Below are 57,671 nucleotides of genomic sequence, written 5' to 3' on the forward strand. Positions count from 1 at the left end.
TGCAGGTCTGTGCGCCAGGCGGGTGGCAGGTCGCGCATCGTATAAACGTGACGGTTACGCGAGCTCAACAGGTCGAAGAGGGTGTTGAACGGTGCCAGCAGCCAGGTATTGCGGCCACTGCCGATAAAGTATTTCTTGACGGTCGGCTTGTCATACAGGCCGTTACGCAGGAAGTCGTAAACGCCGCACACCAGTACCAGGCAGAGGAACACCAGGGTGGTTTCGGGGAACACATCGATAATCAGCAACACGCCGAGTACCCAGGCGACCGATACCGCTTTCTTACGCAAAGCAGACTTGTTCATGCAACTCAGCTCCAGAAGGACGCCATTCGACAGGTCCGGATCCGTGGCCGCGAGTGGTGGGGTTTTGAAACATAATGAAACATCTTCGTCATGATAAGGCGTCCAGCAGCGGATTGGCGTTTTAAATAGTGCAAAATTGTGAAGGCTCGACACAGTCTTTAAACCTGGTGGGCTCGTGTGGATTGGATTTTGTAAACAGAAGATTTGCGACTATCGTGACGCTTCGGTTTTTCGGACGTCATAGACCGGTACGATTGAAGTTGAATGGCCACCATTGGCCTTCGGCACCTTGGAAGAGGCAGAAATTTTATGATCATCAAACCGCGGGTTCGTGGCTTTATCTGTGTGACCGCTCACCCTGTTGGCTGTGAAGCGAACGTCAAGGAACAGATCGACTACGTAACTGAGCACGGCGCCATCAAAGACGGCCCGAAGAAGGTGCTGGTCCTTGGCGCTTCCACCGGCTACGGCCTGGCCGCGCGCATCAGTGCAGCGTTTGGCTGCGGCGCCGACACCCTGGGCGTGTTTTTTGAGAAAGAAGGCGAAGAAGGCAAGCTGAGCTCCGCCGGCTGGTACAACAGCGCTGCGTTCGAGAAGTTTGCCGTTGAAAAAGGCCTGTACGCCAAGAGCATCAACGGCGACGCGTTTTCCGACGAGATCAAGCGCCTGACCATCGAAACCATCAAGAAAGACCTGGGCAAGATCGACCTGGTCGTCTACAGCCTGGCCGCGCCACGGCGTACTGATCCAAAAACCGGTGAAGTCTACAACTCCACCCTCAAGCCAATCGGCAAGGCTGTGACCCTGCGCGGTATCAATACCGACAAAGGCGTTGTGGTCGACACTACCCTCGAGCCTGCAACCCAGGAAGAAATCGACGGCACCGTCAATGTCATGGGCGGCGCCGACTGGCAGCTGTGGATCGACGCCCTGCGTGATGCCGACGTACTGGCCGAAGGCGCCAAGACTACCGCGTTCACCTACCTCGGTGAGAAGCTGACCCAGGACATCTACTGGAACGGCTCCATCGGCGAAGCCAAGAAAGACCTGGACAAAAAAGTCCTGACCCTGCGCGACAACCTCGCTGCACTGAAGGGCGACGCCCGCGTATCGGTTCTCAAGGCGGTGGTCACCCAGGCCAGCTCCGCGATCCCGATCATGCCGCTGTACTTGTCGTTGCTGTTCAAAGTGATGAAAGAGCAGGGCACCCACGAAGGCTGCATCGAGCAGGTCTACGGCCTGTTCAAGGACAGCCTGTACGGCAGCGAACCGAAGCTTGACGCCGACGGCCGCCTGCGCGCCGACCTGGCCGAACTGGAACCGAAGGTCCAGGACGCCGTGGCGGCACTGTGGAACCAGGTCACCGACGAGAACGTCGACGAGATCAGTGATTTCGCCGGCTACAAGGCTGAGTTCCTGCGCTTGTTCGGCTTTGAAATCGATGGTGTGGACTACGAGGCTGACGTGAACCCGACCGTGAAGATCAAGGGTCTGGTCCAAGCCTAAACGCGGTTAAAAATGTGGGAGGAGGCGTGTCCCCCTCCCATATTTGTTTTTTTGGTTTTTCAGATCCGTCTTACGCTCCGGCGCGCACCTCCCTCCTTGTAAATCTGCCAGACTCCCTCAGCTCTCAAACCATGCTAACGGAGGATCTGATGACGATTCGTGCAGTCGTTTTTGATTTCGGCGGTGTTCTCTTCGATTGGAACCCGCAGCACCTCTATCGCAAACTGATTGCCGACGATCAAGAGCGGCAATGGTTCCTCGATAACATCTGTACCCAGGCCTGGAACACCGAGCAGGATGCGGGGCGGCCGCTGGCCGAAGCCACACAGATCCTGATCGATCAATACCCCGAGCATGAACCCTTGATCACGGCCTATTACGGCCGCTGGCACGAAATGCTGCGTGGCCCGTTGCCCGAAGGCGTGGCGATTCTCAACGCGCTGCATCAGGCCAACATGCCACTGTTCGGGCTCACAAACTGGTCGGCCGAGACCTTTCCCTATGCGCTTGCCCACTACTCCTTCCTTCGGCAATTTCGCAATATCGTGGTGTCTGGCGAGTTGAAGCTGATAAAGCCCGACGCGGCGATCTACCACGCGAGCCTCAGCCAGGTACGGGTGTACCTGCCGGATATCCAGCCGGGGGAAGTGGTGTTTATCGATGATGTCGCCGGCAATATCGAAGCGGCCGTCGCCCTCGGCTGGCAAGGCATTCACCACGTGTCTGCCGAGCAGACGGCGGCGCGATTGCGCGAGTTGGGCGTGGGCTTCTAGCGCGCCCACTTTTCCATGGCGAAATCCACAAAGGCGCGCAGCTTCGGCAAGCGATAACGGTCCTGGCCGTACAGCAAATGCATGGGCCGGCTGGGCAGTTGATAGGTGGTCAGCAAGGCCACCAGCTTGCCGGTTTGCAGGTCGGGCTGCACCAGGGCATCCGGTAGCATGACGATCCCCATGCCTTGCACGGCGGCCTGGCGCAAGGCCTGGGAGCTATTGATGGTCAGCGAGCCGGACACCGGGATTTCCACTTCGCCTTCTGCGCCGGTCATGCGCCACAGCTTGTCGGCGTTGCGCCAGTCATCGGTGGAAGGGTAGGCGAATGCCAGGCAGTCGTGCTGTTGCAGGTCCTCGGGTGTCTGGGGTGTACCACGTCGGGCCAGATAGTCCGGTGAGGCGCACAGGGTGATGGTGTAGTCCTGCATTGGTCGGGCGATCAGGCTTGAGGGTTCCAGCTCGCCCAGGCGGATAGCCACGTCAAAGCCGCTGTCGACCATGTCCATGCGCTGGTTGCTGAGCACCACGTACAGCTTGATCAGCGGGTAGCGTTGGGAAAACTCGCTCAAGGCCGGCGCCAAGCGTTCAGTGCCGAACGCCGGTGGCGCGGTGATGCGCAGGGTACCTTTGGGGATGTCGCCGTGGGCCTGTTCGGCCCATTGCTCGGAGTCTGCCACCAGCCCGAGTACTTCCAGGCAACGCTGGTAATACTGGCCGCCGAACTCCGTGAGGCTCTGTTTGCGGGTGGTGCGCTTGAGCAGGCTGACGCCCAGGCGTTGTTCGAGGGCGCGCAGGTGGTTGCCGACCATGGTGGTCGACATCCCGCAGGCGTGGGCGGCGGCGGTCATGCTGCCGCTCTCCACCACTTTCACGTACACCGACATCGCTTGGAACAGGTCCATTATCAAGTCCTGGTTTAAAGTGATTGTAGGAGGACGCAGTTTATCCAGCTGGGATGGCTAACGATACTGTTGCTATCTCAACGATGCACTGGAGTCCGCCACCATGACCGCCGCCTGCCTGATGACCACCTATCAACCCCTGGCCCTGAGCTTCACCCGTGGCCTCGGCACGCGCCTGTGGGACCAGCAGGGGCGCGAATACCTGGACGCAGTGGCGGGTGTGGCGGTGACTAACGTCGGGCATTCCCACCCGAAACTGGTGACGGCCATCAGCGAGCAGGCCGGCCTGTTGTTGCACACCTCCAACCTCTACAGCATCGACTGGCAACAACGTCTGGCCCAGCGCCTGACGCGGCTGTCCGGCCTGGACCGTGCCTTCTTCAATAATTCCGGCGCCGAAGCCAACGAGACGGCGCTGAAACTGGCGCGGTTGCATGGCTGGAAAAAAGGCATCGAAGAGCCCTTGGTGGTGGTGATGGAGAATGCCTTTCATGGCCGTACGCTGGGTACCATGGCGGCGAGCGATGGCCCCTCGGTGCGCTTGAGTTTCCAACGTTTGCCGGGGGATTTTCTCAAGGTCAGGTTTGGTGATCTGGCGGCGATCGAGGCAATCACCCAGACGTTTGGCACACGTATCGCGGCGGTCTTGCTGGAGCCCATCCAGGGCGAAAGTGGTGTACTGCCAGCGCCGCCGGGTTACCTGCAAGCCCTGCGTGACCACTGCACACGGCACGGCTGGCTGATGATGCTCGACGAAATCCAGACCGGCATCGGCCGCACCGGCGCCTGGTTTGCCTTCCAGCATGAAGGCATTGTCCCGGATGTGATGACCCTGGCCAAAGGCCTCGGCAATGGCGTGCCCATCGGTGCGTGCCTGGCCAGGGCAGCGGTAGCCGCACTTTTCACGCCGGGCAGTCATGGCAGCACCTTTGGCGGCAACCCGCTGGCGTGCCGGGTGGGCTGCACGGTGTTGGACATTATCGAAGAGCAAGGCTTGTTGCAGAACGCTGCACAACAGGGCGAGCGCTTGCTGGCGCGGTTACGCATGGAATTGGAAGAGCATCCGCAGGTGCTGGCGATTCGGGGGCAGGGCCTGATGATCGGTGTTGAGTTGGCCAGCCCCTATCGCGACCTGGCCCAGCGCGCTGCCCAGGAGCATGGGCTGCTGATCAACGTGACGCGGGGCAAGGTCATTCGCCTGCTGCCGCCGTTGACCCTGGATGCCAAGGAGGTGGAGATGATCGTGCGGGCTCTCACTCGGCTATTGAACTAGGTCCTTTCCGTTGAGCCACTCCTGGTTCATCGTCTCGGTATCCCCCAGGTATTCCAGCAACCACGCCATGGCCGGGGACAGTTTGCTCTGTGCCCAGGCCACACACGATGGGCTGGCCGGAAAGGGGCGCGTCAGTTGCAGCGCCACCAATTCACCGCGTTCGATCCACGGCAATACCTGATGCGCCGGTGCCATGCCGACGCACAGGCCATCGCGCAGGCAATCGATGGCAGAGGCCCAGTTGGGGACTACCAACCGGCGTTGGTTATCCAGGGTCCAGGTGTCGCGCTTGGGCAGGTTGCGCGAGGTGTCGGTCATGCACAGCGAGGCGAAGGGGCGCAGTTGGTCGTCATTGAGCAACCCTTTCATGGCCGCCAACGGGTGCCGTGCGCTGACCACGCACAGCCAATTCAATAAGCCCATATCGCGAAAGGTGAAGTGACTGGCCACCGGCACGGCGCTGGTGGCACCGATGACAATATCGGTGCGCTCATCCGCCAGGGCATCCCATACACCGTTGTACACCTCGTATTCCAGCAGCAATTCCACCTCGGGAAACTGTCGATAGAAATCCAGCACCAACTGTCGGCAGCGCTGGGGTTTGACGATGGAATCCACGGCCACCTTCAACTGGCCACTCCAGCCATTGGCCACCTGCTGGCACAGGCGCCGTGTGCCGAGCATTTTTTTCATTACCCCGCGGGCCTCGTCGATAAACAGACGGCCGGCGGGTGTCAGCTCCACATCACGATGCCGGCGCACAAACAACGGCACCGCCAGCCACTCTTCAAGTTGACGTACGGTATAACTGATGGCTGACGGCACGCGGTGCAATTCCTGGGCGGCGGCGCTGAAGCTGCCATGGCGCGCTACCGCATCGACGACATCCAGGGAGTATTCGGACCACATGAGGGTTGCCTTCAAAATTATTGATAACAGCCGCCAATTATTATCGCTTCACAGCAAAACTGTCAGCTTCATAATGGGCGGCAGTCAGCAAATAGTTTGATGGCAGGATTAACAAGGTTTCAATGAAAAATTCTTTTGGTTTCACCTGGTATCTGGCGGGGCTGAGCATGCTCGGTTACCTTGCCATGGACATGTATTTGCCGGCGTTCGGCGCCATGGGCGAGCAGTTGCAGATTGGTGCGGGCGCGGTGGGCGCCAGCCTGAGTATCTTCCTCGCGGGTTTTGCCGTGGGGCAGTTGCTGTGGGGGCCGTTGTCCGACCGCCTGGGGCGCAAGCCGATCCTGCTCGCAGGCTTGAGCCTGTTTGTGGTGGGTTGCGCGGGGATGTTTTGGGTCGAGACCGCGCCGCAGTTGCTGGCCTTGCGCTTTATGCAGGCGATTGGCGTGTGTTCTGCGGCTGTGAGCTGGCAGGCGCTGGTGATCGACCGCTACCCGGCCGACAAGGCCCACCGCGTGTTCGCCAGCATCATGCCGTTGATGTCGTTGTCACCGGCGCTGGCGCCGCTGCTGGGTGCGATGGTGCTGAACCACTTCGGTTGGCAAGCCATCTTTGGCGTATTGCTGGGGGTGTCGTTGCTGTTGTTGCTGCCGACGTTGTTTCTGCGCTCCGTGTCGAAACCTCAGACGCGGGAAGACGAACCTTCGCGCCTTGGCTATTGGCAGTTGCTCACCTCCCGGGTGTTTACCGGCAATGTGATGATCTTCGCCGCCTGCTCGGCCAGTTTCTTCGCCTGGCTGACCGCTTCACCCTTCATCCTCGGCGACATGGGCTATAGCCCGAATGACATCGGCCTGAGCTACGTGCTGCCGACATTGGCGTTTCTGGTGGGTGGCTACAGTTGCCGTAGCGCTTTGCAGCGTTTCCAGGGCAAGACGCTGTTGCCGTGGTTGCTGCTGGCCTATTGCATCAGCATGGTGGCGCTGTACCTGGTCGCCACCTTGACCGTGCCGACGCTCACCACCTTGCTGATTCCGTTCTGCCTGATGGCGCTGGTCAACGGCGCCAGCTACCCGATCGTGGTGGCGAATGCGCTGATGCCGTTTGCAGAACATTCCGGCAAGGCGGCGGCACTGCAAAACACCCTGCAATTGGGCCTGTGCTTTCTCAGCAGCCTGTTGGTGTCATCGATGATCGAGCAACCGTTGCTGATCACGGCGATCGTGATGCTGGCGACTGCGCCCTTGGCCGTCTTGGGCTATTGGCTGGCGCGGCCGAAAGCAGACAAGTCGGAACTGGCCGCCGCCTAGAACGTCACTTCCATGTTCACCGTCGGCGTTGACGTACGGCTGCCCCGGCCGCCGTCCACGCCGAACTTGTTGTGCCAGTACTCGTAACCCACCCCGAGGTACAGGTTCGGCTTCACGCTCTTGCCCGGTCGCACCGCGACCATCAGCGCGCTGCGCATCAGGGTTTCCGGTGCCGTGTCACGGCCATGGTAGTCCGCGCCTTTTTCCCCGACGTAGTTCACAAAGCCCTGGAATTTCGCCGCATGGTTGGCGATCTCGAAAGGGCGCATCCACGTCAGGTTGAGCATGTAGGTGTCGTCAAACGTGTGGTTCGACTCCCGTGCACCGGGGATGCCGGTGTGGTTGCGCTCCTTGTAGTACAGAAGGCTCAGGTCCAGCACGCCCACGGTGTTGAACTTCAATGTCGGGCCGAGCACCAGTGCGCGTTTTTTCGCCGACGCGACGTTGTTGTTGCGGTTCGCATCAAAGCCCAGGGTCAGCGCGTAATCCTTGATCAGCCCGGTGCCCAGTGGCACATCCAGCACCCGTGACGCATACAACTGATGCCGGTACACCGCGTACACCTCGCTGCCACCGTGGTCGGTGCCCTTGCGCGGGTCGCGGCTGTCGGACAGGAACACGTCCAGGTTCAGGAAGTTGCTGCCATACCGGTAGCCGCTGGCGTGGGTAACGCTGTAGATGCGCTTGCTGAATTCGTCGGGGTTATTCGGATTGGTGAATTGCTGGCCGTAGCGAAAACCTACGCTGTTGTTCATCCATTCCACCGCGACGGCCTCCCCGCCGCCGAGGAGAGTGAGTGCAACGGTGGCTCCCTGTAATGCCTTTTTCATTGTTCTAGTGTCCTTTTGGCGTTCTGGCTCATCACGGCCAGATTGTTTTTGTAACGCCGATGGAGGGTATCTTGTTCGATTGATTGTATACAACTCTATGGACATCTAGTCTAAACATTGCATACAGTGTCACCACAACAAAAACAGAGAACCCCTCACCATGACTATCCCGAAGGCGTCACCGCAGCGGCCGGAAGATGAGAATCTAGGCGTCGCCGCCAACATGGCTTACGGCCTGCAGCATGTGCTCACCATGTACGGCGGCATCGTCGCGGTACCGTTGATCGTGGGCCAGGCGGCCGGGTTGTCACCGGCGGATATCGGCCTGTTGATCGCCGCGTCGCTGTTTGCCGGTGGCCTTGCCACCCTGTTGCAAACCCTTGGCCTGCCGTTCTTTGGCTGTCAGTTGCCGCTGGTGCAGGGCGTGTCGTTTGCCGGTGTGGCAACCATGGTGGCGATTGTCGGCAGCGATGGCGCCGGCGGGGTACCGGCGATTCTCGGGGCGGTGATGGCCGCGTCGTTTATCGGGCTGTTGATCACCCCGGTGTTCTCGCGGATCACCCAGTTCTTCCCGCCGTTGGTGACCGGTATTGTGATCACCACCATCGGCCTGACCCTGATGCCCGTGGCGGCGCGCTGGGCCATGGGCGGTAACAGCCGCGCGGCGGATTTCGGCAGCATGCCCAATATCGGCCTGGCGGCGTTGACCCTGGTGCTGGTGCTGCTATTGAGCAAGATCGGCAGCGCGACCATCTCGCGCCTGTCGATCCTGCTGGCGATGGTGATCGGCACGGTGATCGCGGTGTTCCTCGGCATGGCGGATTTTTCCGGGGTCAGCCAGGGGCCCATGTTCGGTTTCCCTGCGCCGTTCCATTTCGGTATGCCGACCTTTCACATCGCGGCGATCATTTCCATGTGCATCGTGGTGATGGTGACACTGGTGGAAACCTCGGCCGACATCCTGGCGGTGGGGGAAATCATCGATACCAAGGTCGACTCCAAGCGCCTGGGTAACGGCTTGCGCGCCGATATGCTGTCGAGCATGTTCGCGCCGATCTTCGGTTCGTTCACCCAGAGTGCCTTCGCCCAGAACGTTGGCCTGGTGGCGGTGACCGGAGTGAAGAGTCGTTTTGTGGTGGCAACCGGCGGCTTGTTCCTGGTAATCCTCGGATTGCTGCCATTTATGGGGCGGGTGATCGCGGCGGTGCCGACCTCGGTACTGGGCGGTGCCGGGATTGTGCTGTTCGGTACCGTGGCGGCCAGTGGTATTCGCACCTTGTCCAAGGTGGATTACCGCAACAACATGAACCTGATCATCGTCGCCACGTCCATCGGGTTTGGCATGATCCCGATTGCCGCACCGAGTTTCTACGACCAGTTCCCCAGCTGGTTCGCGACCATTTTCCATTCGGGTATCAGTTCGTCGGCGATCATGGCGATCCTGCTGAACCTGGCGTTCAACCATTTCACCGTAGGCAATTCGGACCAGCAGTCGGTGTTTGTAGCGGGGACTGAGCGCAGTTTGTGTTTCCACGACGTAGCGGCGTTGCGTGATGGGGACTATTTCAGGGGTGGCAAGTTATTTGATGCCGAGGGTAAGGAAATTCCATTGGTGGCGCAGGAGCCAAGGAAAGCCCCACACGCAGAAACCACAGAGGTCTGAAAATGTGGGAGGGGCGGTGCGACGATTCGACTTGCTCCCGATAGCGGTGGGTCAGTCACAAATACAGTGGCTGACACTCTGCTATCGGGAGCAAGTCGAATCGTCGCACCGCCCCTCCCACATTTGGAACTCAACCAGCCTTGCGGACTGTGTGCGGAACAGAGCACGCCTCATCCAGAAACTTCACCACGGTGCCCATGCACGCCTGGCGTTCTTCCACGTGGGGCATGTGGCTGGAGTCTTCGAACAGCGCCCAGCGCACATCCGCGATCTCATCCAGGAATGGCTTGACCACCAGTGGCGTGGCCTCGTCATGCCGGCCGGAAATCACCAGGGTCGGCACCTTGATCGCCGACAGGCGGCCAATGGATTTCCAGTCCTTCAGGCTGCCGATCACGTGGAACTCGGTCGGGCCGCTCATGGCGTGATACACCGTGGGGTCCGAGTCGACCTGGGCGAAGGTGCGCGCCACTTCTTCCGGCCATGGGTTCACCCGGCACACATGCTGGTCATAGAACACCCGCGAGGCGGCGAGGTATTCCGGGTCGAGGTAGGTGCCGGCGGCTTCATGCTTGAGCAGGGTTTCATGCACGCCTTGGGGCAGCAGCTTGCGCAGGCGGTTGGCTTCGCTGACCCAGGTGCGCATGCAGGTCGGTGAATTGGCCGGGATAAACGCACGCAGGCCCTTGGGTTGCAGGATTGCGTGCTCGCTGCCGAGCATGCCGCCCCAGGACTGACCAAGGATCGCGTAGTTATCGCTGATCTGCAGGTGGTCCAGCAGGTTGTCCAGTTCTTTAAGGAACAGATCGACGGTCCAGAAGGACGGGTCTTTCTCAGGCAAGTGCGTGGAGCGGCCGTTGCCCAGTTGGTCGTAGTGGATGACCGCATGACCGCTGGCCGCGACGTCCTTGAACGCGTCGACATAATCATGGGTACAGCCCGGGCCACCGTGGATGACCACCAGCGGCGTGCGGCCGCTGGCCAGGTCGCCAGTGACGCGGTACCAGGTCTGGTAGTCGCCAAACGCGGCATACCCTTCGCGGATTTTTTCGATGAAGTCCATTTCCTGCCCTGCCCTGAAAAAATGATCAGGGACACGATAGTCTGCGGACGAGATTTAGGTAACTAGCAAAACAGCTAGGTTTTGCCGGGGGATCAGTCTTCCAGCAGGCGGTAATGGGTGGCGCGGACCACCGCCTGCACACGGTTCTTGGCGCCCAGTTTGTGCATCGCCGAGGCCAGGTGCAGGGTGACGACGGCCAGTGAGCGGCTCAGTTGCGTGGCGATTTCGGCGGCGGTCAGGCCGTCGGCGGCCCATTTGAGGCATTCGCGTTCACGTTTGGTCAGGTGAATGTGCGGGTAGGTGCGCAGCTCCTTTCCGAACAGCGGGTAGGCCGCTTCCTGCAAAGCGTGGGAAATCAGGCTGAAGTCCGACAAGGTCTGCTGCGCGTCCTGCAGCACGGTAGGCGTTTTGCCGGTGCGCAAGCCGGTCAGTGACGCGAAGCCGCCACGGGGCAGGTGCATCGGCACGCTGACGCCGCAGGTCAGTTGCTGGTCGTGCAGGTAGGACGAAACGGGGGCGTGGCAGGGGTCGATGATGGTTTGCAGGGCCGTGTCAGCCTGGGCTTCGTAGGACCACACGAACGGCGATACCGTGCGCAGAGCCAGGTGTTGCACCGGGTCGATCTGGTAGAAACCCTTGCTGCACCACAGCGCATGCCAATCGGTCGGCGTGTTGCGCAGCTCCAGCACCGAGGGGGTGATCAATGCACCATCCTGGTCGATCGGCACCGGGGTGTAGTCGTATACCAGTGCATCGAAGCCCAACTGCTGGGCGAGGATAAAAGTGTTGTCCATCTGCTCATCCAGGCTCCTGCCCGGCATCAGACGTTGATTGAAGGCAGTTAGCTTGGCCAGCATCCGTTCTGCTCCCGAATTCATTTGAATCTCCACTTCCTGCAAGTAGAATGCCACGCCCCGGCGAAGGACTGCCAGGCCAAACCTATAAGAAATACCAGGTTATGGACGCGCGGCATCCTCGGTAGTGTTGGCCTGATAAACGGCCGCTGCCCGCCAGGCCGATACAACACAAGGAATGTATGCATGTGGCGTGAAATTGCCCCCGACCAGCAGTACAACGTGCAAGTCGATGGCCACAACCTCGTGGTCTACAGCTTCGGCGAAGGCGATGAGGTGCTCTTGTGTCTCAACGGCGGGCCGGGCCTGCCGTGTGACTACTTGCGCGACGCCCATGGCTGGCTCAAGGACCATGACCTGCGAGTGGTTGCATTCGACCAGCTTGGCACAGGCGCATCAGCCAGACCGACCGATGTTTCCCTGTGGGAAATCCGCCGTTATGTCGAAGAAGTCGAAACCGTACGCCAAGCCCTTGGCCTCGGCCGCGTGCACCTGCTCGGGCATTCCTGGGGCGGCTGGCTGGGCATCGAATACGCCATCCATTACCCCGACAGGCTGAAAAGCCTGATCCTCGAGAACACCGTCGGCGACATTCCGCATCTTTCTCAAGAACTCGAACGCCTGCGCGGCGCGCTGGGCAGTGAGACCGTGGCGATGATGCAACGCCACGAAGCCATGGGTACCCTGGATCACCCGCAGTACCAGGCCGCGATCACCTTGCTCAACTATCGCCACGTCTGCCGCCTGGACGAATGGCCCGAACCGGTCAAGCGCTCCCTCGGCGACTGGAACATGGGGCCCTACGAAACCATGCAAGGCCCCAACGAATTCCTCTACGTCGGCAACCTCAAGGACTGGAACCGCATCCCCGAGATGGCCGCTTTCAACATGCCGATCCTGATCACCACCGGCCAGCACGACGAACTCACCCCAGCCTGCGCCATGCGCATGAAGATGGCGGCCAGACACGCCGAACTGCATGTATTTCCCAACAGTAGCCATATGCCGTTCTATGAAGAGCCACAGGCTTATTTTCCGGTACTGTTGGACTTTCTCGCTCGCCACCGAGGCTGACAGATGAACCTGGCGCGCTACCGTTTTGTACTGTCCCGGCCACTGCAATTGCTGCCGGTACTGTTTGGCATCAGCCTGATCACGTTTGTGCTGGTGCGCTCGATTCCTGGCGACCCGGCGCGGGCCCTGCTGGGCTCGCGCAGCACGCCGGATGCCTTGCTGAAAATCCGCGCCCAGTACGGCCTCGACCAGCCTTTGTGGCAGCAGTATTTCTATTTCCTGAAGAACCTGCTCAAGGGCGATCTCGGCCAATCACTGCTGTACAAAGTCGACGCCTTGAAATTGATCGTCACCCGCATCGAACCCACCCTGGTGCTGGTGCTTGGCAGTGTGGTGCTGGCACTGCTGATTGCGGTGCCGCTGGCGACGTGGGCGGCGCGCAATAAAGGCGGGTGGGCGGACAACCTGATCCGCGTGTTCACCACCGTGGGCCTGGGCATGCCGGCGTTCTGGCTGGGCCTGATGCTGATCCTGCTGCTCAGTGTGCAATGGGGCCTGTTCCCGGTGTCCGGCTACGGCCGTACTTGGCTGGACAAGGCGCACCATATGGTCTTGCCGTGCCTGACCATCGCCCTGGCGCTGTCGGCGGTGCTGGTCCGCAACCTGCGGGCGAGCATGTTGATGGAGCTGCAGGCCGACCACGTCACTGCCGCGCGGGCCCGTGGGCTGTCGGAAGCTGCGGTGTTCCGTCGCCATGTGTTGCCCAATTCCCTGGTGCCGGCGGTCAACCTGCTGGCGGTGAATATTGGTTGGCTGATCAGCGGCACCGTCGTGATCGAAAGCCTGTTCGCCATTCCCGGCATCGGCCAGTTGCTGGTGCGCGGCATTTTTACCCGCGACTACATGGTGGTGCAGGGCGTGGCGATGGTGCTGGCGTGCGCGACGGTGGTGGTCAACTTTATCGCCGACGTGGTCACGGTGGCCCTCGACCCTCGGGTGAAAATGCAATGAGCAGCCGTCCACTGATTGCCCCATGGCGCCTGCGTCTGCGGTTTGGCTTTCGCAATGGCCGCCTGACGGCCGCGTGGGGGCTGTTGATCCTGTTGGTATGGTTGGTCCTGGCGCTGTGTGCGCCGTGGATCGCGCCCTATGACCCGATCGCGCAGAACACCGACATCAGCTTGCTGGGGCCGAGCCTGGCCCATCCATTCGGCACGGATAACTACGGTCGAGACATCCTTTCGAGGGTGATCTGGGGCGCGCGCGTCGATCTGCAACTGGCCATTATCGGGGTGATTTTCCCGTTCATGATCGGCACGTTTGTCGGCGCGGTTTCCGGCTATATCGGCGGGCGCTTCGACAGTTTCTGCATGCGCGTGATCGATGTGATCCTGGCGTTCCCGTTCCTGGTGTTGATGCTGGCGATCATGGCTATCCTCGGTCCGGGCCTGAAGAGTTTTTATATCGCCATGGCGCTGGTGGGCTGGGTGTCGTATGCGCGGCTGATCCGCTCACAGATCCTGGTGCTCAAGGAAAGCGACTTCGCCCTGGCGGCCAAGAGCCTGGGCTTTGGCCATGGGCGCATTCTGTTCCGACATTTGCTGCCGAATGCGATGTTTGGCTCGATTGTGTTTTCCATGTCTGACGCGGTGCTGGTACTGCTCAACGGTGCCGCCGTGAGCTACCTGGGCCTGGGCGTGCAACCGCCGACGGCGGAGTGGGGGACGATGATTGCCGAAGGGCAGGCGTTTATCACCACGGCCTGGTGGATCTGCACCTTTCCGGGGCTGGCCATCGTGACCCTGGCCATGGGCTTCAGCCTGCTGGCCGATGGTGTGGCGCAAGTGCTGGGGGATCGCTCATGAGCCTGCTGCAGGTGCAAGACCTCAGCGTGATCGCCAACAACGCCGGGCGCGATGTGACCTTGGTCGACCGCGTGTCCTTTGACCTGGCCGAAGGCGAGATCCTCGGCCTGGTGGGTGAAAGCGGCTCGGGCAAGACCATGGCCTGCCGTGGCTTGATGCGCCTGTTGCCGTCGCCCAACCTGCGCGTGCAGGGCGGTGCGGTACGCCTGGCGGGCCAGGACCTGCTGCAACTGGATGACGCCGGCATGCGGGCGGTGCGTGGCGGGCAGTTGGGCATGATCTTCCAGAACCCCAGCAGCCACCTCGACCCCTTGATGCGCATCGGCGATCAGATCGCCGAAGGCATCCGCCTGCATCAGGGCGCGTCGAAAAAAGACGCGCGCCGACAAGCCATCGAAGTGTTGCGCCAGGTGGGCATTCCCGATCCCCAGGCACGGGTCGACAACTATCCCCATGAATTTTCCGGTGGCATGCGCCAGCGCGCGATGATCGCCGTGGCCCTGGGCTGCAACCCGAACGTATTGATTGCCGACGAGCCGACCACGGCGTTGGACGTGACCGTGCAGGCGCAGATCCTGCGCCTGCTGCTGGACCTGCGTGACCAGCGCGGCCTGTCGCTCATCATGATCACCCACGACCTCGGCGTGGTTGCGCAAACCTGTGATTCCATCGCCGTGATGTACGCCGGGCGCCTGTGCGAGCACGGCAGCAAGTACGACGTGCTCGCCCATCCGCAACACCCCTACACAGCCGGCCTGATTGATTGCCAACCGACCCACGGCAGTGGTCCTGGGTTGCTGCGTACCATCCCCGGCCAGCCGCCCTTGCTCGATGCGTTACCCGACGGCTGCCGCTTCAACCCGCGTTGCCCGCAGGTCGGCGCGTTGTGCACCGAACGGTTGCCCGAAGGCGCGCGCGTGGCCTGTCACTACCCGTTGGGAGCACGCCCATGAGCCTGTTGCAGATCAAGAACCTCGAGGTGCGGTTCGCCGCGTCCGGCACGGGGGTGTTCGGCCTGAACAAGCAGTGGGTGAAGGCGGTGAACGGTGTGTCGCTGAACCTTGCAGCCGGTGAAACCCTGGGGTTGGTGGGGGAGTCCGGCAGCGGCAAAAGCACCCTGGGCCGCGCGATCCTGCACCTCAACCCGATCAGTGCCGGGCAGGTGCTGTTCGATGGCATCGACATGGCCCATGGCAGCGCGATCGACATCGCGCGCCTGCGCCAGGAAACGGCGATGATCTTCCAGGATCCCTACGCCGCGTTGAACCCGCGCCACACCATCGGCGAAACCATCGCCGAGGTGTTGCGGGTGCAGCGCAAAGTCCCGGCAGAGCGTATCCCGGCTCGCGTCAACGAACTGCTTGACCTGGTCGGCCTGCGCCCCGAACTGGCCAGTCGCAAACCCGGCGCCCTCAGTGGTGGCCAATGCCAGCGTGTCGGTATTGCCCGGGCGCTGGCGGTGGAGCCGCGCTTGATCATCGCCGATGAATGCGTGGCGGCCCTGGATGTATCGATCCAGGGCCAGATCATCAACCTGCTGTTGGAACTGCAACAGCGCATGAACCTGGCGATCCTGTTTATCGCCCACGATTTGGCCATCGTGCGGCGCCTGTGCGACCGCGTGGCGGTGATGTACCTGGGCAAGATCGTCGAGGAAGGGCCGGTGGAAGCGGTCTTCACCTCGCCGCGCCATCCGTATACGGCGGCGTTGATCGAGGCGATTCCGGAGATCGATCCGCACCGGCCCTTGCCGACGCAGCCGTTGCCTGGCGAGCCGCCGAGCCCGCTGAATTTGCCTACGGGCTGTGCCTTCCACCCGCGTTGCCGGTACGCCCGGACGATGTGTTCCGTGGTATTGCCGCCTACCCATTCCCTGCACGAGCATCGATACAGTTGCGTGCTTGAAGAACCGTTGACCCTACCTGCCCATCATGAACAAGGAGTTATGACATGCAATCGCGCCACTTGAAGTTGCTCGCCGCTGCTACGTTGACCGCGTGGTCCCTCACTGCCGGATTGGCGCAAGCCGCCGGCGTCCTGACCATCGGCTGCCGTGAAGACAGCACCACGTTCGACCCGATCAAAAGCGCGCAAAACCGCGATACTTGGGTATTTGCCAACGTCTACGACACCCTGGTACGCGTGGACAACCTGGGCACCAAGATGGAGCCGGGCCTGGCTGAAAGCTGGGATATTTCCAAGGACGGCCTGACCTACACCTTCAAGCTGCGCGATGCGAAGTTCTCCGACGGTTCGGCGATCACCGCCGAGGATGCAGCGTTCAGCCTGTTGCGCATCCGCGATAACAAGGCTTCGTTGTGGGCTGATCCCTTCAACCTGATCGACACCGCCAAGGCGACGGACTCGAAAACCCTGGTTGTCACACTGAAGACTCCGGCGGTCGCCTTCCTGTCGCAACTGGCTTCGCCGACGGTCTCGATCCTGTCGGAAAAAGCCATGACCAAAATGGGTGAAGACGCCTACTCGGAAAATCCGGTGACCTCCGGCGCGTTTATCGTGGACGAATGGCGCAAGGGCGACCGGGTCATCCTGAAGAAGAACCCGAACTTCTGGCAGGCCAAGAAGGTCAGCCTGGATGGCGTGGAGTGGGTCTCCGTGACCGACGACAATACGCGGATGCGCATGGTGCAGAACAACGAGCTGGACACGGCGATCTTCGTACCGTTTTCCCGGGTTGAAGAGCTGAAGAAAGACAAGAACGTGGTGATCCACTCCGACCCGTCCACCCGTGAAGATCACCTGCTGATCAATCACGCCCACGGTCTGCTGGCCAAGCAGGAAGTACGCGAGGCGCTGGACATGGCCATCGACAAGCAGTCGCTGGTGAAAACCGCGACCTACGGTCAGGGCACGGTGGCCTATTCCTACATCCCGAAAGGCTCGTTGTTCCATTACGCCAACAACCTGCAACGCCCGTATGACCCGACCGCCGCCAAGAAACTGTTGGAAAAGGCTGGCGCGAAGGACTTGAAGCTCAACTATGTGGTCAACGCCGGCAACGAAGCCGACGAGCAGATCGCGGTGATCATCAAGGACCAGTTGGCCAAGGTCGGCGTGACCGCCAACCTGCAGAAGGTCGACCCGACCCAAAGCTGGCAGATGCTGGTGGACGGTGAGTACGATATTTCGGTGATGTACTGGACCAACGACATCCTCGACCCGGACCAGAAGACCACCTTCGTGCTCGGCCACGACACCAACCAGAACTACATGACCCGCTACAAGAACGACAAGGTCAAGGACTTGGTCGCGGCGGCGCGCATCGAAGCCGACCCGGTCAAGCGTGAGCAGATGTATGTCGAGTTGCAGAAACTGGCGAAACAGGATGTGAACTGGATCGACCTGTACTACAGCCCGTACATCAACATCTCACGCAAGAATGTGAGCAACTTCCTGCAAAATCCGTTGGGGCGCTTCACCCTTGAGGAAGTGGTGAAGAACTAAATAAGTAAACCCAATGTGGGAAGAGACCTGTGGTGAGCGGGCTTGCCCCGCGCTGGGCTGCGAAGCAGCCCCACAGTTCAGCCAGCGCGATCTGACAGAGAGATTACGTTGGCAGGTTTTGGGGCCGCTTCGCAGCCCGGCGCGGGGCAAGCCCGCTCACCACAAAAGCCAACTCCCACAGCGGGTAGGGTGTCAGGGATTACTGCGCGTCAAACGCCTGCCCATTGATGCCGGTACTGTCCGGCCCCATCAGGTACAGGTACACCGGCATGATCTCTTCCGGTGCCGGCCTTTCCATTGGGTTCTCCCCTGGATATGCCTGGGCCCGCATGCTGGTGCGCGTGCCGCCCGGGTTGATGCTGTTGGCGCGCACCGGTGCGACGGTGTCGAGCTCATCCGCCAGTGTCTGCATCAAGCCTTCAGTGGCGAATTTCGACACCCCATAAGCGCCCCAATATGCCCGGCCCTTGCGCCCGACGCTGCTGGAGGTGAACACCACCGACGCATCCTGGGACAGCTTGAGCAGTGGCAACAACGTGCTGGTGAGCATGAACATCCCATTGACGTTGATGTGCATCACCCGCATGAAGTTTTCGCCGGACAGCTGCTCGATCGGCGTACGTGGGCCGATGATCGAGGCGTTGTGCAGCAGGCCATCGAGGTGGCCGAATTCTTTTTCGATCATCGCTGCCAGCTCATCGTATTGATGGGGCAGGGCGGTCTCCAGGTTGAAGGGGATCACCACCGGCTGCGGGTGGCCGGCCGCTTCGATCTCGTCATACACCTGGGCCAGGTTGGCTTCGGTCTTGCCCAGCAACAGCACGGTCGCGCCATGGGCGGCGTAGGTTTTCGCCGCCGCCGCGCCAATGCCGCGACCGGCGCCGGTCACCAGGATCACCCGGCCTTTGAGCAGTTCTGGACGTGCGGAGTAATCAAACATAAACAACCTCGACAGAATTCACAGAAAATCCAAGCACCCCTTGTAGGAGCGAGCTCGCTCGCGAAAAACGTCAACGATAACGCGGGGTATCTGGATCAACGCGGCGATCTCGGGTTCTTCGCGAGCAAGCTCGCTCCTACAGAGGGGAGCGAACCATCAGCAACTGCACAGCGCGTTATCCAGCACCTTGCGCAGTTCCAGTGGATGATCCACCACCACATCCGCGCCCCAGTGGCGTGGGTTGTCATCCGGGTGGATATAGCCATAGGTGACCGCCGCCGTGCGGGTGCCGGCGTCGCGGCCGGACTCGATGTCGCGCAGGTCATCGCCCACGAACAGCACGCTGGCCGGGTCCAGGCCGAGCATCTTGCACGCCAGGATCATCGGCTCCGGATCCGGCTTGCTGTTTTTCACGTGGTCCGGGCAGATCAGCAGCGCCGAACGCTCGGCCAGGCCCAGTTGCTGCATGATCGGCTCGGCAAAGCGCAGTGGCTTGTTGGTGACCACGCCCCAGATCAGCTTGGATTTCTCGATGTCTTCCAGCAGTTCGGCCATGCCGTCGAACAGTGTGCTGTGGACCGCACAACCCTTCAGGTAACGCTCGAGGAATTCCAGGCGCAACTCTTCAAAGCCGGGGGATTCCGGGTCCATCGAGAAGGTCACGGCCACCATCGCCCGCGCACCGCCGGAGATTTCATCGCGGATATGCTGTGGGTTGATCGGTGGCAGGTCGCGGTCGGCGCGCATCGCCTGGCAGATGGCGATAAAGTCCGGCGCAGTGTCCAGCAGGGTACCGTCCATGTCGAAGAGAACCGCTCGCAACTTCACAGGCTTACTCCTCGCGCAGGGTCTGGATCATGTAGTTGACGTCAACGTCGCTGGCCAGTTTGTAGTGCTTGGTCAGCGGGTTGTAGGTCAGGCCGATGATGTCCTTGACGGTCAGCCCGGCCTGGCGGCTCCACGCACCCAGTTCGGACGGGCGGATGAATTTCTTGAAATCGTGGGTGCCGCGCGGCAGCAGCTTCATGATGTATTCGGCGCCGATGATCGCGAACAGGTAGGCCTTGGGGTTGCGGTTGATGGTGGAGAAGAACACCTGGCCGCCCGGCTTGACCATGCGGAAGCAGGCGCGGATCACCGACGATGGGTCTGGCACGTGCTCCAGCATTTCCAGGCAGGTGACCACGTCGAACTGCTCAGGCATTTCCTCGGCCAGGGCTTCGGCGGTGATCTGGCGATATTCCACGCTCACGCCGGATTCCAGCTGGTGCAACTGGGCCACGGCCAGCGGCGCTTCGCCCATGTCGATCCCCATCACGGTGGCGCCGCGCTGGGCCATGGCTTCGCTGAGGATGCCGCCGCCGCAACCGACGTCCAGCACCTTCTTGCCGGCCAGGTTGACGCGTTCGTCAATCCAGTTGACCCGCAGCGGGTTGATGTCGTGCAGGGGTTTGAACTCGCTTTCGCGGTCCCACCAGCGGTGGGCCAGGGCTTCAAACTTGGCGATTTCGGCGTGGTCGACGTTGCTCATGGTGAATCCTCTAAATCTGATAAATCGGTTTGTCGGTCCTGAACACGCAGGTTCAGAGCCAGCGTTATTCGGTGTGCCCGCCGATGCGTTTTCCCCAGGCAATGGCCGTGGCGGTCAACTGTTGTTCATCCATGCGGGTGAGTTGCCGGTCGTCGAGCAACTGCTTGCCGGCGACCCAAAGGTGTTTCACGCAATCGCGTCCGGTGGCATATATAAGCTGTGAGACCGGATCGTAGATCGGTTGTTGCGCCAGCCCCGTCAGATCGAAGGCGACCATATCCGCCGCCTTGCCCACTTCCAGGGAGCCGATTTCACTTTCCAGGCCCATGGCACGCGCACCGTTGAGCGTAGCCATGCGCAGCGCACGGTGGGCGTCCAGGGCGGTGGCCGAACCCGCGACGGCCTTGGCCAGCATCGCGGCGGTACGGGTTTCACCCAGCAGGTCCAGGTCGTTGTTACTGGCGGCGCCGTCGGTGCCGATGGCCACATTGACGCCCGCCTGCCATAGACGCTCCACCGGGCAGAAGCCACTGGCCAGTTTCAGGTTCGATTCCGGGCAATGGATCACGCTGGTGTTGCTTTCTACCAGCAAAGCCAGGTCGTCCTCGCTGATTTGGGTCATATGAACGGCCTGGAAGCGCGGGCCCAGCAAGCCGAGGCGTCCCAGGCGCGCCAACGGCCGCTCGCCGGTCTGTTCGACGGCCTGTTGTACCTCGAAAGCGGTTTCATGCACATGCATATGGATCGCGGCGTCCAGCTCTTCGGCGATGACCCGGATCTTTTCCAGGTTGGCATCGCACACCGTGTAGGGCGCGTGGGGGCCGAAGGTGATCTTGATGCGCGGATGGTGCTTGAGGTCGCCGAACAGCTCGATGCCCTGGCGGATCGCCTCATCGGCGGTGCCGGCGCCGGGAATCGGGAAGTCGAGGATCGGAATCGCGATCTGCGCACGCATGCCACTGTTGTGCACGCAATCGCTGGCGACCTTGGGGTAGAAGTACATGTCCGAGAAGCAGGTGATACCGCCCTTGAGCTGCTCGGCAATGGCCAGGTCGGTGCCGTCACGCACGAAGGCCTCGTCGACCCACTTGGCTTCGGCGGGCCAGATGTGTTTTTCCAGCCAGGTCATCAAGGGCAGGTCATCGGCCAGGCCGCGAAAGAGGCTCATCGCCGCATGCCCGTGGGCGTTGATCAGGCCGGGACTGAGCAGCATGCCCGGCAGTCCGCGCACTTCAGCGGCCGACAGCTTCAACGCCGCAGCCCGTGGACCGATAAAGGCGATACGCCCATTGCGGATGCCCACGCCATGGTCCTTGAGCACCACGCCGGCGGGTTCGACAGGTACCAGCCAGGTTGGCAGTAGCAATAAGTCGAGCGGGGCGGCAGTGGAGGTCATCGCAGGCTTCTTCCCGGGCAGCTATAAAAGAAGCGCGAAGTATACCCGAGCGTCCTGGCTGGCGGATCGCTATAATCGGCGGCTTTTGTTGATGAGTACGGGGTGACGGATGCGCGATCGACTGTTGGCAGCGGAGAAAGTGAAGGCCATCGATTGGCGTGATGGCACGCTGCACCTGCTCGATCAACGCGCCCTGCCGTCCCAGGAACACTGGGTGGCCTGCTCCACGGTCGATGCAGTGGCTGCGGCCATTCGCGCCATGGTGGTGCGTGGCGCATCGGCGATCGGCATCAGCGCGGCCTATGGCCTGGTGCTCGCCGCTCGCGAGCGCATCGCCGAGGGCGGTGACTGGCAGGCCGCCTGGGAAGAGGACTACGCACTACTGGCCGATACCCGTCCGACCGCCTCGAACCTGTTCTGGGCGCTCAAGCGCATGCGCGATCGCCTGGATCGCGTCAAGAAGCACGCCGATCCGCTGGCGGTGCTGGAGGCCGAAGCGATCGCTATCCATGAAAGCGACCGGGAAGCCAACCTCGTCATGGCCCAGTTGGGCGTTGAGCGGATTCGCAAGCATCAGGGCAATGCCCAGGCGATCTTGACCCATGGCAACGCCGGCGCCTTGGCAACCGGCGGTGTCGGCACGGCCCTCGGGGTGATTCGCGCGGCGTTCCTGGAAGGCTTGGTCGAGCACGTCTACGCCAATGAAACCCGCCCATGGCTGCAAGGCTCGCGGCTGACCGCCTGGGAACTGGCGGGCGAGGGGATCCCGGTCACCGTGAATGCCGACTCCGCCGGCGCGCATCTCCTCAAGACCAAGGGCATCACCTGGGTGATCGTCGGCGCCGATTGCATTGCCGCCAATGGCGATGTGATCAGCAAGATCGGCACCTATCAATTGGCGGTGTGCGCCATGCACCACGGCGTGCGTTTCATGGTGGTGGCGCCGAGTTCGAGCCTGGACCTGATGATGGCCACTGGTGACGATGTGGCCCTGGAGGAGCGCGATCCCGGTGAACTGCTGGAGGTCATGGGGCAGCGCTTGGAGGTCAATGCGTTTAATCCGGTATTTGATGTGACCCCGGCCGACCTGATCGATGTGATCGTGACTGAGAAGGGCATGGTTGAGCGGCCGGATACGGCGAAATTGGCCAAGCTGATGTGCCGTAAGCGGCTGCATTGAGGGCTGTGGTGTCTGTGAAATGGCTATCGTGGGCAAGCCCCCTGCCACATTTTGACTGTTCACAATTAAAGTGTGGAATGGGCTTGCCCCCGATTGGCCCTGAAAGTCAATAAAACCCTCGGATCCGCCCTCAAAAAAAAGCACCACCCCATCTCTGAGCCCCTCTCGGCCTCCTCAAGCCTGTCATCCGTCAAATTACTAGTCTCCATGCGCATCAGGGGGATAGGTGCGTGGCGGCGATTGTGATAACATCCGGCGGTTTCCAGGGCCGCCCCCAGGGGTTGCCCATAACGTGCAGATCCGTGTCATAACTCGTTGATTTGTCGTAAGTCGTTGTCAGGCAGTGTGCCGGCGACGGCGAGCTTCGTTCGTCCCATATGGATGCGACGAGGTTTCACCCGAAAAAGGAATCAGGCTTCTCATGGGCGAACTGGCCAAAGAAATCCTCCCGGTCAATATCGAAGACGAGCTGAAACAGTCCTACCTCGACTACGCGATGAGCGTAATTGTCGGTCGGGCACTGCCTGATGCGCGCGATGGCTTGAAGCCCGTGCACCGGCGTGTGCTGTTCGCAATGAGCGAGCTGGGTAACGACTGGAACAAGCCGTACAAGAAATCTGCCCGTGTTGTCGGTGACGTGATCGGTAAGTATCACCCTCACGGCGACACTGCGGTGTACGACACCATCGTTCGGATGGCCCAGCCGTTTTCCCTGCGCTACCTGCTGGTAGACGGCCAGGGCAACTTCGGTTCGGTCGACGGCGACAACGCCGCGGCCATGCGATACACCGAAGTGCGCATGACCAAGCTGGCGCACGAGCTGCTGGCCGACCTGCATAAAGAAACCGTGGACTGGGTGCCGAACTACGACGGTACCGAAATGATCCCGGCGGTCATGCCGACCCGGATCCCCAACCTGCTGGTCAACGGTTCCAGCGGTATCGCCGTGGGCATGGCCACCAACATCCCGCCGCACAACCTCGGTGAAGTCATCGACGGTTGCCTGGCCCTTATCGACAACCCTGAGCTGACCGTCGATGAGCTGATGCAATACATCCCGGGCCCGGACTTCCCGACCGCTGCGATCATCAACGGTCGCGCCGGCATCATCGAAGCCTACCGCACCGGTCGCGGCCGTATTTACATGCGCGCCCGCTCGATCATCGAGGACATCGACAAGGTCGGTGGCCGCCAGCAGATCGTCATCACCGAACTCCCGTACCAGTTGAACAAGGCGCGTCTGATCGAGAAGATCGCCGAGCTGGTTAAAGAGAAGAAACTCGAAGGCATCACCGAGCTGCGCGACGAATCCGACAAAGACGGTATGCGCGTGGTGATCGAGCTGCGTCGTGGCGAAGTGCCTGAGGTGATCCTCAACAACCTCTACGCCCAGACCCAGCTGCAAAGCGTGTTTGGTATCAACGTGGTCGCACTGATCGACGGCCGCCCGCGCATCCTGAACCTCAAGGACCTGCTGGAAGCCTTCGTACGTCACCGTCGCGAAGTGGTGACCCGCCGTACCGTGTTCGAATTGCGCAAGGCCCGTGAACGCGGTCACATCCTGGAAGGCCAGGCTGTAGCGCTGTCGAACATCGACCCGGTCATCGCCCTGATCAAGGCCTCGCCGACCCCGTCGGAAGCCAAGGAAGCCCTGATCAAGATGCCATGGGAATCCAGCGCCGTGGTGGCGATGGTTGAACGTGCCGGTGCCGACTCGTGCCGCCCGGAGACCCTGGACCCGCAATACGGCCTGCGTGACGGCAAGTACTTCCTGTCGCCGGAACAGGCCCAGGCTATCCTGGAGCTGCGCCTGCACCGCCTGACCGGCCTGGAACACGAGAAGCTGCTGGCCGAGTACCAGGAGATCCTCAACCAGATCGGCGAGCTGATCCGCATCCTCAACAGCGCCGTGCGCCTGATGGAAGTGATCCGCGAAGAACTGGAAGTGATCCGCGCCGAATACGGCGACGTACGTCGCACCGAAATCCTCGATGCGCGCCTCGACCTGACCCTGGGTGACATGATCCCGGAAGAAGAGCGCGTGGTGACCATCTCCCACGGTGGCTATGCCAAGACCCAGCCATTGGCTGCGTACCAGGCCCAGCGTCGTGGTGGTAAAGGTAAATCGGCTACCGGCGTGAAGGATGAGGACTACATCGCCCACCTGCTGGTCGCCAACAGCCACACCACGCTGCTGCTGTTCTCCAGCAAGGGCAAGGTGTACTGGCTCAAGACCTACGAAATCCCGGAAGCCTCCCGCGCTGCCCGTGGTCGTCCGTTGGTCAACCTGCTGCCGCTGGACAGTGATGAATACATCACCACCATGCTGCCGGTCGAGGAATACACCGAAGGTCACTTCATCTTCATGGCCACCGCCAAAGGCACCGTGAAGAAGACCCCGCTGGAATCCTTCAGCCGCCAGCGCAGCGTGGGCCTGATCGCCCTGGAGCTGGACGAAGGCGACGTGCTGATCAGCGCGGCCATCACCGATGGCGAGCGTGAAGTCATGCTGTTCTCCGACGGCGGCAAGGTCACTCGCTTCAAGGAATCCGACGTTCGCGCCATGGGCCGTACCGCCCGCGGTGTGCGCGGCATGCGCCTGCCGGAAGGGCAGAAGCTGATTTCGATGCTGATCCCGGAAGAAGGCAGTCAGATCCTCACCGCTTCCGAGCGTGGTTATGGCAAACGCACCGCCATCAGCGAGTTCCCGGAGTACAAGCGTGGCGGCCAGGGCGTTATCGCCATGGTCAGCAACGACCGCAACGGCCGTCTGGTCGGCGCGGTCCAGGTGCTCGATGGCGAGGAAATCATGCTGATTTCCGACCAGGGCACCCTGGTGCGTACCCGTGTGGCCGAAGTGTCGAGCCTGGGCCGTAACACCCAGGGTGTGACCTTGATCAAGCTGGCCAAGGACGAAAAACTGGTCGGCCTGGAGCGTGTCCAGGAACCATCGGAAGTCGAAGGCGAAGAGCTGGAAGGTGAGGAGTTCGAAGGCGAGGTGATCGCAACCGGCGATGACAGCGTCGACGAGCCAACCCTCGATGCTGCCGCAGACGAAGAAGAACCGCAGGAATAAGCGGACACACAGGGGGCGGATGAAGATTCGCCCCCTTGTTGTTTGTCCCCTTTGAAAGAACAACGCCGCCCCCTGTAGGAGCGAGCTTGCTCGCGAAAATCGTCAACGATAACGCGAGCTGCCTGATGCGCCCTTGCGCTCTCGGGTTTTTCGCGAGCAAGCTCGCTCCTACCGTGTTTGATTTCAGTCCCACCAGATCAGAGAGATTGGATGTGAGCAAGAGAGCCTATAACTTCTGTGCCGGTCCCGCGGCGCTTCCTGAAGCAGTCCTGCAGCGTGCGCAGGGTGAACTCCTCGACTGGCATGGAAAAGGCCTCTCCGTGATGGAAATGAGCCATCGCAGCGATGAGTTCGTGTCCATTGCCACCAAGGCCGAGCAGGATCTGCGCGACTTGCTCGACATTCCATCCAACTACAAAGTGCTGTTCCTGCAAGGCGGCGCGAGCCAGCAGTTCGCCCAGATCCCGCTGAACCTGCTGCCGGAAGGCGGCACTGCCGACTACATCGACACCGGTATCTGGGGGCAGAAGGCTATTGAAGAGGCTTCGCGCTACGGTCATGTCAATGTGGCCGGCACTGCCAAGCCCTACGACTACTTCGCCATTCCCGGTCAGAACGAATGGAAGCTGTCCAAGGACGCAGCCTACGTGCACTACGTCGCGAACGAAACCATTGGCGGCCTGGAGTTCGACTGGGTGCCGGAAGTCGGCGACGTTCCGCTGGTGTGCGACATGTCCTCGGACATCCTCTCGCGGCCTATCGATGTGTCGCGCTACGGCATGATCTACGCCGGCGCGCAGAAGAACATCGGCCCGAGCGGCATCCTGGTCAATATCGTGCGTGAGGACCTGCTGGGTCGCGCCCGTTCACTGTGCCCGACCATGCTCAACTACAAGGTCGCGGCCGACAACGGCTCGATGTACAACACCCCGCCGGCCTTCGCCTGGTACCTGTCGGGCCTGGTGTTCGAGTGGCTGAAGGAGCAGGGCGGCGTGGCGGCCATGGGCAAGCTCAACGAAGAGAAGAAGCGCACCCTGTACGACTTCATCGACGCCAGCGGCCTGTACAGCAACCCGATCAACCTCACCGACCGCTCGTGGATGAACGTGCCGTTCCGCCTGGCCGATGACCGCCTGGACAAGCCATTCCTGGCCGGTGCCGACGCCCGTGGCCTGCTGAACCTCAAGGGTCACCGTTCGGTAGGTGGCATGCGCGCCTCCATCTACAACGCTGTGGACATTCACGCGATCAATGCGCTGGTTGCCTACATGGCAGAGTTCGAAAAGGAACACGGCTAATGTCTGAACAAGAACTCAAGGCCCTGCGTGTACGCATTGACAGCCTGGACGAGAAAGTCCTGGAGCTGATCAGTGAGCGTGCGCGCTGCGCCCAGGAAGTGGCACGGGTGAAGATGGCGTCCCTGGCGGAGGGCGAAGTGCCGGTGTTCTACCGGCCGGAGCGTGAAGCCCAGGTGCTCAAGCGCGTCATGGAGCGTAACAAGGGCCCACTGGGCAACGAAGAGATGGCGCGGTTGTTCCGTGAAATCATGTCGTCGTGCCTGGCGCTCGAGCAGCCGCTGAAAGTGGCCTACCTCGGCCCGGAAGGCACCTTCACCCAGGCGGCGGCCATGAAGCACTTCGGCCACGCGGTGATCAGCAAGCCCATGGCGGCCATCGACGAGGTGTTCCGTGAAGTGGCGGCCGGCGCGGTGAACTTTGGCGTGGTACCGGTGGAAAACTCCACCGAAGGCGCGGTCAACCACACGCTGGACAGCTTCCTTGAGCACGACATGGTGATCTGCGGCGAAGTCGAGCTGCGCATCCACCATCACCTGCTGGTGGGTGAGAACACCAAGACCGACAGCATCAGCCGCATCTATTCCCACGCCCAGTCCCTGGCCCAGTGCCGCAAGTGGCTGGATGCGCATTACCCGAATGTGGAGCGCGTGGCGGTGTCCAGCAACGCCGAAGCGGCCAAGCGGGTCAAGGGTGAATGGAATTCGGCGGCGATCGCCGGTGATATGGCGGCAGGCCTGTATGGCCTGACGCGCCTGGCCGAGAAAATCGAGGATCGCCCGGACAACTCCACGCGTTTCCTGATGATCGGCAGCCAGGAAGTGCCGCCGACCGGCGACGACAAGACTTCGATCATCGTCTCCATGAGCAACAAGCCCGGCGCGCTGCATGAGCTGCTGGTGCCGTTCCACGACAACGGGATTGACCTGACGCGCATCGAGACACGTCCTTCGCGCAGCGGTAAATGGACTTACGTGTTCTTTATCGACTTCATTGGCCACCACCGCGATCCGCTGGTCAAGGGCGTGCTGGAGAAGATCAGTCAGGAAGCCGTGGCACTCAAGGTGCTGGGCTCTTACCCGAAAGCGGTTTTGTGAGGCTTTAACATGAGTGGCAACTTCCTCGCCCTGGCCCAGCCGGGCGTGCAACAACTGTCGCCTTACGTTCCGGGCAAGCCTGTGGACGAGCTGGCGCGTGAGTTGAACCTGGACCCCTCCAAGATCGTCAAGCTGGCGAGTAACGAGAACCCACTGGGCCCAAGCCCCAAGGTATTGGCGGCGATTCGCGAAGAGTTGGCCGAGCTGACCCGTTACCCGGACGGCAATGGCTTCGCCCTCAAGTCCCTGTTGGCAGAAACATGCCGGGTCGAGCTGAACCAGGTCACCCTGGGCAACGGTTCCAATGACATACTCGAGCTGGTCGGGCGTGCCTACCTGGCGCCGGGCCTGAACGCCGTGTTCAGCGAGCACGCGTTTGCGGTCTACCCGATCGTCACCCAGGCGGTCGGTGCCGACGCCCGTGTGATTCCTGCCAAGGACTGGGGCCATGACCTGCCGGCCATGCTGGCCGCCATCGACGCCCAGACCCGCGTCGTGTTTATCGCCAACCCGAACAACCCGACCGGCACCTGGTTCGATGCGCAGGCGCTCAACGACTTCCTGCAGGACGTGCCTGAGCATGTGCTGGTGGTGCTGGACGAGGCCTACATCGAGTACGCCGAAGGCAGCGACCTGCCGGACGGCCTGGATTTCCTGGCGGCCTACCCGAACCTGCTGGTGTCGCGCACTTTCTCCAAAGCTTATGGCCTGGCCTCGCTGCGGGTCGGCTATGGCTTGTCGACTGCGGTGGTGGCCGATGTGCTGAACCGCGTGCGCCAACCGTTCAACGTCAACAGCCTCGCCCTGGCGGCAGCCTGTGCGGCGGTGAAGGATGCCGAGTACCTGGAAGAAGGTCGCCGCATCAACGCAAGCGGCATGCTGCAGTTGCAGGATGGCTTCCGTGAGTTGGGCCTGGGCTGGATTCCCTCCAAGGGCAACTTCATCTGTGTCGACCTTGGTCAAGTGGCCGCCCCGGTATTCCAGGGGCTGCTGCGCGAAGGTGTGATCGTGCGGCCGGTGGCCAACTACGGCATGCCGAACCACCTGCGGATCACCATCGGCTTGCCGGCTGAAAACAGCCGCTTCCTGGAGGCGCTGGCCAAGGTCCTGGCTCGTGGTTGATGTCACTGCATTGCAACCTGCCGTGCCTATGATCGGTCGCCTGGTGGTGGTCGGCCTGGGCTTGATCGGTGGCTCCTTCGCCAAAGGCCTGCGCGAAAGCGGGCTGTGCGGCGAAGTAGTCGGTGTGGACCTGGACCCGCAATCGCGCAAGCTGGCGGTGGAGTTGGGTGTGGTGGATCGCTGCGAGGCGGACCTGGCGCTGGCGTGCCAGGGGGCTGACGTCATCCAGCTCGCTGTGCCGATCCTGGCCATGGAGAAACTGCTGGCGGTATTGGCCGGCATGGACCTGGGCCAGGCGATCCTGACGGACGTCGGCAGTGCCAAGGGCAATGTGGTGCGGGCCGCGCAGCAAGCCTTTGGCGGCATGCCGTCGCGTTTTGTGCCGGGCCATCCGATTGCCGGTTCCGAGCAGAGCGGGGTGGAAGCGTCCAATGCGCAGCTGTTCCGCCGCCATAAAGTGATCCTGACGCCGCTGGAGCAAACCGATCCGGCCGCGCTGGCGGTGGTGGATCGTCTCTGGCGTGAGCTGGGGGCGGATGTGGAACATATGCAGGTCGAGCGCCACGACGAAGTGCTGGCGGCGACCAGCCATTTGCCCCATCTGTTGGCATTCGGCCTGGTGGACTCCCTGGCCAAGCGCAACGAAAACCTCGAGATTTTCCGTTATGCCGCCGGTGGCTTCCGCGACTTCACGCGGATTGCCGGCAGCGATCCGGTGATGTGGCACGACATCTTTCTCGCCAATCGCGAAGCGGTGTTGCGCACCCTGGACACCTTCCGCAGTGACCTCGACGCCTTGCGCGACGCGGTCGATGCCGGGGATGGCCATCAATTATTGGGCGTGTTCACCCGTGCGCGGGTGGCGCGTGAGCATTTCAGCAAGATCCTGGCTCGCCGGGCCTATATGGAAACCGCTGTGAACGCCGATGACCTGACTTTCCTCGCCAACCCGGGCGGCCGCTTGAGCGGGCGTCTCCGGGTGCCGGGTGACAAGTCGATCTCCCATCGCTCGATCATGCTCGGCTCGTTGGCCGAGGGCGTGACGGAGGTGGAAGGGTTCCTTGAGGGTGAAGACGCCCTGGCGACCCTGCAGGCGTTTCGCGACATGGGTGTGGTGATTGAAGGGCCGCACCATGGGCGCGTGACCATTCACGGTGTGGGCTTGCACGGCTTGAAGCCGGCGCCGGGGCCGATCTACCTGGGCAATTCCGGTACGTCCATGCGCCTGCTGTCCGGTTTGTTGGCGGCACAACGCTTTGACAGCGTGTTGACCGGCGATGCTTCCCTGTCCAAGCGCCCGATGAACCGCGTGGCCAAGCCATTGCGGGACATGGGTGCGGTGATCGAGACCGGGCCGGAAGGGCGTCCGCCGCTGACCATTCGTGGCGGCCAGGCGCTCAAAGGCATGAGCTATGCAATGCCGATGGCCAGTGCCCAGGTCAAATCGTGCCTGTTGCTGGCGGGGCTGTATGCCGAAGGTCAAACTGCGGTGACCGAGCCTGCGCCGACCCGTGACCATACCGAGCGTATGTTGCGCGGTTTTGGTTACCCGGTTGCGGTGGAAGGCGCTACCGCATCGGTGGAATCGGGTCATGTACTGACGGCTGCCCATATTGAAGTGCCGGGGGACATCTCCTCTTCGGCATTCTTCCTGGTGGCGGCTTCGATTGCCGCGGGCTCCGAGTTGTTGCTGGAGCATGTCGGCATCAACCCGACCCGCACCGGGGTGATCGATATCCTGCGGTTGATGGGGGCCGATATCACCTTGGAAAACCCGCGCGAAGTGGGTGGCGAGCCTGTCGCTGACCTGCGGGTGCGGGCAGCTGTATTGAAGGGTATCGAGATTCCAGAAGCGCTGGTGCCCCTGGCTATTGATGAATTCCCGGTGTTGTTCGTCGCGGCCGCCTGCGCTGAAGGCCGGACCATTTTGCGTGGCGCCGAAGAGTTGCGTGTTAAGGAGTCCGACCGTATCCAGGTCATGGCCGACGGTCTGCAGGTGTTGGGAGTGAAGTGTGAACCGACCGCCGATGGGATTATCATTGACGGTGGCCTGATGGGCGGTGGTGAAGTCCATGCCCATGGCGATCACCGGATTGCCATGGCCTTCAGCGTGGCTTCCCTGCGGGCGGCTGCGCCGATTCGTATCCATGACTGCGCCAATGTTGCTACGTCTTTTCCGAACTTTCTTACACTGTGTGCCCAAGTCGGCATCCGTGTTGCCCAAGAGGCTCAATTGTGAATATCAAAGCACCGGTGATTACCATCGACGGGCCAAGCGGCTCGGGCAAAGGCACGATCGCCGGCATCCTGGCCAAGCGCCTGGGCTGGTGCCTGCTGGATTCCGGCGCGTTGTACCGCCTGCTGGCGTTTGCCGCACGCAACCATGGCGTCGACCTGACCAACGAAGAATCCCTGAAGCTGCTGGCCGCGCACCTCGATGTGCAGTTCGTCGGCGCGACGGAAGGTCATCCCCAGCGCATCATCCTGGAAGGGGACGATGTGACCGATGACCTGCGTAACGAGCAGGTCGGCTCCTGGGCCTCCCAGGTTGCCGCGCTGCCGGCGGTGCGTGATGCGCTGTTGCAGCGTCAGCGGGCTTTCCAGGAGCCGCCGGGGCTGGTGGCCGATGGCCGCGACATGGGCACGGTGGTGTTTCCCGAGGCGCCGCTGAAGATTTTCCTGACCGCCAGCGCCGAGGAGCGGGCTCGCCGCCGCTACTTGCAGTTGAAGGGCAAAGTCGATGGTGTTAGTCTGTCGAGTCTGCTAGATGAGATCCGTGCACGCGATGAGCGTGATACCCAGCGCGCAGTAGCCCCGCTCAAGCCGGCGGCTGATGCTATACAGCTGGATTCCACGGAGTTGTCCATCGAGCAGGTGCTGGAACGCATCTTGAGTGAAATCGCCATTCGCGATATCGCCGGGTGATCAAGAAGGCCGCAGGGGACCAGTCATAGTCCTGCGGTGGCTTCTTTTAACTGAAACTGACCCACACCGTCTGGGGTGTGGAGATGGGCGTATTCTTCGCCCTTATCAACAGGAATTAAAATGAGCGAAAGCTTTGCGGAACTCTTTGAAGAAAGCCTAAAAACCCTGAACCTTCAGGCAGGCTCCATCATCACCGGTGTTATCGTTGATATCGATTACCAAGCTCGCTGGGTAACCGTTCACGCTGGTCTGAAGTCTGAAGCTCTGATCCCGCTGGAACAGTTCTACAACGATGCTGGTGATCTGACAATCAATGTCGGTGACGAAGTTCACGTTGCTCTGGACTCGGTTGAAGACGGTTTCGGTGAAACCAAGCTGTCCCGTGAAAAAGCCAAGCGCGCTGAATGCTGGATTGTTCTCGAAGCAGCCTTCGCAGCTGAAGAAGTGGTCAAGGGCGTTATCAACGGTAAGGTTAAAGGCGGCTTCACTGTCGACGTTAACGGCATCCGTGCGTTCCTGCCAGGTTCTTTGGTCGACGTTCGTCCTGTGCGCGACACCACGCACCTGGAAGGCAAGGAACTCGAATTCAAGGTCATCAAGCTCGACCAGAAGCGCAACAACGTTGTCGTTTCCCGTCGCAGCGTCCTGGAAGCAGAGAACTCCGCCGAGCGTGAAGCTCTGCTGGAATCCCTGCAGGAAGGCCAACAAGTCAAAGGTATCGTCAAGAACCTCACCGATTACGGCGCATTCGTCGATCTGGGTGGCGTCGATGGCCTGCTGCACATTACCGACATGGCTTGGAAGCGTATCAAGCATCCTTCCGAAATCGTCAATGTTGGCGACGAGATCGATGTCAAGGTTCTGAAATACGATCGCGAGCGCAACCGTGTTTCCCTGGGCCTGAAGCAACTGGGTGAAGATCCATGGGTTGCTATCAAAGCCCGTTACCCAGAAAGCACTCGCGTCACCGCGCGTGTTACCAACCTGACCGACTACGGCTGCTTCGCTGAGCTGGAAGAAGGCGTTGAAGGCCTGGTACACGTTTCCGAAATGGACTGGACCAACAAGAACATCCACCCTTCGAAAGTCGTACAAGTCGGCGACGAAGTGGAAGTCATGGTTCTGGACATCGACGAAGAGCGTCGTCGTATCTCCCTGGGCATCAAGCAGTGCAAATCTAACCCATGGGAAGATTTCTCTGGCCAGTTCAACAAGGGCGATAAAATCTCCGGCACCATCAAGTCGATCACCGATTTCGGTATCTTCATTGGTCTGGACGGCGGCATCGACGGCCTGGTTCACCTGTCCGACATCTCCTGGAACGAAGTTGGCGAAGAAGCTGTTCGTCGTTTCAAGAAGGGCGACGAGCTGGACACCGTTATCCTGTCGGTTGACCCAGAGCGCGAGCGCATCTCCCTGGGTATCAAGCAACTGGAAAGCGATCCGTTCTCCGAGTACGTTCAAGAGAACGACAAAGGCGCAATCGTTAAAGGCACTGTGAAAGAAGTTGACGCCAAAGGCGCCATCATCGTTCTGGCCGACGATATCGAAGCGACTCTGAAAGCCTCCGAAATCAGCCGTGACCGCGTTGAAGACGCGCGCAACGTTCTGAAAGAAGGCCAGGAAGTAGAAGCCAAGATCATCAGCGTCGATCGCAAGAGCCGCGTGATCCAGCTGTCCATCAAGTCGAAAGACGAAGTGGAAGAGAAAGAAGCCATCCAGAGCCTGAAATCGGCTCCGGAAGCTGCAACAGGCGAGACCACCATGGCCTCCCTGCTGCGCGAAGCAATGGCTAAACAGAACTAAGTTCTGTAAGGCTGTAAAAAAGGGCGACTTCGGTCGCCCTTTTTTGTGCCTGAAATTCGCTGAATCAACACGCAAGAACCAAGGCAGACGCCTTGGTGTCAGAGCTGAATAGAGTATTGATAAAGGCGCTCCCGTGTTTTTAAGGATTTCGATGAACAGGCTTATCGTGGTGTTCGCAGTAGTAATGCTTGCAGGCTGTTCCGTTACCAGCGCCAAAACTCACGCAAGGCGCGGTGTCAGCGGCATTGAGGTCGATTGCTCGGGGTTGGGCAACAACTGGGATAAGTGCGAGAAACGCGCCGCCCGCGAATGCAGGATGCAGGGCTATAAGGTCATCACCAGGTCCAGCGACGCCAAGGACGAAGAGGGTGATTACTTGTTCGGTTGGAACCCTGCAGGAGCGGTCACTCGTACCATGCTCGTGATCTGCAATTGAGAGTGTGGGTCGCTCATGGCGGCGTTATTCAAACGGCAGATAAGTTGGTAGATGGGCTGTTCAAATTCATCAAGTCATGCTAAAACCTTCGAAGCGCTTTTCCTAGCTGCTTGAAAAAGAAGGGAAAAATATGACGAAGTCGGAGTTGATCGAACGAATTGTCACCCATCAAGGGCTGCTTTCATCCAAGGATGTGGAGCTGGCTATCAAGACCATGCTTGAGCAAATGTCCCAGTGCCTCGCGACCGGGGATCGAATTGAGATCCGTGGGTTTGGCAGTTTTTCGCTGCACTACCGCGCGCCAAGGGTAGGGCGGAATCCTAAGACTGGGCAGTCGGTGAGTCTGGATGGGAAATTTGTGCCTCATTTCAAGCCGGGGAAGGAATTGCGGGATCGGGTGAATGAGGATGAGGAGGAGGGGGTCTGAGACGTTTTGGGTTGGGAGGGGCTTATGCGTAGGTTTAAGCACGTTTTGATAGCGTTCGTTGTGCTGGTTTTAACATTTCTCATAATTGCATTTGTCTTGGAGAACCAGCGAAGTACGTCATTGTCGTTTTTTGGCTGGTCTACGGCTGAGCTTCCAGTGTCAGTGTTCATGGCGCTGTCATTAATGCTCGGTTTGATCGTTGGGCCGGTGCTCTGTTTAATTGCGCGTATCAAGAGATCTGATCGAAAAAACTAGTCATTTTCGTTGTCGGTGGGAGGAGTCAGGCAGTTCTGTAGTCTCCTATTCAAAAGACTGTGCAGCAGACGTCTCTGTGGATTTTCTTCGAGTTGGCAGGCCTTTTTGTTTTGCGATCAAGATGAGGGTGCGAGCTTGCACGTCATCTATTTGTGTTCGTTTTTGACTTTAAGGATGTAGAGCTTAAAATACTCATCAATTTCGTCACCCCCTTCATCTTTAACTGCACAACACAACGCTGATTTTCAGTCTGCATGCTGGCAAGCTTCGACGTTTTCCTTGAGCCCATTAACTCTTATCTGTAGCGTGTTTTCAGGGGGAGTCGAGGGGGCTTGTCGGTCTGCTGGTCTTGAGGTGAGTTGCCGGCTAGAAGCTTGTCGTGCTGTGCGGATTGCCCTAGGACTCATTATGTTCAGCGGAAAAACGCTCCTTATCACTGGCGGTACCGGCTCATTCGGTAACGCAGTGCTTAAACGCTTCCTTGGCAGCGATATCGCTGAAATTCGCATCTTCAGCCGCGATGAGAAGAAGCAAGACGATATGCGTAAGCGCTACGCTAATGCCAAGCTGAAATTCTATATTGGCGATGTGCGCGATTATCAGAGTGTGCTCACTGCCACCCGTGGAGTGGACTACATTTTCCACGCAGCAGCGCTCAAACAGGTCCCATCCTGCGAGTTTCACCCAATGGAGGCAGTCAAGACCAATGTCATTGGCACCGAAAATGTTCTTGAAGCTGCAATCCAGAACGCAGTCAAGCGTGTGGTTTGCTTGAGTACGGACAAGGCTGTCTATCCCATCAATGCCATGGGTATATCCAAGGCTATGATGGAAAAGGTAATGGTTGCCAAATCCCGTAATGTCGATGATAAAAGAACCGTTATTTGTGGCACTCGTTACGGTAACGTCATGGCTTCGCGTGGCTCGGTGATTCCCTTGTTCATCGAGCAAATCCGTTCAGAACAGGCATTAACCCTGACTGATCCGAATATGACTCGGTTCATGATGACACTGGCGGACGCCGTCGATTTGGTGTTGTACGCATTCGCGCATGGCCGTAACGGTGATCTTTTCGTGCAAAAAGCACCTGCGGCAACCGTCGAGACTTTGGCCAAGGCACTGACCGCTATGGTTGGTAAGCCCGAGCACCCTATTCAAGTCATTGGCACGCGTCACGGCGAGAAGTTGTTCGAGGCGCTTTTGAGTCGCGAAGAAATGGCGTGCGCTGAAGATAAGGGCGACTACTATCGTATTCCGCCAGATTTACGTGACCTGAACTACTCCAAGTTTGTGGAGCTTGGTGAAGAGAAAATCTCTCGTACGGAAGACTATAACTCCCACAATACCGAAAGGTTGGATGTGGCAGGTATGCAGCGCCTCTTGCTCAAACTTGAGTTTATGCAGGCTATCCAACGTGGCGAGCATGCTACGCCGGAGGAGTAAGTAATGAAGGTATTGGTCACCGGGGCTAATGGTTTTGTTGGTAAGAATCTGATAGCGCACTTGAGCGAGCGTAAAGATATCGAGGTAGTGCCCTTTACCCGAGATAACAGCATCGCCCAGTTACCTCTCATGGTGGCCGAATCCGATTTTATTTTTCACTTGGCAGGGGTCAATCGACCGCTATTGCCGCAAGAGTTTAAAACTGGAAACACCGATTTGACTCTTGCTCTTTGCGAAGCAATTAAGGTGAGCGGCAAGCCAATACCTGTTCTTTACACGTCGTCGATCCAAGCTGATCGAGATAATCCATATGGCGTCAGCAAACTCGCTGCTGAGCAGTTATTGCAGGATCTACACACCAGTCACGGTTCTCGCATTCAGGTGCTGCGTTTACCCAATGTATTTGGCAAATGGGCACGTCCCGATTACAACTCAGCTGTCGCAACTTTTTGCCATAACATCACTCGGGGCTTGCCGGTTCAGATCAATGACCCTAAGTCAGTGATCAGCCTGGTCTACATCGATGATGTTATTGATTGTTTCGTCAGTGCTATGGACGGCGGATCATTCGCTGACTCAAATCCGCAGGTAAGTCCGGTATACAGCATTACCGTAGGGGAGTTGGCGGATCAGTTGCATACCTTCCGTAAAAGCCGTGACACGCTGATCAGTGAAGCTGTTGGCACAGGGCTAGTGCGGGCGCTCTATTCGACCTACGTGAGCTACCTGCCTGTCGAACAGTTCGCTTATGACGTTCCTAAGTACGGAGACCCACGTGGCGTTTTTGTGGAAATGTTGAAGACCAAAGACAGTGGGCAGTTCTCTTACTTTACCGCTTATCCTGGCATCACACGCGGCGGCCATTACCACCACAGCAAAACCGAAAAATTCCTGGTAATCAAAGGCCTGGCCTGTTTCCGTTTTCGCCATATCATTTCTGGCGACTTTTACGAATTATTCACTAGCGGCGATGAGCCTCGGATCGTAGAGACTGTACCTGGTTGGACTCACGATATTACCAACGTAGGTGATGACGAAATGATCGTAATGCTTTGGGCAAACGAGATTTTCGACCGCGAGCGACCGGATACTTTTGCTCTGCCGGTTGGAACTCAAGCCTGAAGTCAAGGTGTGAAGCCGATGGTTAGGTTGATGATCCAGACGTTTATGAATTTGGAAGAGTGTTGAGATGAAAAAGCTAAAAGTCGTCACGGTTGTGGGCACACGCCCCGAGATCATTCGCTTGTCGCGAGTGATGGCGAAGCTGGACGAGCACTGTGAGCATATCCTCGTACATACCGGACAAAATTATGATTACGAGCTAAACGAGATTTTTTTCCAAGATCTTGGCATCCGTAAGCCCGATCACTTTCTCAACGCAGCAGGCGCCAGTGGTGCACAGACTATCGGTAACGTGATTATTGCCGTAGATCGCGTCCTGGAACACGAGCAGCCAGAAGCTCTATTGGTGCTTGGTGACACGAACAGTTGCATGGCGGTCATTCCAGCCAAGCGTCGTAAAATCCCGACGTTCCACATGGAAGCCGGTAATCGTTGTTTTGATATGCGCGTGCCGGAAGAGATTAACCGGCGCATCGTTGACCATACGGCGGATATAAACCTGACCTATAGCAGTATTGCCCGCGATTATTTACTGCGTGAAGGTCTGCCGCCGGATATGGTGATCAAAACCGGGAGCCCCATGTACGAGGTGCTCAATTATTACCGCGAGGGAATCGAAGCTTCGAGCGTATTGGAGCGTCTTGGCCTGGACGCAGGCAAGTTTTTTGTCGTGAGTGCTCACCGTGAGGAGAACATCGATTCGGACAAGAACTTTCTAAAGCTGGTAGACGTCCTTAACACTGTTGCAGCCCATTACGAACTGCCGGTAATTGTGACCACCCACCCGCGTACTCAAAAGCGGGTAGACGCAATGGGCGTCATCTTTCACAAGAACGTGCAACTGCTCAAGCCACTGGGTTTCAAGGATTACAACAAACTGCAGTTGACCTCCAAAGCCGTGCTGTCAGATAGCGGCACCATTAATGAAGAATCGTCGATCCTCAATTTTACGGCGCTGAACATACGTGAAGCCCACGAACGGCCTGAAGGCATGGAGGAGGCGGCGGTGATGATGGTTGGCCTAGAAGTGGACCGTGTCATGCAAGCCTTGCAACTCCTGGAACGTCAAGGGAGTGGTCACGAGCGCACGCTTCGCCTCGTATCGGATTACAGCATGCCGAATGTTGCCGAAAAAGTGGTGAGGATTATCCACAGCTATCGTGATTACGTTATGCGTACAGTATGGAAGCAATATTGATTGGATAGGTTCGCTCAAGAAAAGCCGCTGAAGATTCTGGTGGTCACTCAGTATTTTTGGCCGGAAAACATGCGAATCAACAACATGGTCGAAGGGTTTATCGCCATGGGGCACGAGGTGACTGTGCTCACCGGCGTGCCCAACTATCCGGAAGGCAAGGTCTATGCTGATTTCCGTGGGGACCCTGCGCAGTTCTCTAATTATCGAGGTGCTCGGGTTGTGCGCGTGCCGATGCTGGCGCGAGGCAGGCGCAGCATCACCCTAGCCTTGAACTACTTTTCTTTTTTTACGAGTGCCTCAATAGTCGGCAGCTATAAGCTGCGCGGTCAGTCATTCGACTCAATCTTCGTGTATGCCGTATCTCCTATTATGGCGGCAATTCCCGCACTGGTGATTGGGCGCCTGAAAAAAGTGCCGGTATTTGTGTGGGTCTTGGATTTGTGGCCGGAAACCTTGAGCGCGGTCGGCATTATCAAACATCCGAAATTGCTTGGCATGGTCGGCAAGGTGGTGTCCTGGATCTACAATCGCACCGACTACCTATTGTTGCAGTCACGTGCCTTTGATGAAAACGTCAGAAAGTACTGTACCCGCTCGATTTCGGCCGATCGCCTTGTGTACTTCCCAAGTTGGGCCGAGGACGACTTTGCCGGGGAGGTACAGGTAGCCTCCGAACTGCTTCAACGTGATGAGTCCGTCTTCACTATCTTGTTCGCCGGTAACCTTGGCGAGGCTCAGGACTTCCCGGCGATACTGGAAGCGGCCAAAGCACTCAAGGGAGATCTTCAGGTCCGATGGGTGATTGTAGGAGATGGCCGGGCCAGTGAATGGCTTACCAAGCACATATCTGAACATCAGATGAGCAATGTCTTGTTGTTGGGGCGTCATCCACTCGAAAAAATGCCTGCACTTTTCTCTGTGGCGGACGCATTGCTGGTGTCATTAAAAACCAACGAGGTTTTTGAAAGGACTATCCCAGGCAAAGTTCAGGCCTATCTGGCCTCGGGCAAGCCCATTATTGCGATGATTGATGGTGAGGCCGCTAGAGTGGTTGTTGAGTCAGGTGCCGGTATGGCCTGTGGTTCAGGCGATGCCCGAGGGCTGGCCGAAATCGTGCGCACCATGGGCACTTTAACTGCCCCAGAGCTTGAGCGTATGGGGCTGTCTGGTAGGGATTACTACCTTGAACATTTCTCCAAAGCCAAGTTGTTCGAGCGTCTTGAGTCGCTTTTCAGAAAAGCCACTTTGAGACAGGGCAATAAATCATGAGAATTATGTTGTTGACAGGTGCATCTGGTTTTGTCGGGCGAGCCGTGCTTGATCGTGTAGTACAGGATAGGCGCTTCGAGCCGGTCATTGCTGTCCGTAAAGCCCTTTCCGATTTACCCGGTACGACTAGGATGGTGAAGATAAACGCGATTGATGCCGCGTGTGACTGGAGTGAGGCAGTAACCGATTGTGCTGTTGTGGTTCACTGTGCAGCGCGCGTCCATGTGATGAGTGACGCTAGTGCTGATCCATTAGCGGAGTTTCGCAAGGTTAACGTCGACGGGACACTGCAACTCGCCAGGCAGGCTGCACAGGCGGGAGCCAAGCGCTTTATCTTTGTCAGTTCGATCAAGGTCAATGGTGAAGGCACGCGACGGGGCGCGCCTTACACCGCTGATGCAGAGCCTGCTCCGGTGGATCCTTATGGCATCTCCAAGATGGAGGCTGAACAGGCTCTTAGGCTATTGGCTGCGCAGACAGGAATGGAGGTTGTCATCATCCGTCCGACACTTGTCTACGGACCAGGAGTGAAGGCCAACTTTCTCAATATGATGCGCTGGTTGAGTAAAGGTGTACCTCTGCCCTTTGGGGCCATCCATAACCAGCGCAGTCTGGTCGCCTTGGATAATCTTGTGGACCTTATCCTGACGTGCGCCGAGCACCCATTGGCCGCGAATGAGACGTTTCTGGTCAGTGACGGTGAGGATCTTTCTACCACTCAGTTGTTGCGTAGAATGGCTGCTGCACTGGGGACTCCGGCACGCTTATTACCGGTGCCAGCATGGATATTGGAGTGCGGGGCCTCGTTGCTGGGGCGCAAAGCACTTTCTCAGCGCCTCTGTGGCTCGCTGCAGGTCGATATTGGTAAAACCCAGAAACTTCTGGGCTGGGTCGCGCCTGTGAGTGTTGATCAAGCTTTGTTAAAGGCTGCTCAGCATTTTTTGCACGTTAAAAAGTAGGCAAATAGGCGATTTTCGAATAACCCTACCGGCTTGAATTGGCTCGGCGACGAGTGATGCATCTCTTTTTGCCAGCATTCTGTTTCAGGAACTGATCGTACATGTCCATTTGGTTGGTGTTTGCAACGGTGCTTATAGCGTCGTTATTTTTGACTTGGGTTCTACGCCGCTATGCGTTGACACGCAGCCTGATGGATATACCCAACTGTCGCAGTTCTCACTCGGTGCCTACGCCACGAGGTGGTGGTGTCGCCATTGTCGTTACTTACCTGGTGGCATTGGGTGTGATGGTATCTATGGGGCTTATAGGTTGGGCTACTGCACTGCCTTTGCTGGGCAGTGGATTATTGATTGCCTTGGTCGGTTTTCTCGATGATCACGGGCATGTCGCTGCGCGTTGGCGTTTACTAGCGCATTTTGCAGCGGCGGCATGGGCACTGTTATGGATGGGGGGGTTACCCACATTAAACGTTGCGGGGGTTGATCTGAGCCTTGGTTGGCTTGGACACCTGTTGGCGGCCATGTACTTGGTCTGGATGCTCAATCTCTATAACTTCATGGACGGAATCGACGGCATCGCCAGCATTGAGGCAGTTTGTGCTTGCACAGGGGCGAGCTTGGTCTATTGGCTGGCTGGGCACGACGCACTCATAATAGCTCCTGGGCTACTGGCAATTGCAGTGCTGGGTTTCTTATATTGGAATTTTCCGCCCGCGCGCATCTTTATGGGAGACGCCGGCAGCGGGTTTCTAGGTGTCGTGATTGGAGTGTTTTCTTTACAGGCCGCATGGGTGGCCAATGAGTTGCTTTGGGTTTGGTTGATTTTGCTGGGCGTATTTATCGTTGATGCGACCTTTACTTTGGGCCGGCGTTTACTGCGTGGAGACAAAATCTACGAGGCCCACCGCAGTCATGCATATCAGTATGCTGCACGTAAAGTTGGGCGTCATATGCCAGTTACAATCACCGTTATGCTCATCAATTTACTCTGGCTGCTCCCGATTGCTGTGTGTGTCGGCATGGGGTTTAACGGGCTTATTGGCCTGGTGATAGCGTATGTGCCGTTGGTGATATTAGCCGTGAAGTTTCATGCCGGTGAATTGGAAACGCCTTCATAATAGGTACCGGCTGCGATTTTAAATAGATGAGCTATACGTAGGGTGCTGGTTTTTGAGTCGTTACTAGGGACTGAGGTAATTCAAAGGGTTATGGATAAGATAAGAGCATATCTGGTGGGAATGTCCCGCCGGCAAAAACGGTTTCTCCAGGTAGCGACTGACATCCTGTTGATTTGGTTCGCCCTATGGATGGCGTTCGTAATACGCTTGGGAATTGACGAGCTAAGCAATCCATTTGTAGTCCACCTTTGGTTGTTTCTCAGTGCGCCAGTGATAGCGATTCCCTTGTTTGTGCGACTCGGAATGTATCGTGCGGTGATGCGTTACTTCGGTAATGATGCACTTATTACAATAATAAAGGCTGTTACTCTTTCGGCGTTGGTACTGGCATTAGCCGTGTATGTGTACAGCAACCACCAAACTGTAGTCCCACGCTCGATAGTGTTCAATTACTGGTGGTTGAGCATGGTTATGATCGGTGGCCTGCGTTTAGCCATGCGTCAATATTTTCTTGGGGATTGGTTCGCGGCCGCACAGCACGTTCCTTTCACTAGTCGTGAGGATGGCTTGCCCAAAGTGGCCATCTATGGCGCGGGAGCCGCTGGCAACCAACTTGTTGCTGCTTTAAGAATGGGGCGACTTATGCGTCCTGTAGCCTTTATCGATGATGATGCCAGTATCTCCGATCGTGTGATTTCCGGGTTGCAGGTATACAAACCAAAAAATATTCAACGCATGATTGATGAGACGGGAGTGGGGGAGGTTCTCTTGGCCATTCCTTCTTGTTCTCGTGCCAGGCGTCGTGAAATTTTAAGTTACCTCGAAAGGTTTCCATTCCATGTACGGAGCGTGCCTGGTTTTATGGATCTTGCGAGTGGTTTGGTCAAAGTTGATGATATTCAAGAGGTGGATATTGCCGATCTACTCGGTCGCGATTCTGTCCCTCCCCAAGAAGACCTGCTCGCACACTGCATTAAAGGCCAGGTTGTTATGGTTACCGGTGCAGGAGGGTCTATTGGCTCCGAACTATGCCGGCAAATTTTATCTTTAGGACCTACATCGCTGATTCTGTTTGATCATAGTGAGTTTAATCTCTATAGCATCTTGTCAGAGCTGGAGCAGCGGGTAATAAGGGAATCCAGATCAATAAAATTGCTCCCCATTCTCGGCTCTGTGCGAAACCAGGAGAAGCTCCTTGATGTCATGAAACGCTGGAGTGTGGTCACGGTGTATCATGCTGCAGCTTATAAGCATGTGCCGATGGTAGAACATAATATTGCGGAAGGTATTCTAAATAATGTGATTGGCACCCTCAACACTGCTCAGGCGGCTCTGGAGGCTGGGGTCGCCAATTTTGTTTTGATCTCGACGGACAAGGCTGTCAGACCCACGAATATTATGGGCAGTACCAAAAGACTCGCAGAGCTGACATTACAAGCTTTGAGTAAAGAAGTTGCGCCGGTACTTTTTGGCGATTCGAGTAACGTATCAAGGGTTAATAAAACTCGGTTTACGATGGTTCGATTCGGAAACGTATTGGGGTCTTCGGGGTCTGTGATTCCACTATTCTACAAGCAAATTAAATCTGGCGGACCTCTAACGGTAACCCATCCAAAAATTACGCGTTATTTCATGACGATCCCTGAGGCAGCTCAATTGGTTATCCAAGCGGGTTCTATGGGAATGGGAGGGGATGTGTTTGTCCTGGATATGGGTGAGCCCGTAAAAATTGTGGAACTGGCAGAAAAGATGATCCACCTATCGGGATTAAGTGTTAGTTCAGATAAAAATCCGCACGGCGATATCGCCATCGAATTCACCGGGCTGCGCCCAGGAGAAAAGCTGTATGAGGAGCTTCTCATTGGTGATGACGTCGTTGCAACAAGACACCCAATGATCATGAGTGCAAATGAAGACTATCTCTCTTGGGAAACCCTCAAAAATAAACTGAGCGAACTGATCAGTGCTGTGAACGATGATAATTATTTACTGGTGCGTCAGTTATTGCGTGAGTCCGTCAGTGGATATTCCCCTGACGGAGAGATTGTAGATTGGGTGCATGAGCAGCAGCGTAGGCGACGAGAGCCATAATCACGGGATGCTTCGCCGGTTGCTAAGCCTTTAGATTACTTATTCTGCGGTAGCAAGGAGACAAACAACTCACGATTCTGAATGATTGATTCAGGAGCGCATAACTTGTGCTCAGAGAAGTCGAGAATATGCCTGCGCTTTTCTTGTTTTTCTTGAGGTGTTGTCTTGGAAAATGCATCTATCACCCGTGCAAATGACTGGGGCGTGCCAAGCGGTAAAACCCAACCGAGATTATCTTGTTCAAGCGAACGCCAAGGAGTTCTATCACTTAGTAGAACAGGCGTTCCAGCGCTAATCGACTCGGCGATCACATGGCCATAGTTTTCCCCCTGTGTGGGAAAGAGGAATAAATCGTACACAGAGAATATTTCTCTAACATCATCAGGCATTACTGTTCCGCAGTAGTTGTATTGAATGTGATCTGGTAGGGACGAAAGTAACTGTTCGCAGTGCGCCCAATAAGGTAAATCTTCCTTCGGGCCATAAATATCAAATTGGAGGCTGCATGTAGTCTCTGCAAGTATGCTTATAGCAAAATCGAGATTTTTCATGGGCGATATTCTCGATAGAAAAATAACGCGTAAAGAGCTTTCTTCTGTTTGATGCGAGGGTTGGAGGTTGAGCGAAGCTGGCGACGGTGAATTAACAGATGGTAAGTCTGAGGCGATTTTTATCTCGCTCTTATCAATGCCTAGTGCTTTTTCAATATCGTTCGCTTCAAATTCACTGGACGCCTGGAAAGTTAAATTTTTACTCAGGCGCAAAAATTGAGAAATGGCAATGTAGAGTTTCTTCTTGATTTTTTTTATTTCTAAAGCTGCTGAAGAAAACTCTCCCCTGGGAGCAAGAACGAAAGGTGTCGAATGATCACGCGATAAATAACGGTATAGAAGTGGGAAGATAGTAAATCTGCAATCAAAAAAACTATTCAAATATACGATGTCATGAGGTGTGGATTTTATTATTTTACGGATGCCTAAAAGGTTGAGCTTTTCTGCAGGTAGGTAATAGACATAGGCGTTTCCTTGGCGCTGCCAAACTTCGTGCTGGATGCTATGGTAGGGTATTGTATCGCCCAAGTCATGATTACGAGTGACGATCCAGAACTCAAGAGAATCATCTAGATGAGCAACCATATTTTCTATTGTGCGGACGGGGCCGCCACCTTTATAGCCCGGTACATAATAGGAAGAAAATGTTAATATTTTTAACTTGTTCATGTTAGGTCCGAGATAGTTATACACTTTAATAAAGAATTGCTAATAAAATTGTTTTCTAGGAAAAGGTATTTTTTGGGAAAGATAAATGGCGAAAAGTCCGAGTGAGCATAGAAAAAAATAAAATAATAAACCTGGCACGTTTATACCCATTTGGGCCACGGCAGTAGATATTATACTTGCCCACAGAGCAGTTAAAAAAGCGTTTGAGAAGATTTTGTGAACTATAAGCTCACTAACCAGTACGGTATATGTGATTAAGAACATGCAAGATATTACAATTAGCGTGCTGCCTGATAAGTAGAAAAGTGAAATAGGACCAGGTAAGCTAGCAAATAAGAACTTTTCTGAATCTGAAAATCTATAATCTGAGTTTGCGATATTTTGAAATTGCGTAGTTTTTCCAATTTCTACTTTTTCAGTTAGAACTGAAAGGAAAAGTGTTCGATCTTTTTGCTTGTAGGCAGATGTTGCCATTAGCCCCTCTAGGCCAATCCATCGATCCACAGAAAACTTTGAAAGCTTTAGTATGCTATTTTTGAAAAGACTTATTTCAAAGTTTATAGAGGGCTTTTGAACCAGCCCGGAATAATGATAATCGCGAATGGAATTAACTAGCGGAAATGTGGCGGCGTATAGTGCGAGCGCGCAGATTAGTATTAAGACAGAGGATTTTAAGTTGAGATTTTTTGTTAGCTTTCGATTTAAGAAAGTTGCCATAAAAATTGGTACGATATGAAAAACAAAGAGTCCTCTACTCAACAAGGAAATAGATGAGAAAGTTGCTTCAAATAAAGATAATAATACAATGTAAATATTTGCTTTGGTTAGGGAGAACTCCCACCACAATAAAGTGGCTATGGCCATAGCGAAACCAGTAGACATTAGCCAGGAAAAAATTGCATTCAGAGGCCAGATTATAGTCTTCGGGACTATTCCTATTTGTTGGAATGAAAAATAAATATTTATTACCGAAAGTATGATTATTGATGAAATGAGTATAATCCAAAGAGGGAGTTTTAATTTTTTGTACAAGGTTGGCGGTAATGGAGGGGTTTCTATAATTAAAGTAGACTGGTTTTTATTTGCAAAATTATAAAAATAGCGAGCAGCCAAAACGCCTATTACACCACAAGAGGCTACAAGCAGTATATTGTCCCATTCGTCGCCTGATCCGTTGAATTGGCCGATGGGCTCAACATAGTCATACTTAAATAATAAATGAAGTGTGGCTTTCAACCAAAATCCTAGCCATAACATGACCGATAAAAAAGTATATCCATAACTAACCTTTGAAAATAGTCCTGACAGCAGTAGAGCTAAGAATATAAGGGAGAAAAAAATATAACTATACTGGTTGCCAGGGTATTCAAAGGTGGCTAAAAGAAATAATGTTGACCACGAAAGCACCAGAAAAAATATAAAAATGTATTTTGCTTTTTTGCATGCAAGGAGGTGGGGAGAGAAGATCTTAAGTGCGTTCATAATTAGAAGTCTCTATATTTAGAAAGAGGTTTTTATCTAAAATTTAGAAAGACCAGCGCCCGTCGTGCTCCAATAAAAAACTTTCCTTCCGGACGAATTCTAAAAAAGCACAATATTTTTATTGTGATCATAGATTTTTTTGAAGGCACAATTGAGAAATTATTACACAGCTTTTTCCAGCGCTCAGCTAAATTTGGGTGATCTGCCGCGATCCTGATGTACATTCTAAATGCGTTTTTGAATATCATCTCGTGGGTTTCTTTTTCGGAGTGCTGTAAGACATAAGTAAGCGCCATGTCGACATCCTCAACGGATACCTTGTACCCACTGTTATAAATGTTCACAACTGAGCTAACACATGAAGTGTCACATCCCCATTGCGTTAGCAAGTGATTCCAATAATTTTCCTGAATGCCTCTTGATAAATTCAATTGCCGCAAAGCAGAGGAGGTGGAAATTTGAGTGGTGTGAACTCGATATTTAAGCAGAACCTCGGGTACGTTAGCCATCTTCCAGCCGCAAATTGCCGCACGAACCCAGAGATCATAATCTTCCGCCTTATCCCACTTGTGTCTATATTGTAGTCGCTTGACAAAGTCGGCGCGCATCATGACTGTGGGATGTGCAAAAGGTGATATGAAGAGTAAAGCTATCTTAATTGCACTGTCGGATTCCGGCAGTTTGACAATGCGTTTATCAGTCGTACCAAATCGTTTAACCCAACTTCCAACGATGTCGGCACCTGAGTAGTTTAAATACTCTAATTGCTTTTCAAATCTCGTCGATATTGCGATATCATCTTGGTCCATACGCGCAATCCACGTGCCTGTAGCTAGAGCGATGGATTCGTTGAGTGTATTAGCGAGGCCAGCATTCACTCTGCTAGAAAGTCTAATGCGGCGATCTATTTTTTCGTACTCTCGTAAGATGCTGAGTGAATTATCCGTTGAACCATCATCAATGATTATCAGCTCGAAATTAGACACGGTCTGATTTAATACTGAATCGATCGCGGATGCCAGGTGCGCAGCACCGTTATATACCGGAAGAATCACTGAAATAAGTGGTGCAGTATTGCATTCATCAGAATTCATGACGGTGCTTCCATAGCCAATCTCTGGTTGTTAAAAGGCCATCTAGAAAATGAACTTTAGGGCCCCAGCCTGTGTGGCTCTTGAGCTTTTGAGAATTGAGAATATTTGTACTCACATCAAAGCCCCGCTTTGGTAAATGTTCAACCTTGATGTCGCAATCGATATCTTTCATTATAGGTCTCATTATTTCAATTACATCCATATTACTGAGGCCCACTTCTGATCCTAGATTGTAAATCTCCGACAGTTTACCGTTTTCCAACGCATGAAATATTCCGGAGGCTACATCACTGACGTAAAGGTAGTCTCGCACGCTTCCAGCCTGGCCAAAAACTTTGATAGCAGAACCTTTTATTGATGAGGCGATTGCAGTGGCTATAAAGCCTTGACCGATGAACGGACGTTGACCAGTACCATATGCATTTGCAGGGCGAACACAGGTGAACCGAAGATTATGGGTCATAGCATAAAGAAAAGCATAACTTTCCAACGTAAGCTTCGTCACACCGTAAGGTGATATCGGTTTTGTGGGATGCTCTTCACTTATAGGCAGAGATAGCGCTTCACCGTACACCGTCCCGCCTGAGGAAACGAGTACCAGCTTTAATCCGCGGCGAGCGACCTCTGCAAACAACTGCACAGTAGCTGGGAGGTTTTGCTCCAAATCAGCTAATGGGTTTTCAAAAGATGTATTGGGTACTGTCGCATAAGCGAGATGGATCACCTCCTGTTGCGTATTCAATATGTTGCAAATAAGATTCTTATGGGCAAAATCTCCGGCTATATACTTAGCCCCTAGAGGAACCTCATAGCGCGGCTTAGCGCTTCGCCCAAGGACCGTCACGTTTCTCCCTGACGCCACCAGTTGTGCAACAAGAAAGTGACCGATGTAGCCTCCACCCCCAATAACGAGTGTGGTTAGACCTGGCGAGAATTTACTGATCATAGGCTGATCCAGGTCGGCGGGATAAGATCATCTATATGATTATTAGTGTTGAACCAGCTTTTCGGTGTAATGACGATTTTATCATTATTCGCATTTAGCCAAGCTCCCCACCAACTGAATGAACTGTTCGCAATGATGTTGTGTTTGCAGAGACTCATAAGTCTCATGTCGTTGTAGCTTGCTGCCCCATTGTTATGATCTACGTAACAGTGAGGGTGCTCTATTTTTAAATGTTCTTTTACCCAGTTTATATCATCTGAAAAAATGAAAAATGTTGGCGGTTTATTCATGTGAGTAAAATGGCTTATGGCAGCATGGTAGTAATCCAAAGAGCATGCGCTATATGCTGAGTTATTCACATAGTCGCCTCTTCGTATATGTAGGCTCACCGCCTCTGTATTGCTGATTAAGTTTGCAATGCGCGAATTTTCATTATCCATAGGTAGCTTGAACGAAAAATCTTTTCGGATAATAGATTCAATATTTTTGAAATAGCGTTCGCTCTGCCAGTATCCACTCAGATAGGTGTTGTCCGATAAGTCCTGAACACCCCGCCAGTATTGAAATGATGGTTCAATACTCAATGTAGTTTTGCGCAACCAGGCAAGACGGGGACGGTGCAGAATACTACGAACGACAGCGGGCGCTTGCCAACCGAGAATTTTTTGTATGTCCGAGTAGCTAGCTGTTTTAAAGTCGGCGCTAAATATTTTATTGAGCTCAAAGCCTTGATGTAGGGCGTATGATTCAAAAGAAGTAACGTCAAGGAATAATCCTGTATTTTTTTCGACAGACAGTGCTCTGGCAGCTGCATATTGAAACATCTGGTTGCCTAGGCCGCCTATAATATGTGCAATGATCATATTTAAAATTTCCTCAATTGCACACTAAGCAGTCTTAACGTCGCGGGATTATTCCACAGCATCATGAACAGTATAGTTGCGACGATGAAAGATATACCAATGCTATAGCCTAGTGCCGTAACCCAACTGGAAGCCACAGGTGCATAGTTTACCAGGCAGACCAAGGACATCATTATTAGAAATGATATAAGAATTCGGGGTTTGTCGAGTTTAAATTTCACTTGGTTGTACATCGTTACAGTCATTGTAATAAGCATCATGATAGCTCCTAGGATTAGAGCCGCTCCCGCCCAGCTTATATCAAGCTGTCGATCACCTGCGTTAATGATCCCACCTAAAATTATAGCGGCACCGACCGCATAAGGCGCTGCTAGATGAATTGTTTTTCTTCTGACGTGTGCTGCATTGCCGAGCACATTTCCAAGTGCTCTGCAGAGCTCAACTATCGATCCAACGGCTACAAATATCCATGCGTCGGCATATTCCGCGGCGACCAATAGTTTTAGTAGAAACGGAGATATTGCAATTGTCAGGCCCGCAAGAAGTAGGTAGAGCGGTGTAAGGGTATTTAAAAGGTCTGAAACGGCTAGTTCAATTTCGGTACTATTGGAGTTTTCGCTGACTCTACGATAGAAAAATGGATACAAGAACTGGATTGCGAGTGATTCGGCCAGAGCCCATATTTGGCCCGCCAGCTGTAAGCCAATAGCGAAATAGCCAAGTTTTTTAAGTCCCCAGTAGTATTCAATAGCGAAGCGATAACCTGACAATTGAATCCACATCAAGCCTGCAGCAAGTGATAACGGTATACAGTATTTTAGAATTTCATGTTTGGTAAGTAAAAATACAGCCGTGTTCTTTTCATATTCATCCTTTGGGGTTTTTCTAAGGAGTTCATATCTCGCGCCCATCGCTCCTAGAAGTAAGCCAATTGCTTGGCCTGTGAACCATGAGATTGCAGAAGGCCAGATTTTTACCAGCAGCACAGAGGCAATTAAACTAGTTGTCGATGACACTATCGACCAACTTACTGATTGGTTTCGGAAACCAAGCATGTTCAGCATAGGAATTAGGGTCGCATTCCATGTTGCAGCTAGAACCATAGTGAATACCGCTAGCATGGTTAGTAGGGCGATATATGGTGTGCCTGCGTTAAATGCTTCCAGTGATACAATTGAACCTATACAAGACGATAAGGTTACGAAAGTGCGAAACGATTTTAGTCGTGGAATTAAAGTGTTGTCGTCCCACCACTTATGAGTATGCAGGTTTATATGTTGTCCAACAGGATTTATTAAGAACAGTCCGCATAACATCTGAATAGTAATTAAAATTGCAAGCTCTCCATATTGCTCTGGAGAGAGGTACGAAGTGACGGCCTTGATTGATATCAGAGCTATTACAGTCGAAGCAAGGCGGCCCGTACTTATAACTAGAAGTTCACTTTTATAAGCCAAGATCTTTTACTATTGTTTTGACAATAGTTTCCGTAAAAAAGTCTGTGCCGAAAGGAGTTGCGGAGTCACTATTCAAGAAACTTTCTATACGTCTCTGGTAGTTTATGAACTCTTCATTTGTAATGTTTTCTAAGTAATTGTATAGCGCAGGCATATCTTTGAATTTTCTGCGGTCTATGAAGCAGTCTTCTGGGATGTAGTCTGAAATATTACTTGCTCCCCAGTAAATAGGAATGCAGCCTGAAAAAAAGCAATCGAATATTTTTTCTGTAATATAGCCAGGTAAATCTCTCACGTTTTCATAACAAATAGAAAAACGAGTGTTTTTAAGTGTTTCATGCTTGCTGCATATTTTTCCTCGATAACTCGGGAAAGGGCGAAACTTTACAAGTTTAGTGAAGGAATTCCAAAAACGACGTTCTATAGCTCCTCTTATTCCACCTTTTACTGCAGGGATATTCCATCCCGCACCGTATAAATGAAAATTTTCGGGTGCATTTTTTTCAAACCATCGAATAGCCTTAACACGCTCTTTATATAAATCGCGGCTGTCATGGATAGTCAGTGCTCTATTGCTGGATATTAAGCAACAGAAAATCGGCCTTGATAAAAAACCGTCAGGTTGCAAGCTTTTTATCCGGTTTGGAAAGTTGATTTTTATAAATTTTTTGTCGTCTATTAAATTGTCATTCCATGTGAATACTTTATGATAGTTATCTAGATTTTCAGGTCTTCCGTTTTCTACACGAATCTGTGGGGTTTCCAGCATTAATAAATAGCGAGTGGCGGATGAGTACGCTGAATGTACATCAAAATCCAAACTAAACTTTATTTTTGTAATGTCTGACAAGTCTAAAGTATTTATTTCAATACCGTACTCAAAAAATTTTTTACGCATTTGGTAGAAAGGATAGAAACTGTCGTCGCGATTGGACTTGTTTGTTAAGTCAAATATCGCGTTATTTTTAAGTCCGTTGCCTGCGAAGGCAGAATAGATCATTGTCATTGACTTTGTGTATCCTTTATTTTCCAGTTCTCCCAAACAAACTCATAATTCCATGTTTCGATGTGGGTTGAGTTTAATTTCCTACGCAGTGCATTTCTTTTTTCTTCTGCATTGTCGACGAAATTATGAAACTGAATTTGCAGATAGGTTATGTTGTCAGTGTAATTCGAGTCAATCATCGCATCGAGAACCTCAAATTCTCCCCCCTCGATATTTATTTTCATAAGGTCGATACTGTCGACGCCGAGCTCTCTAATGCACGGGATGATGGAGCGAATTTCAACACGCTCCATTTTTCCGCTTGTATGTGGTGATTGGAAGCTTGAAGCGTTTTCCGCTAAACCTATATCCATCCATGTGTCAGTTGCTGAAAGACCGTATTTAAAGCAGTGGATTTTTTCATTACCCTTAAATCGATCAACACATATCTGAAAAAACTCCGATACAGGTTCAAATATGTACACAGTGCAACCGTACTTTTCATGTATGTCAGCGGCAAAATCTCCGTGGTATCCACCAAGATCAAAAACCACACTCGACGGGGTGAGGGGGTAGTCTAATCTCAGCGTCATATCCCCCTTGTCCTTGAACCATCTATGAACTTCAACTAAAAACTTTTCTTTCTTTACGTGCAACTTGTAAAGATGATGAATTTTATTTTTTATTTTTTTAGTCAGTTTCATTTTATTGTCAGCTATTTGATTGAGGTAAGTGCTGTAAATGCTTCAGAGATATCAAAGTGATGATTGCCTATAAATAACCCGAATCGATCAATGTGCTCAGCATTTTTCAGGTCACCGTGTACTTCTGAGTCGAAATATTTAACCACTTCATTTTTTGCAAAATTTCCGGCTACAATTGGTCGACACTCAAAGCCGAGGTCAGTAAGTTTTTCTACGAGATATTTGCGCGTCAACTTACTGCCTGGGCGAATCACTAGGCTAAACCCGAACCAGCTGGACTCTCCAATCTCTCGTTGGATAATAATGTCTGGGTGGTCTGTCATTGCGGCTTGTAGCAGCAATCCATTTTTACGCCGCTCTTCGATCAGGCTAGGCAAGCGTTTTACCTGCTCAACGCCCAGCGCACCCTCAAGCTCCAGAGGACGGACGTTATATCCCGGCAGCACAAAGCGGAACGACTCCTCAAATGGATCATCGCTTTTATCGCTGCACACCAGGTTTTGCTTGGGCAAATTGCGAGTCCAGCCGTGCGCTCTAAGCGACAGCAAGATCTGATACAACTCCTCATCGTCGGTTACGATCAAGCCTCCCTCCATCGTTGAGATGTGATGACTGAAGAAGGAGCTGAAGCTGCCCATTACGCCGAATGTACCGGCCTGTTTGCCGTTATAAGTTGCGCCCATGGATTCGCAGTTATCTTCAATCAGCACGATTTTCCGATCGCCGATGATTTCTTGAATACGCCCAAAATCGTTTGGATTACCAAGTAAATTGACCGCCATGATTGCGCGGGTTTTATCCGTTACAGCAAGCTCGAGCTGTTCGAGATCGTAGTTGAGCGTGTGGAGGTCGATGTCTACAAATTTGATCTTCAGACCATACTGGTAAAGTGGGTAGTAGGTAGTGCTCCATGAAACTGCAGGAACAATAATCTCGTCGCCTCTTTGTAGCTTGATGGAGGCGTTTTGCGTGTAAAACAGTGCCGCGACAATCAACAGGTTGGCCGACGATCCGGAGTTCACCATCACACAATGCTTACTGCCTACAAATTCCGCAAAGTCCCGTTCAAATGCCTTGACCTGCTCACCCATTGTAAACATGCCGGTGGCGATGACGCGCTGCATCGCTTCAAGCTCTTCCTTCTCCCATGAGGAGGTAGCCAGCGGAAATTTAATGCTCATTGTTGATGCTCCAGATAATAGCTATAAGTCTTTTCAATACCTTCTTGCAAACTATGTCGCGGCTTCCATCCCCACGATATTTGGCGCTCGATGTTCACAAGTTTTCGCGCCATGCCCACAGGTTTAGTAAGGTCGTGCTCGAACGTCCCTTCATAGCCCATTACTGTGGCTGCAGTGCGGTAGTAGTCATTTATTGAGTGGTCGTTACCCAGACCTATATTCATATAGCGAGGGACCGACTCAAAATGCTTAATTGCGTGTATTAGTGCATCTGCCAAATCGCCCCCATACATGAACTCCCGTCTGGCAGAACCATCTCCCCACACATCGACTGAGGGCGCCCCCGTTTTCTTCGCTATATGGAGTTTGTGAATAATAGCCGGTAACAAGTGTGAGTGAGCAGGATCGAATTTGTCAAAACGTCCGAAGATATTGCAGGGGATCAGCGTCTTATATTGAAGTCCTTGGTTTTCACGTGAAATATAGTCGCACAGTCGCGCTGTCACTATTTTGGCCAAGGCATAGCCTTCATTGGTCGGCTCCAGTTCTCCCGTCAGCACCATATCTTCGCTGAGCGATCCGGTATGGTTGCGAGGGTACATGCAGGAGCTACCGAGATTGATCAGGCGGGGCACGCCTGCGAGCTGTGCTGCGCTGACGACGTTGCGACCTATATCAAGGTTGTCTCGAAGGAAGTTCACAGGCTCCCTGACGTTCGCTTGGATCCCTCCTACCTTTCCTGCCGCGTGAATGATGAAGTCAGGCTTATGCCGCTCAACGTAAGCCTGCACCGCGAGAAAATCCCGCAGGTCCAGCTCGCTGCTGCGCGGAGCTAATACTTCAAACTCGCCAATCTCGGGATGGTCGAGCAAGTTGCGCCCTACCATTCCTCCTCCGCCTGTCAACAGTATTCGTTTCGTGCTCATTGGATGGGTAGCCAACTCAATTATTCGTTATAGCTGAACGTCGTGTAGCCGTGTTGATTGACAAGCTCATCACGCTCCGCGCTTTTAAGGTCCTCGCGCACCATCTCACTGACGAGTTCTTCGAATGTGATTTTTGGCGTCCAACCCAACTTCGTTTTCGCTTTGGTTGCATCTCCCAGTAGTGTTTCCACTTCAGTTGGGCGGAAGTATCTTGGGTCTACTGCCACGATGCATTTACCATCCTCGCTGTACCCTTTTTCGTCTACGCCCGAGCCTTGCCAGGTAATATTAATGCCTAGTTCGCTGGCCGCTGCGTTAACGAAATCACGGACACTGTATTGCACGCCTGTTGCTATAACAAAGTCTTCGGGGGTTTCTTGTTGCAGCATCAGCCATTGCATTTCTACGTAGTCTTTTGCGTGACCCCAGTCCCGCAAAGAATCCATATTGCCCAGGTACAGGCATTCTTGAAGGCCGAGTTTTATCCGAGCAAGTGCGCGAGTGATCTTGCGCGTGACGAAGGTTTCGCCTCGAATCGGACTTTCGTGGTTAAAAAGTATTCCGTTGCAGGCGTAGATCCCGTAAGCCTCTCGATAATTGACGGTGATCCAGTAGGCATATAGCTTCGCAACGGCGTAGGGGCTGCGTGGGTAGAAAGGCGTGGTTTCTTTCTGTGGCGTTTCTTGCACGAGGCCGTAAAGCTCGGAAGTGGACGCCTGATAGAAACGGGTCTTTTTTTCCAAGCCAAGAATTCGGATGGCTTCAAGAATACGCAGCGCACCGAGTGCATCGGAGTTGGCAGTATATTCAGGCTCTTCAAAAGAGACCGCTACGTGGCTTTGCGCTGCCAAATTGTAAATTTCGTCCGGTTGCACTTTTTGGATAATGCGCGTCAGGCTGGACGAGTCGGTCATATCTCCGTGGTGCAAGAAAAAAGGCAGGCCCTTGTCATGTACGTCATGGAATAGATGATCGATGCGAGCGGTGTTGAACAACGAGCTCCGGCGCTTCATGCCGTGTACTTCGTAGCCCTTGCTCAACAATAATTCAGCAAGATAGGCGCCATCTTGTCCAGTTACGCCTGTGATGAGTGCTTTCTTAATCATTTGCTCTTCCATAATTGTCTTCGAATCTAACGATATCGTTTTCACCCAGATAACTACCGGATTGGACTTCTATTATCTCAAGTTCAACCATTCCCGGGTTCTTCAGGCGATGGATTTCCCCGATGGGGATGTACGTGGATTGGTTTTCGGTCAAAATAAAAGTGTCAGCGCCGCGTGTCACTTCGGCCGTCCCTTTTACAACGATCCAGTGTTCGGCTCGGTGATGGTGTTTTTGCAGTGACAACGAGGCGCCTGGTTTCACACCAATTCTTTTGACCTGAAAGCGATCGCCCGTATCAATACTGTCGTACCAACCCCAGGGTCGCGAAACTTTTCGATGGGTGATCGCCTGACTGCAGTTTTCTTTTTCCAGTTGCAGGACGACGTTTTTAACGTGTTCTACATGATCTCTGTGGGTTATCAGGACTGCATCCGGGGTATCGATAATCAACAGGTTTTCAGTGCCTAATGCGACGACTGGTCGGTGTGGCGCGTGGATGAACGTGTTTCGGGATTGGCTTATTCGGCCTTGGCCGTGGATTCTGTTGCCGAATTCATCGGCTTCGGTCATTTCAGCCAGCGCATTCCAGCTACCTACGTCACTCCATTGCCCGCTGAATGGAGCTACTACTACATGGTCATGGTGCTCCATTACGGCGTAGTCAATGCTTTCTGCACGGCAGGTCGCAAAACTCGAAGCAGCAGGGCGGATAAAAGATGTTCCACCTGCGAGCCGTTCTGACGTTGCCTCATCGAAGGATGCTCGGCAGACCTCCAGAATGTCCGGTGCATGGCGTTCCATCGCATCAATCAGTACTGTGCCTTTGCACAGGAAAATCCCTGCATTCCACAAGACATCGCCCCGCAGGAGCAAGGTCTGCGCGGTGGCAGCATCGGGCTTTTCTATAAAACGTTCGACGCGGCTACACCCATCCTTTTGAGCAAGGCCTTGCTGGATATAACCATAAGCGGTCGAGGGAAAGCTCGGCAGTACGCCATAGGTGACGATTGCTCCGCCTTGGGCGTGAGCAACGCCAAGCCGCACGGTTCTTGCGAAAGCTTCCGCATCCGGAATGTGGTGATCAGCTGGGCAAAACAGCAGTAAGTCTCGCCCTTCTTTCACACTGCTCAGCGCTGCAAGTGTCATGGCGGCTGCCGTGTTCCGAGCAGACGGCTCCAGAATCACTGCGCCCTTCAACTGTGTCGAGTGAAGGCCCTCAGAGACTAGAAACCGGTGATCTTCAGAAGCGACTAACAGCACATGATCCGCGAGGAGAGATACGCGTTCCAGT

Annotated in this window: 50 protein-coding genes (2 of these 50 only partly in view); 28 read left to right on the forward strand and 22 right to left on the reverse strand. The window is 55.3% G+C overall.

The window, feature by feature from the left end:
• A protein-coding gene (locus tag BFP99_RS13225; RefSeq protein WP_065947409.1) for an aspartyl/asparaginyl beta-hydroxylase domain-containing protein crosses the window boundary here: on the reverse strand, window positions 1–305 show its beginning. The gene continues 520 nt to the left of window position 1, outside the view; the window shows 305 of its 825 coding nt (coding positions 1–305); it begins with the start codon at window positions 303–305; its stop codon lies beyond the left edge, outside the window.
• 309 nt (window positions 306–614) lie between these two features.
• Between BFP99_RS13225 and fabV the strand changes: the two genes are divergently transcribed.
• Window positions 615–1,811, forward strand: coding sequence for an enoyl-ACP reductase FabV (fabV, locus tag BFP99_RS13230; RefSeq protein ID WP_065928135.1), 1,197 nt, complete (start codon window positions 615–617; stop codon window positions 1,809–1,811).
• Window positions 1,812–1,960: 149 nt separating this feature from the next.
• Window positions 1,961–2,584, forward strand: a complete 624-nt coding sequence (locus tag BFP99_RS13235; protein ID WP_065947410.1) for an HAD family hydrolase — start codon at window positions 1,961–1,963, stop codon at window positions 2,582–2,584.
• Here the strand turns inward: BFP99_RS13235 and BFP99_RS13240 are convergent.
• Window positions 2,581–3,486 (reverse strand): LysR family transcriptional regulator, encoded by a 906-nt coding sequence (locus BFP99_RS13240; protein ID WP_065928133.1) that lies wholly within the window; start codon window positions 3,484–3,486, stop codon window positions 2,581–2,583. The two genes, BFP99_RS13235 and BFP99_RS13240, sit on opposite strands and share 4 nt — an antisense overlap.
• 103 nt (window positions 3,487–3,589) lie before the next feature.
• On the opposite strand from BFP99_RS13240, the gene BFP99_RS13245 reads away from it, so the two are divergent.
• Window positions 3,590–4,759, forward strand: a complete 1,170-nt coding sequence (locus BFP99_RS13245) for an aspartate aminotransferase family protein (RefSeq protein WP_065947411.1) — start codon at window positions 3,590–3,592, stop codon at window positions 4,757–4,759.
• On the opposite strand, the gene punR is transcribed toward BFP99_RS13245, so the two are convergent.
• A complete protein-coding gene (gene punR, locus BFP99_RS13250) occupies window positions 4,748–5,668 on the reverse strand; it encodes a DNA-binding transcriptional activator PunR (RefSeq protein ID WP_065947412.1) in 921 nt (306 codons plus the stop codon). The two genes, BFP99_RS13245 and punR, sit on opposite strands and share 12 nt — an antisense overlap.
• Before the next feature lie 122 nt (window positions 5,669–5,790).
• Between punR and punC the strand changes: the two genes are divergently transcribed.
• The gene (gene punC / locus BFP99_RS13255; protein ID WP_065947413.1) at window positions 5,791–6,975 is read left to right on the forward strand and encodes a purine nucleoside transporter PunC; all 1,185 of its coding nucleotides are present in this window, start codon (window positions 5,791–5,793) and stop codon (window positions 6,973–6,975) included.
• Here punC and BFP99_RS13260 read toward each other — a convergent pair.
• A complete protein-coding gene (locus tag BFP99_RS13260) occupies window positions 6,972–7,805 on the reverse strand; it encodes a nucleoside-binding protein (RefSeq protein WP_065928129.1) in 834 nt (277 codons plus the stop codon). The two genes, punC and BFP99_RS13260, sit on opposite strands and share 4 nt — an antisense overlap.
• A gap of 160 nt (window positions 7,806–7,965) precedes the next feature.
• Here BFP99_RS13260 and BFP99_RS13265 point away from each other — a divergent pair, with 160 nt between their 5' ends.
• Window positions 7,966–9,468, forward strand: a complete 1,503-nt coding sequence (locus BFP99_RS13265; protein ID WP_065947414.1) for a nucleobase:cation symporter-2 family protein — start codon at window positions 7,966–7,968, stop codon at window positions 9,466–9,468.
• Window positions 9,469–9,598: 130 nt separating this feature from the next.
• On the opposite strand, the gene BFP99_RS13270 is transcribed toward BFP99_RS13265, so the two are convergent.
• Both BFP99_RS13270 and BFP99_RS13275 read right to left on the reverse strand, forming a co-directional pair.
• A complete protein-coding gene (locus tag BFP99_RS13270; protein WP_065928127.1) occupies window positions 9,599–10,531 on the reverse strand; it encodes a proline iminopeptidase-family hydrolase in 933 nt (310 codons plus the stop codon).
• Window positions 10,532–10,623: 92 nt separating this feature from the next.
• Window positions 10,624–11,388 carry a LuxR family transcriptional regulator gene (locus BFP99_RS13275; RefSeq protein ID WP_065947415.1) on the reverse strand — a complete coding sequence of 255 codons (765 nt, stop codon included), beginning with the start codon at window positions 11,386–11,388 and terminating at the stop codon, window positions 10,624–10,626.
• 183 nt (window positions 11,389–11,571) lie between these two features.
• Here BFP99_RS13275 and BFP99_RS13280 point away from each other — a divergent pair, with 183 nt between their 5' ends.
• The 6 genes from BFP99_RS13280 to BFP99_RS13305 are packed head-to-tail and all read left to right on the forward strand — an operon-like array spanning window position 11,572 to window position 17,729.
• A complete protein-coding gene (locus tag BFP99_RS13280) occupies window positions 11,572–12,459 on the forward strand; it encodes a proline iminopeptidase-family hydrolase (RefSeq protein WP_027604191.1) in 888 nt (295 codons plus the stop codon).
• Between the two features lie 3 nt (window positions 12,460–12,462).
• Window positions 12,463–13,410 (forward strand): ABC transporter permease, encoded by a 948-nt coding sequence (locus tag BFP99_RS13285; protein ID WP_027604190.1) that lies wholly within the window; start codon window positions 12,463–12,465, stop codon window positions 13,408–13,410.
• A complete protein-coding gene (locus BFP99_RS13290) occupies window positions 13,407–14,264 on the forward strand; it encodes an ABC transporter permease (RefSeq protein WP_065928124.1) in 858 nt (285 codons plus the stop codon). The genes BFP99_RS13285 and BFP99_RS13290 overlap by 4 nt, the downstream gene beginning before the upstream one ends.
• Window positions 14,261–15,217, forward strand: coding sequence for an ABC transporter ATP-binding protein (locus BFP99_RS13295; RefSeq protein ID WP_065947416.1), 957 nt, complete (start codon window positions 14,261–14,263; stop codon window positions 15,215–15,217). Before BFP99_RS13290 ends, BFP99_RS13295 begins: the two co-directional genes overlap by 4 nt.
• Window positions 15,214–16,233, forward strand: a complete 1,020-nt coding sequence (locus BFP99_RS13300) for an ABC transporter ATP-binding protein (protein ID WP_065947417.1) — start codon at window positions 15,214–15,216, stop codon at window positions 16,231–16,233. The genes BFP99_RS13295 and BFP99_RS13300 overlap by 4 nt, the downstream gene beginning before the upstream one ends.
• A complete protein-coding gene (locus tag BFP99_RS13305) occupies window positions 16,215–17,729 on the forward strand; it encodes an ABC transporter substrate-binding protein (RefSeq protein WP_065947418.1) in 1,515 nt (504 codons plus the stop codon). Before BFP99_RS13300 ends, BFP99_RS13305 begins: the two co-directional genes overlap by 19 nt.
• 199 nt (window positions 17,730–17,928) lie before the next feature.
• Here BFP99_RS13305 and BFP99_RS13310 read toward each other — a convergent pair whose 3' ends face one another.
• The 4 genes from BFP99_RS13310 to BFP99_RS13325 all read right to left on the reverse strand — a co-directional run bounded on the left by BFP99_RS13310 (window position 17,929) and on the right by BFP99_RS13325 (window position 21,596).
• On the reverse strand, window positions 17,929–18,669 hold the full coding sequence (locus tag BFP99_RS13310; RefSeq protein ID WP_065947419.1) for a YciK family oxidoreductase: 741 nt from the start codon (window positions 18,667–18,669) through the stop codon (window positions 17,929–17,931).
• Window positions 18,670–18,825: 156 nt separating this feature from the next.
• Entirely contained in the window at window positions 18,826–19,497 is a 672-nt protein-coding gene (gene mupP, locus BFP99_RS13315; protein ID WP_065928119.1) for an N-acetylmuramic acid 6-phosphate phosphatase MupP, read from the reverse strand.
• A gap of 4 nt (window positions 19,498–19,501) precedes the next feature.
• Window positions 19,502–20,200, reverse strand: coding sequence for a bifunctional 2-polyprenyl-6-hydroxyphenol methylase/3-demethylubiquinol 3-O-methyltransferase UbiG (gene ubiG / locus BFP99_RS13320; protein WP_003172645.1), 699 nt, complete (start codon window positions 20,198–20,200; stop codon window positions 19,502–19,504).
• A gap of 64 nt (window positions 20,201–20,264) precedes the next feature.
• Window positions 20,265–21,596, reverse strand: a complete 1,332-nt coding sequence (locus BFP99_RS13325) for a TRZ/ATZ family hydrolase (RefSeq protein ID WP_065947420.1) — start codon at window positions 21,594–21,596, stop codon at window positions 20,265–20,267.
• Between the two features lie 109 nt (window positions 21,597–21,705).
• On the opposite strand from BFP99_RS13325, the gene mtnA reads away from it, so the two are divergent.
• The 17 genes from mtnA (at window position 21,706) to BFP99_RS13415 (ending at window position 44,415) form a co-directional block, all read left to right on the forward strand.
• A complete protein-coding gene (mtnA, locus tag BFP99_RS13330) occupies window positions 21,706–22,776 on the forward strand; it encodes an S-methyl-5-thioribose-1-phosphate isomerase (RefSeq protein WP_065947421.1) in 1,071 nt (356 codons plus the stop codon).
• Between the two features lie 421 nt (window positions 22,777–23,197).
• Window positions 23,198–25,852: a DNA gyrase subunit A gene (gyrA, locus tag BFP99_RS13335; RefSeq protein WP_065928116.1), complete on the forward strand. Its 2,655-nt coding sequence runs from the start codon at window positions 23,198–23,200 to the stop codon at window positions 25,850–25,852.
• Between the two features lie 212 nt (window positions 25,853–26,064).
• A complete protein-coding gene (gene serC / locus BFP99_RS13340; RefSeq protein ID WP_065928115.1) occupies window positions 26,065–27,150 on the forward strand; it encodes a 3-phosphoserine/phosphohydroxythreonine transaminase in 1,086 nt (361 codons plus the stop codon).
• The gene (gene pheA, locus BFP99_RS13345; RefSeq protein ID WP_003172650.1) at window positions 27,150–28,244 is read left to right on the forward strand and encodes a prephenate dehydratase; all 1,095 of its coding nucleotides are present in this window, start codon (window positions 27,150–27,152) and stop codon (window positions 28,242–28,244) included. Before serC ends, pheA begins: the two co-directional genes overlap by 1 nt.
• Window positions 28,245–28,253: 9 nt before the next feature.
• Window positions 28,254–29,366: a histidinol-phosphate transaminase gene (gene hisC, locus BFP99_RS13350; RefSeq protein ID WP_065947422.1), complete on the forward strand. Its 1,113-nt coding sequence runs from the start codon at window positions 28,254–28,256 to the stop codon at window positions 29,364–29,366.
• A gap of 28 nt (window positions 29,367–29,394) precedes the next feature.
• Window positions 29,395–31,605 carry a bifunctional prephenate dehydrogenase/3-phosphoshikimate 1-carboxyvinyltransferase gene (locus BFP99_RS13355; protein WP_065947448.1) on the forward strand — a complete coding sequence of 737 codons (2,211 nt, stop codon included), beginning with the start codon at window positions 29,395–29,397 and terminating at the stop codon, window positions 31,603–31,605.
• Window positions 31,602–32,291, forward strand: a complete 690-nt coding sequence (gene cmk / locus BFP99_RS13360) for a (d)CMP kinase (RefSeq protein WP_003172653.1) — start codon at window positions 31,602–31,604, stop codon at window positions 32,289–32,291. The genes BFP99_RS13355 and cmk overlap by 4 nt, the downstream gene beginning before the upstream one ends.
• A 120-nt stretch (window positions 32,292–32,411) precedes the next feature.
• Window positions 32,412–34,097 (forward strand): 30S ribosomal protein S1, encoded by a 1,686-nt coding sequence (rpsA, locus tag BFP99_RS13365; protein WP_027604177.1) that lies wholly within the window; start codon window positions 32,412–32,414, stop codon window positions 34,095–34,097.
• A gap of 151 nt (window positions 34,098–34,248) precedes the next feature.
• Complete coding sequence (locus tag BFP99_RS13370) at window positions 34,249–34,533, forward strand: hypothetical protein (protein ID WP_027604176.1); 285 nt, start codon at window positions 34,249–34,251, stop codon at window positions 34,531–34,533.
• A gap of 130 nt (window positions 34,534–34,663) precedes the next feature.
• The gene (ihfB, locus tag BFP99_RS13375; RefSeq protein WP_003218804.1) at window positions 34,664–34,960 is read left to right on the forward strand and encodes an integration host factor subunit beta; all 297 of its coding nucleotides are present in this window, start codon (window positions 34,664–34,666) and stop codon (window positions 34,958–34,960) included.
• Window positions 34,961–35,623: 663 nt separating this feature from the next.
• Window positions 35,624–36,658, forward strand: a complete 1,035-nt coding sequence (locus BFP99_RS13385) for a polysaccharide biosynthesis protein (RefSeq protein ID WP_065947424.1) — start codon at window positions 35,624–35,626, stop codon at window positions 36,656–36,658.
• Between the two features lie 3 nt (window positions 36,659–36,661).
• Window positions 36,662–37,780 (forward strand): UDP-2-acetamido-2,6-beta-L-arabino-hexul-4-ose reductase, encoded by a 1,119-nt coding sequence (locus BFP99_RS13390; protein WP_065947425.1) that lies wholly within the window; start codon window positions 36,662–36,664, stop codon window positions 37,778–37,780.
• A 67-nt stretch (window positions 37,781–37,847) separates the two neighbouring features.
• A complete protein-coding gene (locus tag BFP99_RS13395) occupies window positions 37,848–38,978 on the forward strand; it encodes a UDP-N-acetyl glucosamine 2-epimerase (protein WP_065947426.1) in 1,131 nt (376 codons plus the stop codon).
• 69 nt (window positions 38,979–39,047) lie between these two features.
• On the forward strand, window positions 39,048–40,247 hold the full coding sequence (locus BFP99_RS13400; RefSeq protein WP_083221176.1) for a glycosyltransferase family 4 protein: 1,200 nt from the start codon (window positions 39,048–39,050) through the stop codon (window positions 40,245–40,247).
• The gene (locus BFP99_RS13405) at window positions 40,244–41,206 is read left to right on the forward strand and encodes a UDP-glucose 4-epimerase family protein (RefSeq protein WP_065947428.1); all 963 of its coding nucleotides are present in this window, start codon (window positions 40,244–40,246) and stop codon (window positions 41,204–41,206) included. Before BFP99_RS13400 ends, BFP99_RS13405 begins: the two co-directional genes overlap by 4 nt.
• 101 nt (window positions 41,207–41,307) lie before the next feature.
• The gene (locus tag BFP99_RS13410; RefSeq protein ID WP_065947429.1) at window positions 41,308–42,324 is read left to right on the forward strand and encodes an MraY family glycosyltransferase; all 1,017 of its coding nucleotides are present in this window, start codon (window positions 41,308–41,310) and stop codon (window positions 42,322–42,324) included.
• A gap of 90 nt (window positions 42,325–42,414) precedes the next feature.
• On the forward strand, window positions 42,415–44,415 hold the full coding sequence (locus BFP99_RS13415; RefSeq protein WP_065947430.1) for a polysaccharide biosynthesis protein: 2,001 nt from the start codon (window positions 42,415–42,417) through the stop codon (window positions 44,413–44,415).
• Window positions 44,416–44,450: 35 nt separating this feature from the next.
• Here the strand turns inward: BFP99_RS13415 and BFP99_RS31935 are convergent, their stop codons facing one another.
• The 12 genes in view from BFP99_RS31935 to BFP99_RS13450 are tightly spaced (at most 39 nt apart) and all read right to left on the reverse strand, a layout consistent with a single transcriptional unit that may run on beyond the window.
• The gene (locus BFP99_RS31935) at window positions 44,451–45,635 is read right to left on the reverse strand and encodes a glycosyltransferase family 4 protein (protein ID WP_083221172.1); all 1,185 of its coding nucleotides are present in this window, start codon (window positions 45,633–45,635) and stop codon (window positions 44,451–44,453) included.
• 39 nt (window positions 45,636–45,674) lie between these two features.
• A complete protein-coding gene (locus BFP99_RS32775; RefSeq protein ID WP_141690771.1) occupies window positions 45,675–47,117 on the reverse strand; it encodes a hypothetical protein in 1,443 nt (480 codons plus the stop codon).
• A 32-nt stretch (window positions 47,118–47,149) separates the two neighbouring features.
• Window positions 47,150–48,211, reverse strand: a complete 1,062-nt coding sequence (locus BFP99_RS13420) for a glycosyltransferase family 2 protein (protein WP_065947431.1) — start codon at window positions 48,209–48,211, stop codon at window positions 47,150–47,152.
• Entirely contained in the window at window positions 48,201–49,157 is a 957-nt protein-coding gene (locus BFP99_RS31940; RefSeq protein WP_083221173.1) for an NAD-dependent epimerase/dehydratase family protein, read from the reverse strand. The genes BFP99_RS13420 and BFP99_RS31940 overlap by 11 nt, the downstream gene beginning before the upstream one ends.
• Complete coding sequence (locus tag BFP99_RS31945; RefSeq protein WP_083221174.1) at window positions 49,154–50,020, reverse strand: alpha-1,2-fucosyltransferase; 867 nt, start codon at window positions 50,018–50,020, stop codon at window positions 49,154–49,156. Before BFP99_RS31945 ends, BFP99_RS31940 begins: the two co-directional genes overlap by 4 nt.
• Window positions 50,021–50,022: 2 nt before the next feature.
• Window positions 50,023–51,477 (reverse strand): lipopolysaccharide biosynthesis protein, encoded by a 1,455-nt coding sequence (locus tag BFP99_RS32780; protein ID WP_141690772.1) that lies wholly within the window; start codon window positions 51,475–51,477, stop codon window positions 50,023–50,025.
• Entirely contained in the window at window positions 51,467–52,483 is a 1,017-nt protein-coding gene (locus tag BFP99_RS31950) for a glycosyltransferase family 10 domain-containing protein (RefSeq protein WP_083221175.1), read from the reverse strand. The genes BFP99_RS32780 and BFP99_RS31950 overlap by 11 nt, the downstream gene beginning before the upstream one ends.
• Window positions 52,480–53,166 (reverse strand): FkbM family methyltransferase, encoded by a 687-nt coding sequence (locus tag BFP99_RS13430; RefSeq protein WP_065947433.1) that lies wholly within the window; start codon window positions 53,164–53,166, stop codon window positions 52,480–52,482. The genes BFP99_RS31950 and BFP99_RS13430 overlap by 4 nt, the downstream gene beginning before the upstream one ends.
• A gap of 11 nt (window positions 53,167–53,177) precedes the next feature.
• Window positions 53,178–54,347, reverse strand: a complete 1,170-nt coding sequence (locus tag BFP99_RS13435) for a DegT/DnrJ/EryC1/StrS family aminotransferase (RefSeq protein WP_065947434.1) — start codon at window positions 54,345–54,347, stop codon at window positions 53,178–53,180.
• A complete protein-coding gene (locus tag BFP99_RS13440) occupies window positions 54,344–55,273 on the reverse strand; it encodes a GDP-L-fucose synthase family protein (RefSeq protein ID WP_065947435.1) in 930 nt (309 codons plus the stop codon). Before BFP99_RS13440 ends, BFP99_RS13435 begins: the two co-directional genes overlap by 4 nt.
• 20 nt (window positions 55,274–55,293) lie before the next feature.
• Window positions 55,294–56,379 (reverse strand): GDP-mannose 4,6-dehydratase, encoded by a 1,086-nt coding sequence (gene gmd, locus BFP99_RS13445; protein WP_065947436.1) that lies wholly within the window; start codon window positions 56,377–56,379, stop codon window positions 55,294–55,296.
• Window positions 56,372–57,671, reverse strand: partial view of a mannose-1-phosphate guanylyltransferase/mannose-6-phosphate isomerase gene (locus tag BFP99_RS13450; RefSeq protein ID WP_065947437.1) — the 3' portion only. Its footprint extends 131 nt past the window's final position; 1,300 of the gene's 1,431 nt are visible here — the last part of the coding sequence; the start codon falls outside the window, past its right edge; its stop codon occupies window positions 56,372–56,374. The genes gmd and BFP99_RS13450 overlap by 8 nt, the downstream gene beginning before the upstream one ends.

This window comes from Pseudomonas sp. 1 R 17, assembly GCF_900067035.1.
In the GTDB taxonomy this organism is placed as follows: domain Bacteria; phylum Pseudomonadota; class Gammaproteobacteria; order Pseudomonadales; family Pseudomonadaceae; genus Aquipseudomonas; species Aquipseudomonas marginalis.

Bases quoted from the DNA above. Each gene is read 5' to 3' on its own strand.
- BFP99_RS13385 (WP_065947424.1), top strand. From the start codon at position 35,624: ATGTTCAGCGGAAAAACGCTCCTTATCACTGGCGGTACCGGCTCATTC.
- BFP99_RS31945 (WP_083221174.1), bottom strand. From the start codon at position 50,020: ATGATCATTGCACATATTATAGGCGGCCTAGGCAACCAGATGTTTCAA.
- punC (WP_065947413.1), top strand. From the start codon at position 5,791: ATGAAAAATTCTTTTGGTTTCACCTGGTATCTGGCGGGGCTGAGCATG.
- BFP99_RS13290 (WP_065928124.1), top strand. From the start codon at position 13,407: ATGAGCAGCCGTCCACTGATTGCCCCATGGCGCCTGCGTCTGCGGTTT.
- BFP99_RS13260 (WP_065928129.1), bottom strand. From the start codon at position 7,805: ATGAAAAAGGCATTACAGGGAGCCACCGTTGCACTCACTCTCCTCGGC.
- BFP99_RS32775 (WP_141690771.1), bottom strand. From the start codon at position 47,117: ATGAACGCACTTAAGATCTTCTCTCCCCACCTCCTTGCATGCAAAAAA.
- rpsA (WP_027604177.1), top strand. From the start codon at position 32,412: ATGAGCGAAAGCTTTGCGGAACTCTTTGAAGAAAGCCTAAAAACCCTG.
- punR (WP_065947412.1), bottom strand. From the start codon at position 5,668: ATGTGGTCCGAATACTCCCTGGATGTCGTCGATGCGGTAGCGCGCCAT.
- BFP99_RS13300 (WP_065947417.1), top strand. From the start codon at position 15,214: ATGAGCCTGTTGCAGATCAAGAACCTCGAGGTGCGGTTCGCCGCGTCC.
- ubiG (WP_003172645.1), bottom strand. From the start codon at position 20,200: ATGAGCAACGTCGACCACGCCGAAATCGCCAAGTTTGAAGCCCTGGCC.
- BFP99_RS13395 (WP_065947426.1), top strand. From the start codon at position 37,848: ATGAAAAAGCTAAAAGTCGTCACGGTTGTGGGCACACGCCCCGAGATC.
- BFP99_RS13410 (WP_065947429.1), top strand. From the start codon at position 41,308: ATGTCCATTTGGTTGGTGTTTGCAACGGTGCTTATAGCGTCGTTATTT.
- fabV (WP_065928135.1), top strand. From the start codon at position 615: ATGATCATCAAACCGCGGGTTCGTGGCTTTATCTGTGTGACCGCTCAC.
- BFP99_RS13415 (WP_065947430.1), top strand. From the start codon at position 42,415: ATGGATAAGATAAGAGCATATCTGGTGGGAATGTCCCGCCGGCAAAAA.
- BFP99_RS13265 (WP_065947414.1), top strand. From the start codon at position 7,966: ATGACTATCCCGAAGGCGTCACCGCAGCGGCCGGAAGATGAGAATCTA.
- gmd (WP_065947436.1), bottom strand. From the start codon at position 56,379: ATGATTAAGAAAGCACTCATCACAGGCGTAACTGGACAAGATGGCGCC.
- BFP99_RS13280 (WP_027604191.1), top strand. From the start codon at position 11,572: ATGTGGCGTGAAATTGCCCCCGACCAGCAGTACAACGTGCAAGTCGAT.
- BFP99_RS13355 (WP_065947448.1), top strand. From the start codon at position 29,395: ATGATCGGTCGCCTGGTGGTGGTCGGCCTGGGCTTGATCGGTGGCTCC.
- BFP99_RS13405 (WP_065947428.1), top strand. From the start codon at position 40,244: ATGAGAATTATGTTGTTGACAGGTGCATCTGGTTTTGTCGGGCGAGCC.
- BFP99_RS13245 (WP_065947411.1), top strand. From the start codon at position 3,590: ATGACCGCCGCCTGCCTGATGACCACCTATCAACCCCTGGCCCTGAGC.
- BFP99_RS13275 (WP_065947415.1), bottom strand. From the start codon at position 11,388: ATGCTGGCCAAGCTAACTGCCTTCAATCAACGTCTGATGCCGGGCAGG.
- BFP99_RS13295 (WP_065947416.1), top strand. From the start codon at position 14,261: ATGAGCCTGCTGCAGGTGCAAGACCTCAGCGTGATCGCCAACAACGCC.
- mtnA (WP_065947421.1), top strand. From the start codon at position 21,706: ATGCGCGATCGACTGTTGGCAGCGGAGAAAGTGAAGGCCATCGATTGG.
- BFP99_RS13400 (WP_083221176.1), top strand. From the start codon at position 39,048: ATGCGAATCAACAACATGGTCGAAGGGTTTATCGCCATGGGGCACGAG.
- BFP99_RS13325 (WP_065947420.1), bottom strand. From the start codon at position 21,596: ATGACCTCCACTGCCGCCCCGCTCGACTTATTGCTACTGCCAACCTGG.
- BFP99_RS13270 (WP_065928127.1), bottom strand. From the start codon at position 10,531: ATGGACTTCATCGAAAAAATCCGCGAAGGGTATGCCGCGTTTGGCGAC.
- BFP99_RS31940 (WP_083221173.1), bottom strand. From the start codon at position 49,157: ATGATCAGTAAATTCTCGCCAGGTCTAACCACACTCGTTATTGGGGGT.
- BFP99_RS13305 (WP_065947418.1), top strand. From the start codon at position 16,215: ATGCAATCGCGCCACTTGAAGTTGCTCGCCGCTGCTACGTTGACCGCG.
- BFP99_RS31950 (WP_083221175.1), bottom strand. From the start codon at position 52,483: ATGACAATGATCTATTCTGCCTTCGCAGGCAACGGACTTAAAAATAAC.
- ihfB (WP_003218804.1), top strand. From the start codon at position 34,664: ATGACGAAGTCGGAGTTGATCGAACGAATTGTCACCCATCAAGGGCTG.
- BFP99_RS13285 (WP_027604190.1), top strand. From the start codon at position 12,463: ATGAACCTGGCGCGCTACCGTTTTGTACTGTCCCGGCCACTGCAATTG.
- BFP99_RS13420 (WP_065947431.1), bottom strand. From the start codon at position 48,211: ATGAATTCTGATGAATGCAATACTGCACCACTTATTTCAGTGATTCTT.
- BFP99_RS13235 (WP_065947410.1), top strand. From the start codon at position 1,961: ATGACGATTCGTGCAGTCGTTTTTGATTTCGGCGGTGTTCTCTTCGAT.
- BFP99_RS13440 (WP_065947435.1), bottom strand. From the start codon at position 55,273: ATGAGCACGAAACGAATACTGTTGACAGGCGGAGGAGGAATGGTAGGG.
- pheA (WP_003172650.1), top strand. From the start codon at position 27,150: ATGTCTGAACAAGAACTCAAGGCCCTGCGTGTACGCATTGACAGCCTG.
- hisC (WP_065947422.1), top strand. From the start codon at position 28,254: ATGAGTGGCAACTTCCTCGCCCTGGCCCAGCCGGGCGTGCAACAACTG.
- BFP99_RS13310 (WP_065947419.1), bottom strand. From the start codon at position 18,669: ATGTTTGATTACTCCGCACGTCCAGAACTGCTCAAAGGCCGGGTGATC.
- BFP99_RS13430 (WP_065947433.1), bottom strand. From the start codon at position 53,166: ATGAAACTGACTAAAAAAATAAAAAATAAAATTCATCATCTTTACAAG.
- BFP99_RS13240 (WP_065928133.1), bottom strand. From the start codon at position 3,486: ATGGACCTGTTCCAAGCGATGTCGGTGTACGTGAAAGTGGTGGAGAGC.
- gyrA (WP_065928116.1), top strand. From the start codon at position 23,198: ATGGGCGAACTGGCCAAAGAAATCCTCCCGGTCAATATCGAAGACGAG.
- BFP99_RS13435 (WP_065947434.1), bottom strand. From the start codon at position 54,347: ATGAGCATTAAATTTCCGCTGGCTACCTCCTCATGGGAGAAGGAAGAG.
- BFP99_RS31935 (WP_083221172.1), bottom strand. From the start codon at position 45,635: ATGAACAAGTTAAAAATATTAACATTTTCTTCCTATTATGTACCGGGC.
- BFP99_RS13390 (WP_065947425.1), top strand. From the start codon at position 36,662: ATGAAGGTATTGGTCACCGGGGCTAATGGTTTTGTTGGTAAGAATCTG.
- BFP99_RS13370 (WP_027604176.1), top strand. From the start codon at position 34,249: ATGAACAGGCTTATCGTGGTGTTCGCAGTAGTAATGCTTGCAGGCTGT.